Origin of the sequence: Amycolatopsis melonis (assembly GCF_040064235.1) — a bacterium.
Classification (GTDB): domain Bacteria; phylum Actinomycetota; class Actinomycetes; order Mycobacteriales; family Pseudonocardiaceae; genus Amycolatopsis; species Amycolatopsis melonis.
In genome coordinates, this window is sequence record NZ_JBDZYD010000007.1 from 142560 (window position 1) to 198332 (window position 55773).

Below are 55773 nucleotides of genomic sequence, written 5' to 3' on the forward strand. Positions count from 1 at the left end.
CGCCAGCGCCGGGGTGGCCGTGCCGAGCACGGCCACCCCGGTGAGTGCCAGCGCGACGAGCACACCGCGCATTTGGCTGTTGCCTCCCGACTTCGCCGTGGCCTTGCGGGCGCGGATGGTCGCGCCTGCCCCGACGCCGAGCCCGATGGCGCCGACGAGCAGGCCTGCCCCGCCGAGCCAGCGGGCCGTGCCGTCGGACGTCGTCGCGGCGGCTTCGGTGTGCTCACCGGTGGTCGACGCCGTCCCCGCCATGGTGCCGTGCGCGTCGCCGTCCGCGGCCTTCGCGGCCAGCTTCACGACCGGCGCCGGGTGTTCCGGCTCCTCGCCGTTCGCCGGGGTGGGCTGGTTCCAGTCGACGACCTTGCCGTCGCTGTAGGTCTGGTGGGCGGGGAACTCCACCTGGTCCACAGTGGTCGGCAGCGGGCCGAAGCTCACCGCGAACTCCTGGTAGTCGGTCGCGTGGAGCTCGCTGCCCGGCTGCGCGGTCCAGGTCACCGCGGTGACGGCTTCGGTGATCTGCGTGCCGTTGTCCTTGGTGATCGGGGCGGGCAGCTTCGACTTCGTCACCTGGGCGGTCCAGCCGGGAACCGGCTTGGTCCGCACCGAGCCGATGCCGTAGTCGGCCTTGAAGTCGACGGTGACCTTCGTGGTGGTGACGGGGTCCTTCTCCTCGCTGGGCACGCGGAACACGATCGCGGCGTAGCCGCCCTTCGTGGGCTGCGGGCCGTAGACGTTCGCGGTGACGTGCGCGGAGGCGACGCCGGCGCCGAGGAGGCCGGCGACACCGACGGTGGCGGCCAGGAAACCGGCGCGCTTGAAGACGTGCTGGGACATGGGTTCACTCCTGATGAACTCAAGAAGGGGCCGGCGGATATCGGGGGGACCGCCGGTGCGGGGACGAGCTGGGTTCAGGAGCAGACAGGCGGGCCACGCCGCCCGCGGATCCGGCGCAGGTCGACGCCGACGAGGTGACCCGGCGCGTCGACGCGGACCGGGACGAGTGCGGGGGCCACCGGCACCGGCAGCGGGGTGAGCAGCCGCGGCAGGATCGCGCGCAGCACGGCCAGCACCGCGAGCAGCATCGCGTCCGCGCGGGCGAGCAGCAGCGCGGTCAGCACGGTCGCGACCGTGTGCGCGGTGATCATGCCGAGGCCGGTGCGGTCCGGCACCGCATACATGTCGTGGTGGCCGGCGAGGGTGGTGAGCAGCAGGTGCATCACCAGCTGGGCGAGGCCGAGCAGGGCGATCGTGGCGAGTGCCCCGCGGGCCCGGCGGGCGAGCGCGGTCGCCGTCCAGCCGAACAGGCCGGTGAGCAGCAGGGTCATCGCCGGGTCGGGCAGGCCGCCGTCGGCGAGCCGGTGCGCGGTGACGGACAGCGTCGCCGCGCTCACGGCGAGCGACACTCCACGGGCAGCGCCGAGGACGGCGGGTCGCCGTCCCGGAACGCTCATGAGCAGCAGCCTAAGGGACCTGCGTGGCTGTGAGCGTGTGATCTCGTGAAGTGAGCACACGCCGAGTTCACGTCCCAGGTCGGGCCGGGGTTCACCGCGCTGTGGTTGCCGAACGCTGTGGCCTGGGCCACGGTGGGCCGGAGACGGGGGTTTGGGACGGCGGGGTCGTGGGTACTGAGCCGTCGGTCAGGGACTAGCCCGTTCGGGTGAAGGTCGGCACGAAGGGCGGGAGACGGACACGGATGAACCTCTTCGAGTACATCTCGGACCGGGCGAGCAAGCTGTGGCTGGAGGCCTACCTGCACACCAGCATGGTGGTGCAGTGCACGGTCCTCGCGGCGATCCTCGGGGTGCTGATCGGGATCGCGGTCTACCGCAGCCCGGTCGGCTCGGCCGTGGCGACCGCGCTGGCCAGCACGATCCTCACGGTCCCGTCGTTCGCCCTGCTGGGCCTGCTGATCCCGATCTCGGGGCTCGGCCCGACGACGGCCGTCATCGCGCTGGTGCTCTACGGCCTGCTGCCGATCGTCCGCAACACGATCGTCGGGCTCGACGGCGTCGACCCGGCGGTGACCGACGCGGCCCGCGGCATCGGGATGAGCCGCTTCGGCGTGCTCACCCGCGTCGAGCTGCGGCTGGCCTGGCCGGCGATCCTCGCCGGGATGCGGGTCGCGACGCAGATGCTGATGGGCATCGCGGTGATCTCCGCCTACGCGAAGGGCCCCGGCTTCGGCGCCGAGGTCTTCTCCGGGCTCACGAACGCGGGGAGCACGAACTCCCTCAACCAAGCCGTCACGGGCACGGCCGGCGTGGTCATCCTCGCCCTGCTCCTCGACGGCGTCTACGTCCTGATCAAGCGCTTCACCGTATCTAGGGGTGTCCGTGGCTGAGAACGAGGAAGTCTCCGGCGTCGAGATCGAGCTGGAGCACGTGACCAAGCGGTACCCCGGCACCCGCGTGCCCGCCGTCGACGACTTCTCGATGGTCGTGCCCGCCGGCAAGATCGTCGTCTTCGTCGGCCCGTCCGGCTGCGGCAAGACCACGACGATGCGGATGATCAACCGGCTGGTCCAGCCGACGTCCGGCCGGATCACCATCGGCGGCGAGGACGCGCTGAAGCTCGAGGTCGACACCCTGCGCCGCCGGATCGGCTACGCCATCCAGCAGGCCGGGCTGTTCCCGCACTTCACCGTCGCGCAGAACATCGCGGTGGTGCCCGGCCTGCTCGGCTGGGACAAGAAGAAGGTCGCCGACCGGGTCGAGGAGATGATGGAGCTGGTCGGGCTCGACCCGGCCGACTTCCGCGACCGCTACCCGCGTCAGCTCTCCGGCGGGCAGCAGCAGCGCGTAGGCGTCGCGCGGGCACTGGCCGCCGACCCGCCGGTGCTGCTGATGGACGAGCCGTTCGGCGCGGTCGACCCGATCACCCGCGGCAACCTCCAGGACGAGCTGCTGCGCCTGCAGACGGACCTGAAGAAGACGATCGTGTTCGTCACGCACGACTTCGACGAGGCGGTGAAGCTCGGCGACAAGATCGCCGTGCTCGGCAACCAGTCGAAGATCCTGCAGTACGACACCCCCGAAGCGATCCTGGCGAACCCGGCGGACGACACGGTCGCGGGCTTCGTCGGCGCGGGCGCGTCGCTGAAGCAGCTGACCCTGCTGCGTGTCCGGGACGTCGAGCTGCAGCAGGACGCGCTGACCGTGACCGTCGACGAGACACCGGCGTCGGTACGGGAGAAGCTGCAGGCGTCACGCAAGCACTTCGCGCTCGTGCTCGACGCCCGCCGCCGTCCGACGCGCTGGGTGCACGTCCGCGAGCTGACTTCGGCGACTTCGCTGGCCAACCTCGGCAAGCCGCTGCGCGACATCGTCAGCCTGCAGTCGACGCTGCAGGACGCGCTCGAGGCGATGCTCGCCGAGGGTGGTTCGGTGCCGGTCACCGGCCCGCGTGGCGAGTACGCGGGCACCATCCAGCTGGACACCGTGATCGCGACCATCCAGCAGCTGCGCGACGAGCACACCAACGGCGAAGAGGTGCCCGCATGACGGCTGCCGTCGACACCGGGTTCAGCACCGAATCCGGCTCCAAGCGCGCGGAACGCGTCCGGCTGCTGGCCCAGCCCGCGGCGGTGCTGCTGATCGTCGCGGTGACGCTGATCTGGGTGTTCAACAGCGGCCTCAACGCGACCGAGCGGGAGACGCTCAACGCGTCGACGCTGCTCACGGCGTTGTGGGACCACCTGCTGATCACGCTGGTGGTGACCGCGATCGTGGTGCTGGTCGCGGTGCCGCTCGGCGTGCTGGTGACCCGCCCGTGGGCCCGTTTCCTCGCGCCGGTCTTCCTGGCGGTGGCCAACATCGGCCAGGCCGCGCCCGCGCTCGGCGTGCTGGTGCTGTGGTTCATCGTCACCGGCGCGACCGGCGGCCTCTGGGTGGCGGCGCTGCCGCTGGCGTTCTACTCGCTGCTGCCGGTGCTGCGGAACACGATGGTCGGCATCCAGCAGGTCGACCCGGCCCTGATCGACGCGGGCCGCGGCATCGGCATGTCGGCGGGCGCGGTGCTGTGGCGCGTCGAGCTGCCGCTGGCGGTCCCGCTGATCCTGGCCGGCCTGCGCACGTCGCTGGTGCTGGCGGTGGGCACGGCGACGTTCGGCATGTTCGTCAACGCGGGCGGGTTCGGGCTGCTCATCGACACCGGCTACAAGCTGAACCTGACGTCGGTCCTGGTCACCGGCTCGGTGCTGGCGGTCGCGCTGGCACTGCTGGTGGACTGGGCGGGCGCGGTCGCCGAACAGTACTTCGGACCGAAGGGACTGCGATGAAACTCCGGCGACTGCTCGGCGTGGCGCTGCTGGCGGCAACGCTGTCCTCGTGCGGCCTGACGGTCAACCAGGCGGTGCCCTACGACATCCGCCCGGGCTCGATCCAGCCGATCCCGTCCCTGCAGGGGGTGAAGGTGACGGTGGGGTCCAAGGACTTCACCGAGAACATCATCCTGGCGTACATGGCCGAGATGGCCCTGACGGCGGCGGGCGCGGACGTCGTCGACCTGTCCGACATCAAGGGCTCGAACTCGTCGCGGCAGGCACTGCTGTCCGGCCAGACGGACGTGACGTGGGAGTACACGGGCACGGGCTGGATCAACTACCAGGGCAACGAACTCCCGGTCCCGGGCGGCGAAAAGGCCCAGTACGAGGCGACGGCCAAGGCGGACGAGGAGAAGTTCGGCGTCACGTGGCTGAACTACTCGCCGCTGAACGACCAGTACGCGTTCGCGGTGACCGAGGCGTACGGCGCCGCGAACAACCTGAAGACGACGTCCGACCTGGCGGCGTTCCTGAAGCAGAAGCCGGACCAGGCGGTGTTCTGCCTGGAGACGGAGTTCACCAGCCGCCAGGACGGCTTCCCGGCAGCGGTCAAGGCGTACGGCTTCCAGAACCCGACGGTGAAGAACTTCGGCATCGGCACGATCTATTCGGCGGTCGCGAGCGGAACCTGCCCGATCGGCGAGGTCTTCACGACCGACGGCCGCATTTCGGGACTGAACCTGCGAGTCCTGGAGGACGACAAGAAAGCGTTCCCCCAGTACAACGCGGTCCCCACGCTGCGCACGGAGTTCATCAAGGCCCACCCGGAGCTACGCGCCCCCCTGGAGACGGTCGCCGCGGCCATCGACAACGACCAGATGATCGAGCTGTGCAAACAGGTCGACGTCGACGGCAAGGACGCAGGCAAGGTGGCCTACGACTGGATGCTCGAGAAGGGCTTCATCAAGTAGCCGGAACGGCCGGGCAGCAAGGCCGCTGCCCGGCCGGTTGTCAACTCGGCCATCCACAGGCTCGAAGTTGTCCACAGATTTCCGCGGCACCCCTTTTTGCCCCTGCCCGCCGATAGACTGGACCAGGGGACGCCCCCCGGGACAGGGCGGGGGCTGCCCGCGCGAGAGTGTGGCGGCTGGCAGAGGCCGCGCCCAATGTGGCCTTCGGTGCGTTCAACGCCACCAATGCCGCCCTGGGACATCGAGCCTCGTCGCGACGCCTCGGCAGCCCGCAGCCAACCCGGAAACGCACTGCCCGATGGGCACAAGCCGGAACTCCGCCGCGTCCTTGGTCTCCCGGCGACGTGAATGACTCATTCATGTCGTCAGACGACATGAATGAGTCATTCACAACATCCCGTGACCGCCGGGCTTCCCCGCAGGACCCACGAAAACCGCGGCCGCACGTCTTCGGCCCATTGCGAGCGTCGCGAATGAGTCATTGGGGACCTCACACGTCCCGAATGAGTCATTCGCGGCACCGCAGCGGCACCAGCCTCGCGGGACCGGCCGGGTTCAGATGCCCAGCCGGTGCAGCAGCTGGCCCTCCAGCCGTTCCAGCTCGCCCGCCACCGCCCGGTGCGCCGACTTCCGGCGCGCCGCCGGCATCCGCTCGGCCGCCCGGACCGTCGCCGCCAGCTGCTCCAGCGTCCCCAGTGCGTCCCGCGCGAACTCCGTGTCCGCCTTCGACGCCTTCTCCGACTTCTGCAGGTCGCGGCAGCCGTCGGCCAGCCCGGCGATGCGGGCGTGCAGGGCTGCGCCGCGGCCGGTGTACTCGTGCAGCTTGTCGACCGACACGCCCAGCCTGCGTGCCTGGTAGCGGTCGTATGCCTCCCGGGCCGCGCCCGCCGCGCGCACCGCGAGCGGTGCCACCACCGGGATCACGGCCGGGCCGAGCACCTTCGCCACCGCGACCGCGTTCTTCGCCCTCTTAGGGGTGAACCTGGCTTCACCCTCGACCTTGGCCTTGCGCGCCATGGCACCTCCTGCGACGTGTCGGGGTCGAACTTACTGGTCGCCTGGGTGGCGGGCATGTCGGCTCGGCGGTGGGAATCTAGAGTGATCTCCATGAACACCGAGGTGGTCCTCGACGCGGGAGCGGTCAGCCGCTGCCGCCGTCGCGTGCACCTCGAACACGATCCGGCCATGCGCGAGGTCCCGCTCTCGCCGCCGGACCCCACCGCGCAGCAGCGGATCGCCGACGCCACCGCGCACCGCGAGGACATCGCCGGACGGCTGATGGCGGCCAACGGCGGCCACTGGGTCAAGGTCGGCCGCGACCTGCCCGCGCACGAGCGCGTCGAGCAGACCCAGCAGGCGTTCGCCGACGGCGCGGACTACATCTGGGGTGCGCTGCTGCCGGTCGACACCGCCGGGCACCGGCGCGGCGGCATCGACCTGCTCGTCCGCACCGGCCGCGGGTACGTGCCGGTGCTCGTCGTGCGGCACCGCATCACCGACCGCGGGGCCGGCGCCATCGTCACCGAGCTGACCGACCTCGACCCGGCGCACCGCCAGCCCGACGAGGGCCGCAAGGTGCGCTCGCAGCCGCGCGACCAGCTGCGGCTCGTGCACATCCGGCGCATGCTGCAGACGCTCGGGCAGGCCGACGAAAGCCTCACCCTCGGCGGCGTGATCGGCCTCGACGCCGACGTCGTCGTCTGGCACGACCTCGCCGCGGGCACCTGGCCGGGCGGGCGCACCGCGCTCACCGAGTACCAGGTCCGGTTCGCCGACCGGCTCGCCATCGCCACGGCGGCCGCGAACGGCGAGCCGGCGCTGGCCGAGCCGTCGCGGGTGCTGGAGTGCCGCCGCTGCCCGTGGTGGCCGACGTGCGAGGTCGTGCTCACCGAGACGCGGGACGTCAGCCTCGTCGTCCGCGGCGAGGACGCGGTGGAGCTGCGCCGGGCCGGCGTGTCCACTGTGGACAAGCTGGCGGCGCTCGACCCGGCGGGCGAGCCGCCGCCGGTGAACTGGACGGGTGTCACCTTCCCGGACGCCGTCGTGCTCGCCCGCGCGTGGCTGGCCGACCTGACCCTGGTGCGCCGCGTCGACCGCGTCGAGGTGCCGCGCGCCGACGTCGAGGTCGACGTCGACATGGAGAGCTTCGGCGACGCCGGCGCGTACCTCTGGGGCTGCCTGCTGAGCGGCGCCGACATCGGGATCCCGCGGGGCTACCGCGCCTTCGCGACCTGGGACCCGCTGCCGACCGACGACGAGGCCCGGTCGTTCGCCGAGTTCTGGGCGTGGCTCACCGACGTCCGCGAGCGCACCGAAGCGGCCGGGCTGACCTTCCGCGCCTACTGCTACAACGCGCTCGCCGAGAACCGCTGGCTCTTCGGCTCGGTGGAACGCTTCGGCGACTACCCGGGTGTGCCGACGAAGAAGGAGATCCAGTCCTTTGTGGACTCCGACGAGTGGGTCGACCTCTTCCGCAGCGTCACCGACCAGTTCCTGTGCTCCCACGGCAAGGGCCTGAAGGTGATCGCCCCGGTCGCCGGGTTCTCGTGGCGCGATCCCGAGGCGGGCGGCGAGGCGTCGATGCGCTGGTACCGCGACGCCGTGGGCATGGACGGCGAGAAGCCGGACGACGACCAGCGCGAGCGGCTCCTGCGCTACAACGAGGACGACGTCCTCGCCACGCGGGCGCTGCGCGAGTGGATCAGCGCGCGGGCCCAGGACGAGGTCCCGTTCATGTTCGACCTCTGAGAAGTTTCGTCGACTAAGACACTTGCCTCCTGACGCGTCCTGCGTAATACTCGTCTGCGGGTACTCGTAGACGAGGAGTCGGGATGAAGCGGCGGAAGGTCGGCAACATGCTCGGCCTGGCCGTGCTGTCGGCGGTGCTGGAACGGCCCATGCACCCGTACGAGATGGCGGCCGTGCTCAAGCACCGCGGCAAGGACGCCGACATGCCGATCAAGTGGGGCTCGCTCTACACCGTCGTCGGCAACCTGCAGAAACACGGCTTCATCGAGGCCGTCGAGAGCGTCAAGGACGGCGGGCGGCCCGAGCGGACGGTCTACCGGATCACCCCGGCGGGCCGCGAGGAGGTCGAGGACTGGGTCCGCGAGCTGGTCGGCACGGTCGAAGCCGAGCCGCCGCGGTTCCAGTCCGGGCTGTCGCTGATCGGCGTCCTCGGCCCGGACCAGGCGATCAGCCTGCTGCGGCAGCGGCTCGACGCCCTCGTCGACCACCTCGGGAAGCAGCGGGCCACGCTCGGCCAGTTGCGGTCGCTGATGCCGCGGATGTTCCTGGTGGAGGTCGAGTACGCGATTGCGATGGCCGAGGCCGAGGAACGCTGGGTGCGCTCCTTCCTCGGGGAGCTGACCAGCGGCGCCATGCCCGGCATCGAGGCCTGGCGGCACTACCACGAGACCGGCGAACTGCCCGCTGACCTGGGGGAGTTCGTGGAGGAGAAATAGCACGGACCCCGGGAGGTGCTGGCACACCGCCCGGGGTCCTCGACCCCGAACCGAGCACGCCCGGTCACGAGGTGGCACCGCAAGAATAACCGGGTGCGCTCTTCGGTTCGGACCGACCGAAGAGGAGAGATCCATGGAAACGACCCGCAAGCACAAAGTGCCCGAGATGGAGGGTTTCCAGGCCCGCTGGTACGCGAAGAACCGCGGCACCGAGGCTCAGCTCGCGCAGTACCGGCGGCAGGCGGCCGAGGTGACCGCCGGGCTGGCCGTCGGCGCCGAGATCCTGGAGGTGGCGCCCGGTCCCGGCTTCTTCGCCGTGGAGCTGGCCAAGCGCGGCTTCCGCGTCACCGGGCTCGACATCAGCCACACGATGGTGGAGATCGCCCGCGAAGAGGCCCGCAAGGCGGGAGTGGACGCCGACTTCCGGCAGGGGGACGTCACGCACACGCCCTTCGCGGACGAGTCGTTCGACTTCGTGGTCTGCCAGGCCGCGTTCAAGAACTTCCGGCAGCCCGTGGTGGCGCTGAACGAGATGCACCGCGTCCTGCGGCCGGGCGGGTGCGCGGTGATCCACGACCTCAACCACGAGGCCACCGGCGCGGACATCGAGCGGGACGTCGCCGCGATGAACCTCGGCGCGGTGAGCAGCTTCACCGTCCGGCAGACGCTGGGGTGGCTGCGGCGCCGGGCGTTCACCCCGGCGCAGTTCGAGGCGCTGGCCGCGGAAAGCGCGTTCGGCGGCTGCTCGGTCACCACCGACGGCATCGGCCTCGAAGTCCGGCTCACCCGCTGACCGGCCAGGGCGGCACTTTCCCGGGAAAGTGCCGCCCTCGGGGTCAGCGCGGGGCCATCCGCAGCGCGCCGTCCATGCGGACGACCTCGCCGTTCAGGTAGTCGTGCTCGATGAGCGACAGCGCCAGCTGGGCGTACTCGTCCGGGCGCGCGAGGCGCTTCGGGAACGGGACGCCGGCGGCGAGCGACGCGCGGAACTCGTCGCTGACCGTGGCGAGCATCGGCGTGTCGACGATGCCGGGCGCGATGGTCAGCACGCGGATGCCGTGCGAGGCCAGGTCGCGCGCCGCGGGCAGGGTCATGCCGACGACACCGCCCTTGGATGACGAGTAGGCGACCTGCCCGATCTGGCCGTCGAAGGCCGCGATGGACGCGGTGTTGATGATGACGCCGCGGGCGTCGTGGTCGAGCGGCTCGGTCTTCGCGATCGCCTCGGCGGCGATGGTGAGCACATTGAAGGTGCCGACCAGGTTGATCTGGACGACCTTCGCGTACAGCGCGAGGTCGTGGCGGCCCTTCTTGGACAGGATGCGCGCGGACGGCCCGATGCCGGCGCAGTTCACCACGGTCCGCAGCGGCACGCCGGACCCGGCGGCCTGCGCGACGGCCGCCTCGACCTGCTCGACGTCGGTGACGTCGGCCTCGACGTAGGTGACGCCGTCGACCTGCTCGGCCTTCTCGATGGACGACGCCAGGTCCAGCGCGAACACCCGCGCGCCCTGGGCCGCGAGGGCCTTCGCCGTCGCCCCGCCGAGGCCGGACGCGCCGCCGGTGACGAGCGCCGCGGTGCCGTTGATCTGCATCTGTGCGATTCCCTTCGCTGCTCCGATTCGCCCGACCCAGGTTAACGCTCGTTCGCATCGGTGGTTCGTGTCTTCGCTCACCGCTTCCAGGGGCGACTGGTTCCGTTAGCGCGGTGGTCAACTCCGGCTGTCACCTTCAGCGGCATGACACCAGCTCGGATCGTGGTGGTAGGAACCGGATACGTCGGCTTGACCACGGGGGCCTGCCTGGCCAGTCTGGGTCATTACGTCACCTGCGTGGACGTCGACCGCGCCAAGGTCTCCCGCCTGGCCGCGGGCCGCGTCGACATCCTCGAACCCGGCCTTGCCGACCTCGTGCACCGCGGGCTCGCGGCCGGGCGTCTGCAGTTCGTCGTCGGCGCGCGCGACGCCGTCCGCCACGCGCAGGCGGTGTTCCTCTGCGTGCCGACGCCGATGGGGGCGGGCGGCTCCGCGGACCTGCGTGCGGTCGAGGCGGTGACCGCCGAGATCGGCGACGTCCTGCCCGCCGGCTGCGTGCTGGTCACCAAGTCGACCGTGCCGGTCGGCACTTCGCAGCGGATCCGGGAGCTGGTCGGCCGGACCGACGTGCCGGTGGTGTCGAATCCCGAGTTCCTCCGCGAAGGCACCGCGGTCGCGGACTTCCTCGGCCCGGACCGGATCGTCGTCGGCTCCGACGACCTCGCCGCCGCGCGCTGGGTCGGCGAGCTGTACGCCGAGCTGGACGCGCCGGTCGTCGTCGCCGACGCGGCGAGCGCGGAACTGGTCAAGTACGCCGCGAACTGCTATCTCGCGCTGAAGCTGTCCTACGTCAACTCGATCGCCGAGCTGTGCGAACGGCTCGGTGCCGACATCGACCTCGTCGCCGAGGGCATGGGCCACGACCGCCGGATCGGCCGGACGTTCCTCAGTCCCGGCCCCGGCTGGGGTGGTTCCTGCCTGCCGAAGGACACCAGCGCGCTGGTCAAGGTCGCCGAGTCGGTGAACTACGACTTCCGGATGCTGACCTCGGCCATCGACGAGAACATCGCCCAGCGCGACCGGATCGTCGCGAAGATCGCCGGCGCGGTCGGCGGCACACTGGCCGGCGCCCGGATCGGCGTGCTGGGCCTGGCGTTCAAGGCGGGCACCAACGACCTGCGCGACTCGCCCGCGCTCGCCGTCTGCTCGGTGCTGTGCGCGCTGGGCGCCGACCTGACCGCCTACGACCCGGCCGTCGACGGCGCGATCCCCGGGATGACCGTCGTCGACGACGCCTACCAGGTCGCCAAGGACGCCGACGCCGTGGTCGTGCTGACCGAGTGGGCCGAGTTCAAGCACCTGGACTGGGCGGCGATGGCCGAGCTGATGGACGGCATCGACGTCGTCGACACGCGCAACCTGCTCGACCCGCGGGTGATCGTGGCCGCCGGGCTGTCGTGGCAGGGCGTCGGGCGGCCGCGGGCGGCGGCGCGGATCACGGTTTCCTGAGCGGTGGATCTTGGCTAGGCTGGCGGCACGGCATCGCGTGTCGGTCACCGGCTGGGTGAGACATGGAGGTGGCGGGAGTGCCCCGGAGGCATTTCACTCGTGTCGGTTTCCGTTTCCGTTGAACTGAACCATCTGATCGTCCCGTCCCGGAACAACCGGGAATCCGCCGAATTCCTGGCGAACCTGCTCGGCCTCGAAGCCGGGGAGGAATGGGGCCCGTTCATCCCGGTCGAGACCCGCAATGGCGTCCGCCTGGACTTCGCGACCGTCCCTGAAAAGGACCTTCGCCTGCAGCACTACTGCTTCCTGATCCCGGAGGACGACTTCGACGCCGTCTTCGCGCGGCTGGTGGAAACCGGCGTGACCTACCACGCCGATCCGATGGGCAAGCAGGTCGGCGAAATCAACCACAACCACGGCGGCCGTGGCGTGTATTTCCTCGATCCCGGAGGGAACGGGATGGAGATCATCACGCAGCCGTACGAGCCGGAACGGCGGCGTCCGGCCCGCTGGTGACTTCCTTAGCGTTGCGTACTATCGGGGCATGTTCACGACACGGCCGGAGCTGGCAGGCACCTTCGGGATGGTGGCATCGACGCACTGGCTGGCTTCGGCCACCGGGATGGCGGTGCTGGAGGACGGCGGCAACGCGTTCGACGCGGCGGTCGCGGCCGGATTCGTCCTGCAGGTCGCCGAGCCGCACCTGTGCGGCCCGGCGGGCCAGGTGCCCGGCCTCTTCGTGACGGCGGACGACCCGACCCCGCGGGCGCTGGCCGGACAGGGCCCGTCGCCCGCGGGGGCCACGCCCGGGCACTTCGCGTCGCTCGGGCTGGACCTGATCCCGGGCAGCGGCCTGCTCCCGGCGACCGTCCCGGGCGCCTGGGACGCCTGGTTGCTGCTCCTGCGCGACTACGGCACGAAGCCGCTTCGCGAGGTGCTGAAGTACGCGATCGGGTACGCCCGCAACGGCGTCCCGCTGGTGTCGCGCGTCACCGACACGATCAGCGCGGTCTCGCGCCTGTTCACCGAGCACTGGCCGACGTCGGCGGCACTCTGGATGCCGGACGGCAAGCCGGCCTCGGGCCTGCACCGGAACCCCGCGCTGGCCGATACCTGGGAGCGGCTGCTGCGCGAGGCGGAGTCCGTCCCTGGCCGCGAAGCGCAGATCGACGCGGGCCGCCGGGCCTGGTCGCAGGGGTTCGTCGCCGAGGAGATCGAGGCGTTCAGCCGCCGGGCGTTCCGCGACGACTCGGGCCGCGACCACGCGGGCCTGCTGACCGGCGACGACCTGGCGTCGTGGTCGGCGTCGTACGAAGCACCGGCGTTCGCCGACGTCGGTGACTGGCGCCTGGTCAAGCTCGGCGGCTGGACGCAGGGTCCGGCGTTGCTGCAGCAGGCGTTGCTGCTGCACGGCTTCCGCGACGAGCTGTCCTATGTGGACGGAGTGCCGTCGGAACGCACGGTGCACCTGGCGGTCGAGGCGGCGAAGCTGGCGTTCGCGGACCGCGAGGCGTGGTACGGCGACACCGACGTCCCCCTGGACGTACTGCTTTCGCCGTCGTACACCGACGCGCGGCGCGCGTTGATCACCGACACGGCGTCACCCGACCTGCGGCCCGGGGACGCCAGGGGCCCGGCCCGGCTGCCGAAGATCCTGAACTCACTGCAGGGCATCGAAGCCGAAGGCGGCGCGACGGGCGAGCCGACGGTCGGCCCCCAGGGCCAGACCCGCGGCGACACGGTCCACCTGGACGTCGTCGACGCGGCGGGCAACCTGGTGTCGCTGACGCCGTCGGGTGGCTGGCTGCAGTCCAGCCCGGCCATCCCTTCGCTGGGCTTCTGCCTGGACTCCCGCGGCCAGATGTTCTGGCTGGAACAGGGCCTGCCGAACTCCCTGGCCCCGCGCAAGCGCCCGAGGATCACGCTGTCCCCGTCCCTGGCCCTGCGCGACGGAGTCCCGGCACTGGCCTTCGGCACCCCGGGCGGCGACCAGCAGGACCAGTGGCAGCTGTGCTTCTGGCTGGCCCACGTGTACGGCGGGTTGAACCTGCAGGAAGCGATCGATTCGCCCACCTGGCACACGACGGCGTTCCCGAGTTCGTTCTACCCACGCTCGTGGAACCCGCGCGAGCTGGTGGTGGAGTCCCGGCTTGGTGCGTCCACAGTGGACGCCCTCCGCGCCCGCGGCCACGAGGTGGTCGACGCGGGCGCCTGGGCACTGGGCCGCCTGTCGGCAGTCTCCCGCGACGGCGCCCTGCTGCACGCGGCGGCCAACGCACGCGGCATGCAGGGCTACGCGGTGGGCCGTTAGGGCGAAGCCCAGCCCCCGCCCTCGGCGAGCAAGGAACGCACGCCGTGGACGTGGTCGGCGAACCCGGCGAGATCGTTGTGCAGCAAAGCCATCCGCTCGGCATCGAGCGGCGTGGTGTCGTCCTGCCACAGCTCCCGGATCCACCCGGCGGCCGGATGCAGGGAGCGGACCAGCGCTGCCAGCCCGGCTTCGTCCGACCCGCCGGCGGCCAGGTAGCCGTCGAGGACTTCGTCGCAGGCGGCCAGCAGGTCCTGCAGCCCCCGCACGGCCTCACCGGGACTGCCGTCCCAGTCCGGCCGCGGCCACACCGACGAGCCGAGTTCGAGCCACAACCGCCGCCCGGCGGTCAGCTCGTCGTGGTCACGCGGCACCCATTGCCCGGCCATGCCTCCAGTGTGCGCCGTCCGGCGGGGTGACCGGACGTGATGAACGAGTCGTTCACCTCGTCTGACGACAGGAAAGAGTCGTTCATGTCGTGGAGGCGCGGGCTCGCCGGGTCCGGCGGCCGGGCTGCCGACTCAGCTGCCGGACAGGCGCGGCTCAGCTCCGCGGCTTCTCCCACAGCCAGAACTCGATGCCCTGGTTGTCCACGCAGTCCGCGGTGATCCCATACGGATGCCGCTCGACTTCCCCGGCCTGCCCGCCGTTCTCCTGGACCCGCACCAAAGCCGCCTCCAGATCGTCGACCGCGTACATCAGCTTCCAGCCGGTCTGCCGGTCGCCGCCCCACAGGCCGCCTTCGAGGCCCGGTCCCGAAAATCCCCACGCGTCCGGGACCGACCCTGGCGTGAACTGCCAGCCCAGCACCGCGCCGTAGAACGACTTCGCCGCCGTGGCGTCCGGCACCTGGAACGTGAAGTACATGGCTTCGCCGTGCCGGGCCGGGCGGGGGCCCGCCGCCGGGGACGGTGCCTGGGCGACCAGCCAGCGCTGGCCGAACGGGTCGCGGAACGACCCTCCCCGCCCGTACGGCGAGTCGGTCACCGGCCGGATCAGCGTCGCGCCCCGCTCCAGTGCCCGCTCCACCGCACTGTCCGGGTCCGGCACCTCCACCCGCACCGACGCGCCACCCGAGTGCGGTGCCGTGTGGCCGATCTCCGGGTACTCCTCGGCGAGCATCAGCACCGCGTCGCCGATCGCCAGCTCCGCGTGCCCGACGCGGCCGTCGTCCATCAGGATCGGCTCGCCGCGCCGGACCGCGCCGAACACCTCCACGTAGAAGTCGAGTGCCGCGCGGGCGTCGGACACCGCCAGGTACGGCGTCAGCGACCGCAGCTGCGACGTCGCCGGTGCCGGGGAAGTGGTCGTCATGTCGGCTCCGTTCAGGATCAGGCGACGCAGGTCGTCGCGCAGTTCGGCGGCGAAGTCCGGGTCGGGGGCGACCCGCTCGGAGGGACGGCGGAGCGCGTCGAACGGCTCAGGCATCGCGACCCTCCTTCTCCTCGTAGGCACGGCGGAACGCGGCACGGGCCCGCACCAGCAACGCCTCCGTGGCGTGCACGCTCCGCCCCAGGTGGGCCGCCACCTCCGGCACGCCGAGCCCGTCGACGTACCGCAGGGTCAGCGCGGCCCGGTGGTGCGGCCCGAGGCCGTCGAGCACCTGTCTCGCGCGCAGCGCGTCGAGCTGCTCGTCCCACGGGTCCTCGACGTCCGGCTCGCTGTCGTGGACCAGCCGCAACCCCCGCTCCTCGCGCTCCTGGCGTCGCCAGTGGTCGGCGAGCTTGTGGCGGGCGACGCCGATCAGCCAGCCCGTGCTCACCGGCGGGGCGTACTCCTTGCGACAGGCGGCGACCGCGCCGAGGAACGTCTCGGACGTCAGCTCCTCGGCCAGCGTGCGGTCGCCGCAGCGGGACAGCAGGTACCCGTAGACCTCCGGCAGGGCCGTTTCGTACAGCCCGAGCAGCGCGAAGGCCGGGTCCGGTCGTACCCGAGGTTCCGTCACACCCTCATCGTCGTCCGGCGCGCGGGTTTTCCGACGGGTGAATCCGGGATTTCTACGCCCGCGGGTCCGGTAGCCGCCGCCCGGTCACCGCCACGATCGCCGCCAGCACCGCCACCAGGCCGATCACCAGCGCGAACGCGTCGCGGCCGCCCAGCGAGCCGGAAAGCGCCGCGTACAGGCTCCCGAGCGTCGCCACGCCCAGCGCCAGCGACGTCTGCTGGTTCGTCGTCATGACCCCGGAACCGACACCGGCGAGGTCCGTCGGCACGTGCGACAGCACGATCCGGAACAGCGTCGTCATCGCCAGCGCGTTCCCGACGCCGATCGCCACCATCGCCGGGGCCAGGTCGAGGATCGTCACGTGCGGCCACGCCGCCAGGGTCGTGCACAGCAGCGCCACCATGCCCACTGCCGTGATCGCGCCGCCCACCGGGACGACCTTCTGGCCGTAGCGGGTCACCAGGCGGCTGCTCAGCATCGACACCGTGAAGTAGGCGACCGCCAGCGGCGTCAGCGCGCCACCCGCACCCAGCGGGCCGAAGTGCAGGTCGCCCTGCAGCGTCATCGCGAACACGAACATGAACGAGCCGAACGCGCCGAAGAACGGGATCGCCACCGTCAGCCCGCGGCGCACGCTCGGCAGCCGCATCACCGACGGCGGCAGCAGCGGAGTGCCGCCCAGCCGCTCCAGCCGGCGTTCGACGTGCACGAACGCGGCGGCCGCGAACGGCGACACCACCAGCAGCGCGATCGTCCACGCCGGCCAGCCCAGCGCGCGGCCCTCCATCAGCGGCACCAGGAACGACAGCAGCGTCACCGCCAGCAGCACCGTGCCCAGGCGGTCGACGCCCAGCGGGTTGTGCGCGCGGCTTTCCGGCAGCTTGCGGGCCATCACCAGCACCACGAGGCCGATGGGGACGTTCACCAGGAAGATCGGCCGCCAGCCGCTGCCGAACAGGTCGGCCGCCACCAGCCCGCCGCCGAGCAGCTGGCCGACGACGGTCGAGATGCCGCCCGTCGCGCCGTACAGGCCCAGCGCCCGCGAGCGCCGCTCGCCCGACGTCGTCGCCTGGATGATCGAGAGCACCTGCGGCAGCAGCAGGGCCGACGCCGCCCCCTGCGCGGCGCGGGCCACCACCAGCGTGCCCGCCGTCGGGGCGAGACCGCAGGCCAGGGACGTCAGCGTGAACAGCCAGAGGCCGGCGAAGAACAGCCGCCGCCTGCCGAACGAGTCGCCGAGACGGCCGCCGACCACCAGCAGGACGGCGTACGCGATGCCGTAGGCCGCCACCACCAGTTCCAGGGTGGCCGTGGACGCGTGGAGGTCGGCGTCGATCGTCGGCAATGCGACGTTGACGATGAAGAAGTCGATGATCGGCAGTGCTGCCCCCAGCAGCACCGTGACCAGGCCGGCGGGGGTCAGTCCCGGCCGGGCGGGGGCGCCGGTGGTGATCGGCGCGAGTTCGGTCGTGGTCATGGGTACTACGATCGACCCGTTCCGAAACTGGTACCAGTTGCTGCTTATCCAGGTATCAACCACTACCTGGTACCAGTTTCCGATGCGTGTCATCCTGGCACCATGACCACCGCTGTCGAATCCGAGCTCCGCCGCCAGGAGCTGGCGAGGTTCCTCCGCAGCCGTCGCGAGCGCATCACGCCCGAGCAGGTCGGCCTCCCGGTCGCCGGCCGCCGCCGGACGCCGGGGCTGCGCCGCGAAGAGGTCGCGCAGCTCGCGGGCGTCGGGGTCACCTGGTACACGTGGCTCGAACAGGGCCGCGACATCAACGCGTCCGAGCAGGTGCTGCAGGCCATCGCCCGCACGCTGCGGCTCGACCCGCACGAGCACACCCACCTCTTCCGCCTGGCCGGCGCGCCCGAGCCGGAACGGGAGAAGGACTGCCAGGTCATCACGCCCGCCATGGAGCTGATGCTGAAGAAGCTGGAGCCGTACCCGGTCGCGATCCGCAACGCCCGCTGCGACCTGCTCGGCTACAACCGCGGCTACACCTGGCTGATGGGCGACGTCGGCGCCATCCCGTTCGAGGACCGCAACACCCTGGTCCAGTGCCTGCTCAACCCCGAATGGCGCAAGCGGATGCTCGACTGGGAGACGAACATCCCGCGCGTGATCGCCTCCTTCCGCGCGGCGATGGCCGACCACGTCGCGGAGCCGGCGTGGAAACAGCTGGTCAAGCGCCTCAAGGCGGAGTCGCCGCTGTTCGCCGAGCTGTGGCCGCACCACGACGTCAACTCCGAGCCGATCCGCACCAAGCGGTACCTGCACCCGGACGTCGGGCTGCTGCAGTTCAACTTCACCTACCTCTACTACGGCCGCCGCTCGGAGATCACCATGTCGACCTACACCCCGGCCGACGAGGAGACCGCGGCCAAGCTGCCGCTCATGTTCGACTGAGGACGTAGGCCCGGCTGCCGCTCCGGGACGGACGCGGCGTGGCCGTCCGGCCGGTAGTTTCGCGGCATGAGATGGCCGCCGTGGGCGTGGCGCGTGGTGCGCACCGTGGTCGTGCTGGGCTTCGTGCTCGGGGCGACGAGTGCCTCGTCGCGCTGGCAGCCCGGGGCGGCGCCGCTCACCCCCGCCGGGGTCGCGTGGCTGGCCGCGACCGCGCTGACCCTGCTGGCCGTCCACCGCTTCCCGCTGACGCTCTTCCTGGTCACGACGGCGTCCGCGTTCGGCTACTACGCCTCCGGGCTGCCCGGCGGGCCGGTCATCGTGGTCCCGACCATCGCGTTGTTCGTGCTGACCCGGCAACGCGGCCCGCTCTCCGCCGGGATCACCGGCGCCACCGCGCTCGCCGTCCTCTACCTCGTCCGCGTCGTGACGTCGGGGTCGTTCGCGCTGGAGTTCGGCGCCGGTTTCCTGGTCGTCTGGCTGGTCGCGGTGGTCGGGATCGGCACCGCCGTCCGGTACCAGCTCGACGCGCTCGCCGCCCGCCGCGAGCAGGCCGACGAGCACCGCCACCGGCTCGCCGAGCAGGAACGGCTGCGCATCGCCCGCGAGGTCCACGACGTCGTCGCGCACAGCCTCGCCATGATCAACGTCCAGGCGGGCGTGGCCGCGCACGTCGCCGACCGGCGGCCCGAGCAGGCGAAGGAAGCGCTGCTGAACATCAAGGCGGCCAGCGCGTCCGCGCTCAAGGACCTGCGTGCGACGCTGGCCGTGCTGCGCTCCGGCGAGGACAAGGCACCCGCGCCGAGCCTCACCCAGGCGGGGGAACTGCTCGCGCACGCCCGCGACGCCGGGCTCACGGTCGACGTCGGCGGGGAAGCCGGCGACCTGCCCGCCCCGGTGGACGCCGCCGCCTACCGGATCCTGCAGGAGTCGCTGACCAACGTCGTCCGGCACGCCGACCGCGCCGACCACGTCGACGTCCGGTTCGACCGGCGGCCGGGGGCCTTCACGCTCCGGGTGCGCGACAACGGCCGCGGCACCACCCGGCCGTCACCGGGCCACGGCCTGCGCGGCATGGCCGAACGCGCCACGGCACTCGGCGGGCGGTGCACCGCCGGTCCGGTCGACGGCGGGTTCGAAGTCTGCGTCGAGCTACCGATCGAGGGGGAAGCATGATCCGCGTCCTGCTGGCCGACGACCAGGTCCTGGTCCGCGCCGGATTCCGCGTGCTGCTGGAGACCGAGGACGGCTTCGAGGTCGTCGGCGAGGCGGGCGACGGCGAGCAGGCCGTCGCGCTGGCGATCGAGCACCGGCCCGACATCGTCGTGATGGACGTCCGGATGCCGGGCGTCGACGGCCTCGAAGCCACCCGCCGGATCACCGCGAACCCCGAGCTGGCGGGCACGAAGGTGCTGGTACTGACGACGTTCGACGTCGACGAGTACGTCTACGAAGCCCTGCGCGCGGGCGCGAGCGGCTTCCTGCTGAAGGACACCGAGCCGGTGGAGCTGCTGCGCGCGCTGCGGGTCGTCGCGAGCGGCGAGGCCCTGCTGGCGCCCACGGTGACCCGGCGGCTGATCCAGGAGTTCGTCGGCCGCCCGGAGAACCGGCGCATCGACACCGCCGCGGTCCGCGAGATCACCGACCGCGAGCGCGAGGTACTCGGCCTGGTGGCCGGCGGCCTGTCCAACGACGAAATAGCGGCCCACCTGGTGATCTCGACGGCGACGGCCCGCACCCACGTCAGCCGCATCATGACGAAGATCGGCGCCCGCGACCGAGCCCAGCTGGTGGTGCTGGCCTACGAGTCGGGGCTGGTCACCCCACGCCGCCCCGCCTGACCCGCCGCACCACACGCACGGCCCGCACCAGGAACACGACGGCGAGGACACCGACCAGGCAGATCCAGACCACGGCGCCTCCTCTCCCGGCCGATGCTCTGCCCAGAAGGCGCCCGACCGTGGGAGGGGGTTCACCGACACGGCGGAAGTCACACCTTTCGGGTTACGCGGAACCCCGGAGATCCGACCCTCCACAAAGGCCGGTTTCTCCGCTACGTTGCGGGTCAACCACAAACCGCAACCTCGCTGGTCGGCCCTCCGTGCCAGACTGATGCCTCGAACGGTGGATGGGGGTCAAGATGAGCTGGCAGGAAGATCTGCGCCGACTCGACGCGGACCTGGCGGCCGGGCGGATCGAACCGGCGGCCCACCGCAAGCAGCGCGACGAACTCCTTGCCGCCGCTTCCGGCTCGACGGTGCCGTCGCCCGTGCCCTCGCCGCTGCGCCGCCCGGACAACCGGTCCTGGCAGAGCACCAACCCCGCCCACGACCGGCCCGCCGAACCGGTTCCGGCCCCCGCCGTGCCGCCGCAGCCGGTGGCCAAGGCGCCGACCCCGCAGGAACGGCCGTGGATGCGCGGGCCGCACGTGCCGAGGACGAGCAGCATTCCCGAGCTGCCCGACCACATGACCACCGCGCCGAGCCCGGCCGACATCGTCCCGACGCGCTACCTGCGCGTCGAGGGGACGAACCTGCAGCACACCACGCCCAGCCGGTTCCCGCCCGTCGGCGGCGGGCCGGGGACGGCCGAGGCGCCGCCGTTCGGCGAGCCGGAAGGCAGCGGGCGGCACCGGTGGCAGACCTCCCCGCCCGCCGGGGACGGGTCGCGCCGCGGCCTGCCCGCCTGGCTCGTCGTCACCCTCGGCGTCGTGCTGGTGGCCGGCCTGGTCGCCGGGGGCATCCTCTGGTTCGGCGGCAAGGACGACGACCAGTCCGGCGTCGCCGTGCCGCCGCCGTCGCCCAGCGTGCCGTCGGCGACGAACGGCGTCGCCGACCCGTCGCTGACGCTCGAGCAGCGCCTGCCCACGTTGCCCGGCAAGGCAAATCCCGCCAACGCGACGATGACGGTCGAAAAGGCCCTCGAAGCCAAGGTGATCACCGAAGCCGACGCGCAGCAGATCCGGGCGAGCAACGCCAAGGAGGTCATCTTCCGCGCGTCGTCCGACCCCGGGAAGGCCAGCGACGGAAACCTGCTGATGGTCATCCCGACCCTGTCGGTCTTCGACGCCAAGCACCTCGTGACCGGCCTGCGGCAGAACCTCTCCGGGGCGCAGCTGGCGGCGACCCGGCTCGGCCCGACCGACGACGACCTGATGTACACCCAGCGCGGGTCCGACAGCTGGGTCGGGATCCTCTGGTACTCCTCCGGCGCGGTGGCCGTCGGCATCGGGGTTTCGCAGGCGGGCACTGCCGACTCGGGGGCGCTGCGGTCGCGCCTGGAGGCGATCCGCGCGTCGGTGACGGCGGTCCTGCCGCCCGGCTGAGGCAACGCCCTCGAACGCCGGGTCACAAAACGACCCGCGGGGTGGTCGGACCACTTCGAAGTGCACAATATGCGTGTCGTTGAACAGGCCAAGTGTGTCGGCCGGCCGGCGGTCGGCCGATCGGACCGGAATAAGGGGGCTCCTGGTGTCCTGGCAGGAGGAGCTGCGGCGACTGGACGAGGAGCTCGCGGCAGGCCAGCTGTCCGCCGACGAATACCGGGCGCGCCGTGACCAGGTGCTTTCCTCGGCCGTGGGCGTGCAGGACCAGCAACCGCAGCAGCCGGCTTCGAACGCCGACGCGACGCAGGTGATCGCCCCGGTGAGCCCGCCGGGCGGGACACCCCAGCCGACGCCGCAGCCGGGCGACGCCGAGCGCACGCAGGCCGTTTCCTGGCAGGCCCAGCAGGGCCGCCCCGGCGACCCCAACGCCACCGCGTACGTGCCGCCCGTGCAGGCGCAGCCGTTCTCGCCGCCGGGCGGCTTCGCGCCGCCGCAGCCGGGTGCCGACGACAACCCCGAGCGCACCCAGGTCGTCCGCAACACGGGCGACTTCCAGCCCAACTACCAGGGTTATTCGCAGCAGCCGCCCGCGCAGCCGGGCTGGAACCAGGTGCCGCCGGCGGCCGCCGCGCCGCCGTGGGGTGCCGACGACACCGGGTCGGCGCACAACCCGAACGACCTGAGCTGGATGCGCCAGGGCCCGGAGTCCTACTTCGAGACCAAGAGCGGCTCCGGCAAGAAGAAGGTGCTCAGCATCGTCGCGGCCGTCGTGGTCGTGCTGCTCGCCGGCTTCGCCATCTGGTGGTTCGGCCTGCGCGGCGACTCGACGCAGACCGCGGGCCCGACGAACGCCCCGACGTCGGCGGCGCCGAGCACCACCCCGCCGCCGCCGAGCGTCGCGCCCACCCGGGTGCCGCCGATGCCCGGCAAGGCGAGCGACAAGAACGGCACGATGAGCGTCGACGACGCCGTGCAGAAGGAGTTCCTCAACGCGGCCGAGGCCAGCTCGATCAAGGCCGCCGGCTCCGCGTACGTCACGTGCCAGGCGTCCAGCAACACGCCGTTCGACTACACGGTGCTGCTGGTGAACACCAAGAGCGTCGCGGACGCCAACCGGCTGGCGCAGACGCTGCAGCGGCCCGCGGCCAGCACCGGCCTGCAGACGGTCAGCGACCACGCCGGGCTGCCGCAGTCGGTCGCGGTCTTCAAGGCCGTCCTGCCGGACCACACGACCTACCGTGCCGTGTACGTCTCGGGTGCCGCGGTGATCCGGGTGGACGTCAACCAGGCGCCCGCCACCGACACGGCGGTGACGAAGGAGTTCCAGGGCGTCATGAAGGCGATGCTGGAGAACGTTCCGAACTCGTGACCGGTGTCCAGGTGACCACGCCGCTGCGGGCCGGTGCCGAGCCGGACGAGTACGGCTGCACCGTGCTGTCCACCGGCGTCTCGGACTACTCCGACGGGGCCGAGGACCTGGTCACCGCCCTGCTGGAGAACGCGCAGGACCGCAGTTCGCTCAGCGACGAGCTGACGCTGGCGGCGCGGACCTGGCCGGAGCGCTACCACCTCGACCACGGCCGCGCGAACGTGCTGCGGGCGCTGGACCTGCCCGCCGACGCCGTGGTGCTGGAGATCGGCTGCGGGACCGGCGCGGTGACCGGCTACCTGGCGGAGCGCTGCCGGTCGGTGGACGCCGTCGAGCCGGTGGCGAGCCGGGCACGCGGCGCGCGGGCCCGGACCCGGGACTTCGGCGACGTCGAGGTCTTCGTCGGCGGGATCGAGGACGTCCCCGCGGCCGAGGCGTACGACGTCGTGGTGGTCATCGGCGTGCTCGAATACGTCGGCGGGGGCAGCAACGACGACGCCGTCTACACCGATTTCCTGCGCGCGGCGCACGCCCGGCTGCGGCCGGGCGGGACGCTGGTGCTCGCGATCGAGAACCAGCTGGGCGTCAAGTACCTCTGCGGGGCGGCCGAGGACCACACGGGCATCCCGTGGGACGGCGTGGCAGGCTACCCGGCCGGCGGGGTGGCGCGGACGTTCTCCCGCGCGCGGCTCACCGGTCTCGTCGAGCGGGCGGGGTTCACCGGGACGGCCGTGCTCGGTGCCTTCCCGGACTACAAGCTGACGCGGGCCGTGCTCACCGACGAACTGCTCGCCGCGAACCCGCGGCTGGCCAAGCGGCTGCCGGGGTTCCCGAGTCCCGACTGGGCGGGCGGCGGCGAGCGGGTCGTGGCCGAGGAGCGCGTCTGGGCCGAGCTGGTCGACGCCGGACTGGCCGCCCAGCACGGCAATTCGTTACTGCTGCTGGCCGGAAAGGACAGTGCGCCGAAGCTCTGGCCGCCGGACACGCTGGCCGCGTTCTTCAGCACCGACCGGGCGGCCGACTTCTGCACGCGATCGGTCGTCGAGCGCAGCGGTGCCGGCCTGCGGGTCCGCCGGACGCCGCTGGCCACGCACCCGGCTGCGGCGCACGGGGTGCGCATCGTGTCCACAGTGGACGAAGTGGTCGACGCCCCGACCGTGCTCGACGTCGTGCGCGACGAACCGGCCCGGCGGACGGAACTGCTCGGCCGCTGGCGGGAGTTCCTGCTGTCGCAAGCGGGTGAACTGGGTCCGCGGCTGTGGGACCTGACCCCGCAGAACCTGCTCGTGACCCCGGCCGGGCTCGTCCCGATCGACCTCGAATGGTCGGTCGACGGCTGCTCGGCGGACGACGTCCTGGCCCGCGGAATCCTGATCACGGCCGACGAACTGGCCCGCGGCGGGCACGGCGACGGAGACACCGTCGGCGACGTCGTGCGCGACCTCTGCGCGCGTCTCGGCCTGGCCGAGGCGGCAGTGCTGGGTGTCGTGCCGTCGGAGGCGCGGTTCCAGGCCGTCCGCCAGGCGGGCCGGTGCGATCCCGCATACCTGGCCGAGCGGACCGCGGAACTGACCAGGGCCTGGACGGTCCGGCTCGCCGAACCGTCCGGCCGCTGAGCCTCAGGCGCGCATCGACTCCGGCAGCATCCGCCGCATCGCCCGCCGCGTCGGCTCTTCGAAGAAGCGGTGCAGGACGTGCGCGATGCCGATGGTCAGCGCGAGGAAGCCGAGCACGATCAGCCGGTACTCCCAGCTCGTCGGCATGTCCGTGAGCTTGAGCTTGGTCTGGATGACGTGCCGCATCACGTCGATCACCAGCCAGTGGACCAGGTAGAGCGCGAACGACACCTTGCCGCCCCAGATGAGCAGCCGGGTGCGCAGCAGCCACGCCGACGGCTCACGGGTGCTGATCGCCAGCCCGCCGATCAGCAGCAGGAACAGCGGCACCACGACTACCGTCTCGGCCGAGCCCCACATGATGTGGCCGTTGATCCGCCAGTCCAGGTTCATGTTGAAGCGGCGGAACGGGTCGAAGTGGTGCACGAGGAAGATCACCGCGACGATCACCACGAACACGACGGTCGGCCGCAGGAACCACGGCAGCCGCGCGGACCGGCCGTACCGCAGCACGATCAGCGCGGTGAACGCGCCGCCGAAGAACTCGGTGAGCACGCGCAGCGGGATCATCCCGGGCACCAGCGCGTTGTGGAACAGCAGCAGGTCGCTGCCGTCCTCCATGGTGAGGCCGATCGCGACGATCGGGAACACCGACACCAGGGCGCACAGCACGAGCGAGCGGACGCGCACGGTCTTGAGCATCTTGGCCAGCACCGCCACGGCGACGCTGAACACCAGGTACGCCAGCCATTCCGCGCTCAGCGACCAGTCGATCGGGTTCCACTGGTCCGGTTCGATGAACCAGCCCTGGATGAGCAGCACGTGCTCGAGGAACCGCGCGGGACTGGCGGCCGCCTGGAGGCTAGCGTCGTTGTTCGCCTGCAGCGAGTACGCGCGGTAGAGCGCCCAGCCGAGCAGGACGAGGAACATCACCGGCCAGATCCGGCTCAGCCGCAGCCAGAGGAAGCCGAGTGCCTTGCGCGGGGTCCACGGCTCGGACATCCGGTCGAGGTGGGTGTAGGTCATGATGAACCCGCTGAGGACGAAGAACAGGTCCACGCCGAGGTACCCGGCGTCGAACAGCGGGGCCAGCCTGCCCAGGAACGGGAACGACGAGACCAGCTCGGGGCGGAAGTGGAAGGCCAGCACCCACAGCGCCGCCAGTGCGCGGACCCCGGTCAGCTGCGGGATGAACGCGGGCAGCGGGCCGCGGTCGTCCTTCGCGGCGGGCTTCGCCGGTTCCTCGGGCCGTCCGGGCAGCTCGCCGGTGAATGCCGGCAGCACGTCCGTCGTCTCGGTTCTGTCCATGTCCTACCGTTTCGCGTTCGTCGCGGCCCAGGCGCGCTGGGGATCGAGGTCGACCGGCCGGGCCGGCGGATCGGGCACCACCCGGGACAGCAGGATCTGCTGCACGAGCGCCGTGCGTTCGTCCCGGGCGGCGACTTCCCGCCACACCCCGTGGTGTTCCAGTCCCTCCAGCCACGGGTCGTCCGGCCAGCCGCCGATCCGCTCGAGCACGGTCCGCCGCACCAGGTAGCCGCTGCCGAGGTAGGGCAGCCGGGCCAGCCGCCGCGATTCCGGCGGAAGCGCGCCGACCAGGCCGGCGGCCGGGTCCGCGACCGGGCAGTGGGCCAGGTCCGCGCCCCCGCGCACCGCGGCCAGCAGGCGGGCCACCAGGTGCGGTGAGCATCGCATACCCGCGTCCAGTACCAGCAGCAGGTCGGCGCGCGACTCGGCCAGCAGCCGGTTGTACGCGTAGCCCGCGCCACGGGCGAGCGGGTGGTGGAGCAGGTCGTAGGGCTTCGGCCCGGCGGGTTCGGCGGTGCCGTCCTGGCAGACGAGGACCCGCGATGGCACCGCGGTGCCGCGCGCCAGGTCGTCGACCAGCGCGGTGACGCCGGGATCGCCCGCCCGCCGCACGATCAGCACGTCGAGATCGGGCACGCGCTCGGGGGCGCTCGGCGCGAGCGGCAGGGCCGCCGGCGTGCAGACGACGTCTTCGGTGCGCCGCGCGGCTTCGGTCCGCTCCACGGTGAGCCGGGCCGCGAGCCGGCGGTCCGGTCCGGGATCGGCGCCGAGTGACGCTTCGCCGCGGAACCGGGGATCCCAGCTCGGGGTGTCGACGGCCAGCGGCGTCTCGGCCGGGCGGGCCACCGCCGGTGCCGGGCGCACCGGCCGGTCCGACCGGGCCGGGGCCGGGTGCCGTTCCGCCAGGTCCGCCGCCAGTTCCAGCAGCTGACGGGCCGACGGGCCCATGTCGAGTTCCTCGCGGACGTAGCGGTAGGCCTCGGTGCGGATCGAGCGCTCCAGCTCGCCGTCACGCAGCAGCGCCGCGGTGGCCGCGCCGACGACGGTCTCCCTGGCCACCACCAGGTGCCGTCCGGCGGTGAACGGCGCCAGGTCGCGGCTGGGTTCGGTGACCACGACGCAGCCGTTGCAGGCGGCCTCCAGCACGCGCACCCACTCCAGTGCCTTCGACGACTCCCGGTGCAGGTTCAGCAGCACCCGGCTGCGCGCGAGGTGCGCGTGCTTCGCCCGGTTCATGAGGAAGTCCGGCCGCGGCTTGACCATCGGCTCGTGCGGCGGGGTCAGCAGCCGCACGTCGAGCCCGTCCAGGTCGCGTGCGGCGCGGGCGAGCAGCGCCGAGCGCCGGTGCTCGGCCGTCCCCAGGTAGGTGACGTCGATGTCGCGGACGCTGTCCGGGTCGCCGCCCCACTGGTCCCACAGCGGCGTGTAGCCGAGCTGGAACCGCCGGACGTCGTGCCCGCGGCGCACCAGTTCGCCGGTCGAGTCGGCGTTGATGTCCATCGCGCCGCCGAACTGCGGCAGCAGGCTCGCGCTGGTGTCGAAGGTCCGCGTGCCGGGGTGCTCGACGCAGAACGCGATCGTCCGCCGCAGCTGGTCCGGCCGCGGCCGCTGCGCCTCGGGCAGCACCACCAGGTACTCGTGCGGGACGACGACGAAAACCGTGTCGTCGTCGTCCTCGGGCAGCGGCCCGAGGTGGGTCTCGGCCCGCCCGCCCGCCGACCGCACGGCGTCGGCGACGACCTCGAACAGCTCCTCCATGAACGCGCTGCCGCCCGGCGCGGACGCCAGCACGAGTCGGGGATCGGCCACCGTCAGAGGGTCTTCCGGCGCACGGTGCGCAGCGGCGCGGTGACCCGCCAGCTGAGGGTCTGGCGGTGGGCTTCGAGCTCCTGGGTCAGCTCGGCGACGCGGCGGCGCAGCTGCTCGGCTTCCCGCTCGTCGTGCTGCACCGCCTCGGGCAGGTCGGCGCCGTGCAGGGCCAGCTCGGCCTGCAGCAGGTCCATCCGCAGCTGGTCGCGCTCGGTCCGGGTCCGCTCCAGCTCCTGCCGGGCGAGGTCGCGGTCGCGGCGCAGGGCGTCCAGCTCGACGCGGGCCTCGGAGCTCTCGTCGACCTGACGGCGCAGGTCGTCGGCCGCGCGGGCCTCCTCGGCGAGCCGTTCCTGCACGCGCAGGGCTTCCCGCAGGTCCGCGTCGGCGCCGCGGAGCCTGCCGAGCAGGCGTTCGCGCTCGGCCATCAGCACCGAGCGCTCCGCCCGCAGCTGCAGCAGCTCGGCACGGACGGACGCGGGCACGGCGTACTCGACGGGCTCGTCGTCGCGCGGAGCCGGGGTGTTCGGGCCTTCTTCGGAGCTCATGCGTGCCGTTCCTCGGTACCGGTGCCTCGGGCGAGGCCTTTCAGGATGGTGGAGAACTCCTGGCCGTAATGGGCGGAGTCCAGGAAGGAGCCGATGCCGGCCAGCGCGCGCTCGGCGATCCGCTCGCGGTCGGCGGGCGAGGTGTCCAGCGCCCGCAGCAGGCCGACGGTGAGCGCGTTGAGGTCGTTCGGCACGAAGAGCCAGCCGCTCTCGCCGTCGGTGACGATCTCGCGGGTGCCGAACACGTCCGCGGCGACCACCGGGACGCGGAACGCCATGGCCTCCAGGATCGAGCGCGGCAGCGACTCGATGTCCGAGCTGTTGACGAACAGGTCCGCCGCCCGCAGCCACGGCAGCGGATCGCGGACGATCGGCACCAGGCTGACCGAGCCGCCCAGCCCGGCCGCCTCGACGTAGTCCCGCAGCGCCTCGCAGTACGGCGATTCGTGGGTGCCGACGATCACCAGGTGCGCGTCCGGGTGGGTGGTCCGGACCTGCTCGAAGGCCAGCAGCAGCGGGGCGTGGCCCTTGCGCGGTTCGCTCACCCCGACGTTGAGCAGCACCGTCGCCCGCTCGGGCAGGCCCAGCTCGCGGCGGACGTCTTCCTTCGCCGTGTACAGCGCCTGCTTGGCAGGCGCGAGGTCGATGCCGTACCGGACGGTGATGCAGCGGCGCGGCCGCGACCACGGCAGGAACATCTCGCGCGTGGCGTCGGCGACGAACAGCAGCGCGTCGGCGTCGGACAGGCAGTGTTCCCAGCGCTCGCGGACCAGCGGGTCGAGCGCGTCCATGCCCCAGTTGAGGTAGGCGAAGTCCTCCAGGCTGAAGCTCTCGTGGATGACCCACGCCACGGGCAGGCCCGCGCGCATCGCCGCGTCGACCCCGGCGAACATGCCGAGCGTGTTGACCAGCACGACCCCGGCGCCGGTCGCGGTGGCCAGCATGGCCAGCTCGCCGACGTACGCGGTGTAGGTGACCGCGTCCTGGACGCGGTGGTGCCCGGTGACGTGCACGGTGACGCCCAGCTCTTCCAGCTCGGCGCGCAGCGGACCGTCCTCGGGCGAGACGAGCGTGACCTTGTGCTCGTGCGGGCCCGCCAGGTGGCGCAGCAGCTCACTGAGCCAGAACTGGCCGCCGCCGACCCGCAGGCTGTGCGTGACGACCAGGACGTGGTCGGTGTCGACGGCCGCCTTGACCCGGCCGAGCAGCTCTTCGGTGAACGCCGCCGAGCGCTGCACGGTTTCGGCGTCGCGCCGGCTGACCGGGCGCCGCCGCAGCGTCGCGTACCGGGTCGGGGAGGTCCATTCGCGGCCGTCGCGGGTCCAGGCGTGCACCCGGAAGGCCACCTTGCGGCTCTCGCCGGGGGCCTGCGGCAGGGCGACGCGGGCTTCGTAGCCGCTCAGCCCCGCCTGCCGGACCTGGCCGGGCAGGGCGCTGGTGACGTCCGGCCGGGGCAGCATGAGCCGCGCGCGCTGCCGCGGGGCGCCTTCGACGTCGACCTCGACGCGGCTGGGCAGCTTGCCGTCGAGCAGCAGCCAGCCCGAGACGACCATGAGGTCACCGGCGATCTCGGCGTCGGCTGCCGGGAAGTCGATCTCACCCAGCGGCGCGGGCTCGCGGTGGCTGCTCTCCGGCCAGACGCTCGTGCGGGCGAGCTCGGTGCCGTCGGGTGCGGTGACGGTCGTTTCCGCGCCGACCGGCTGGGCGGCCTCGGCCTCCGCGCGCCACGCCCAGACCGGCCAGTCCGCCGGGACCCCCGGCACGGCCGCGGTGCCGCGTTCCCAGTGCACCCGCGCGACCTGCCCGCCGATCCGGATGGTGCTGCCGTCCGGGCCGGCAGGCGAGACCAGCCAGCCGCCGACCGAAATCCGGCCGCCGGTCACCGAGGCACCGGCGGCGTCCACGCCGGCGAGCCACGGCAGCTCCCGCTCGATCATCTTGTTCCTTCGTCCGTGCGCGGTGGCGCGCTCATCGCCGGGGATGGTTCACGAGCTGCTCGCTCAGCGTCCTGACCACGGCCGGGGCCAGAATAGGGCTTTGCCCGCCGATGAGGTTGCGTTCGGCGATTTCGATCACGACGACGTCGCTGTCGACGAGTTTCGCCGCGGCCGCGCCCGGGTCGTTCTGGACGTAGTCGGAGTGCATGATCGTCATGTCGTTGAACGCGGCGGCGAGGTACATGTTGGCGAAGCCGGTGAAGGAGTCGCCGATCATCGCGACCTTGTCGGGGACGGTGCCCGTGGTCGGCTCGCTGCGCAGCTCGATCGGGGTCAGGTTCGGCTGGCCGAAGAAGGTGCGGGTGCGGTCGGCGCCGCCGTCCGGGGCGAGGGACTCCAGCTCGGCGGGTTCGGTGCCGGTGCGGCCGATCAGCGGCGGCAGGTCGGTCTGCTTGTCGAACGTCTCCTTGGGCGCGGTCCGCCAGGTGCTCGTCACGCCGGGCCGGAGGTTCTCGGCCAGGGTCCGGACCATGGTCAGCCCGCCGTGGAACTGCCAGTGGGTGTCCTGCTTGAAGTAGATCGGCGCGCCCCGCCGCTGCGACTCGGCGAGCAGGGGCTGCCGCAGGTCGAGGTAGCCGACCTCGGTGTCCAGCCGGTGCCACATCGTCCGGGCCGCCACCGGCGCGCAGTCCTTGCCGGCGTACTGGCCGGGCAGGAACTGCGGGAAGATGTCCGACTTGTCCGGCGGCACGATGAGCACGAGCCGCCGTCCCGACGCCTCGACGGCCCGGCGCAGCCCGATCAGCTCGTCGATCACGGACGCGGTCGGGATGATCGGGTTGCACTTGGCGTACATGTCGTTGCCCAGGTACAGCCAGCCGTCGCGGCCCTCGACCACCGGTGGGTAGTTGCTGTTGGTCTGGCCCTGGGTCGGCCCGGTCTCCGGCCGGGAGGGCGGCTGGTTCGCGACCGGGCCGACACCCGGCTGGCCGGCCTGCGCGCCGAGCGCGGGCGGCTCGCCGAAGACCGAGCGGCTGATCGCGTCCTCCGCCTGCACGGCGGCTTGGCGGCCGGGCAGCCAGTCGGTGGCCCACGCGCTGAGCCCGCCGAAGAACCCCCAGCCGTCGGACAGGCTCGGGAAGTCGTGCAGCTTGTGGTTCTCGAACGCCTCCGGGCGGCCGAACACCCCGAGCGACACCATCGGGGACAGGAAGAACACGATCGCGCAGATCAGCGCCACCTGCTGCCGCCCGTGGCGGGGCCGGTACATCGAGTGGTCCTTGGGCAGCCAGGCCTCGTGGACCGTGAGGGGCCGGACCCGCTTGCCCGGCTTTCCGCCGTCCAGGTGCACCGACACGCTCCCACCATAGACGGGACCGGGCGGGCAGCGGTTTTCCACCCGCCGTCACCCGTCGAGCGGCCGAAAACTGTCGTACATATGTTCTAAAATTGGCGTTGTCCAGGGGAGATGCCGCCCGCACCCGCGGGGGGCGTGATGGAGGAAGGCAGGGCCATGGCCTACATCACCCTGTCCACGTTCGTGGGCTACAGCGCCAGTTCCGGGCCGTCGCGGTCGTCGTTCGTGCGGCGGCAGCGCCGTCAGTACGAGGATCCGGCGCGGGCGGCGTTCAACTACTACCGGCGGGCGGCCAACGCCGTGCGGTCCGGCCGGGCGGCGAACCAGGACGAGGTCGCCCTGCGCGCCCTCGTCAACGCCGCCGACGAGCGGACGAAACCGCACTACGCGGCGATTGCCGAGGGCTGGCTGCGGTACCTCGGCCGTCGGCAGCCGCGGCTGGTCGAGGTCGGGCGGGGCCGGTGCCGGATCGGGGAGCTGGAGATCGGCGTCAGCCCGCAGATCGGGCTGCGCAAGAGCGACGGCCGCCGCTACGCGACCTGGCTCTACTTCAAGGAGGAGCCGCTGGCGAAGGACTCGGCGCAGCTCGCGCTGTGGGTGCTGGAGCAGGCGATGCCGGACGTGCTGCCCGGCGGGCACGCGCTGGTCATCGACGTCCGCCGCGCGAAGGAGTACCAGCTGTCCGACCGCGATCGCGAACGGCTGCGGCCATGGGCACGCAGTGAGGCGTCGGCGTTCCTGACCCTCTGGGACGCCGCCTGAGCAGGGGAGGCGCCGGGATCGCCCGGCGCCTCCCTTAGCATCGCCCCGAGCGTTCAGGGGGGCGACGATGAGACTGGTCGCGGGGCGGTACGCGATCTCGGCCGAGCTCGGCCGGGGCGGGATGGGCGTCGTCTGGCGCGCCGAAGACCGGGTGCTGGGCCGCCCGGTCGCGCTCAAGGAACTGGCCACGCCGCCCGGCACGAACCTCGAACGCGTCATGCGCGAGGCCCGGACCGCCGGCCGGCTCAACGATCCCGGCGTCGTCACGGTGTACGACGTCGTCCACGAGCACGGCGCCACGTTCATCGTCATGGAACTCGTCGTCGCGCCGACCCTCGCCGACGTCGTCGGCCGTGAAGGGCCGCTGGCGAACGACCGCGTCGCCGCGCTCGGCCTGCAGGTGCTCGGCGCGCTGGAGAGCGCGCACGCGGCCGGGATCGTGCACCGGGACGTCAAGCCCAGCAACATCATGGTGCTGCCCGGCGACCGCGTGAAGCTCGCCGACTTCGGCATCGCGCGGGCGATGGACGACCCGCGCCTGACGCAGACCGGCGGGGTCATGGGCTCGCCCGGCTACATGGCGCCCGAGCTGTTCGCCGGGGCCGGCCCGTCGCCGGCGTCGGACCTGTGGGCGCTCGGCGCGACGCTGTTCCACGCCGCCGAGGGCCGGGCGCCGTTCCAGCGCACCACCACGGCCGCGACCCTGCACGCGATCATGTACGACCGGCCGGTGTTCGAGCACTGCCGCGGCCCGCTCGCCGAGGCCGTGCGCGGGCTGCTCACCCAGTCCACTTCGGACCGTCTCGGCGCGCCGGGTGTCCGGCGGCTGCTGGAAACGGCCCGCACGGCGATCACCGACGCGCCGACGCAGGCGGTCGACCCGGCCGAGCTGCCCACGGTCGTCTTCGAGCCGGTGACCGCGAAGGTCGCGGCGCCGTCACCGACCACAGTGGACTGGGACCGGCCGCGGAAGAAGCGCCTGCCGCTGGTGCTCGCCGGGGTGGCGGCCGCGGTCGTCGTGGCGCTGGGCGCGATCTTCCTCCTCAAGCCCGGAACCACGACCCCGGTCGCCGCCGCGGACGCCACCAACGCCGCGTCGGCGCCCGCGCCTTCGACGTCCGCCGCGCCGGGCACCACCGCGAGCCCGACGTCGGCCACGGCCACCACGGCGTCTTCGGTCCCGCCGTCGGCGAGCCTGCCGGTGCTGCCGGGCGCCAGCACGGTGACGCCGCCGCCCAGCACGCCGTCGAGCGGCGAGCCCGAGAAGCCGAAGCCGGTGATGGTGCCGCTGACCCGCTACCACCACCCCGACGGCGGTCACTTCAGCGCGACCCAGAAGATCGGCCCGCCGCCGGGCTTCACCAAGGAAGGCGTGTTCGGCTCGCTCGTCGCCACGGCCGAGCCCGGCACGCGCAAGTTCTACGCGTGCAAGGTGACCGGCCAGAACGACTGGTTCACCTCGACCGACCAGAGCGGCAAGTGCGAGGGCCAGCAGGTCATCGGCCTGCTGGGCTACGCCTACGCGAACCCGCCGACGTGGGCGTCGGCCCGCGCGATCTACCGCTGCAACGCGGGCGGGAGCCACTTCGACTCCCTGTCGGCGGGCTGCGAGGGCAAGACCAAGGAGTTCCTCATGGGCTACCTGGTCTTTTGAGCCCGCCTGCCGGCGGTGATCACCTGACCGAACGCACCCGGACGAGTGACACAGTTCGCGCTGAGCGGGCGACGACTGGACAAACCGGAGAGCGAACACGAAGCTTTCGCGTGTTCTTCCGTCCCTGGCCAGACTCGAGGTCGAAACAGTGAATGCTGCCTGGGAAGCCGTCTCCCGCGTCGTGGACGAGCCCGCCTGGTACTGGGTGTACGACAAGCTGGCGTTCTGGCCGAGCACCTACGCCCACGCCTGGCCCGGGTTCCGGGAGCCGGCGCCGTCGCGGACCTGGGATCTCTCGCCGGGGAACCTCGACCGCGGCTCGGCCGAGTTCCGGCTCGGCCCGTACGCCGTCGAGGAGCACCAGGTCGCGGCCATCGCGCTCGCCGCGTTCCGCGAGGTCTGCGGGCCGGACGACCGGATGTGGGCGCTGCACTGGCAGCACCAGTCCTACCTGGTCCGCCCGCACCTGATGACCGAGGGCGCCCGCTGGCCGGTGCCGGTGTTCCCGCGCGCGGACTACCACCTGTTCCTCGCCGAGGACTTCTCGTTCGGCACGCTCGGCCACCCGTGGGAGCGGACGCTGTGCGTGTTCGGCGAGAAGCTGGTGCCCGCGTTCGAGCGGCTCGGCGAGGGCGTGCTGACGAACGTCCTGCGCCGCGACGGCAAACCGTCCGCGCTGGCCCGCTGAAGGCGGCGTTGATCTCTTGCTACCGTCTTGCGGGTGTTCGAATATCACGGCTGGGTGACCATCCAGGCGACCGCGAGCGGCGACGACGACGCGGCGCTGCTGGAGCGCCTCGTCGACCGCGTGCACCGCGCGATCCGCGACGCCGGTGACTTCGACCTGGTGGACCTCCGCTGGAGCGCGGGCATGCCGATGCTCCACTTCGGCGGCTTCGACAAGCACGGCGGCCGCCTCGGCCCGGAACTGCTGGAGCTGTTCACCCGCGTCGGCGAGCTGGCCCCCGGCTCGTACGGCCTGCTGTACGTCTGGGACGACCAGGACACCGAACACGACAACGACTTCCGCGTGTACCGCATGGCCAGGGGCCAGGTGACGGAACACGAGGACCCGCACCTGACCCCGGTCGCCCCGACGGTCATCGACGTCTACGAGCTGTAGCCGCTCTCGTACTCACGGCACCCGCGGCCGCCCGCCCGGCTCCTGCCGCGGCGGTTTCTGGTCCGCGCCCGGGAACGTCGGCGCGGGCAGGTGGGCCTGCTCGTAGCGCGAGAGCGTCAGCGGGCCGGACGTGTCCGGCAGGACCGGTGGCTGCGCCCTGCGGTCGTGGAAGCGGAACGCCGAGGTCAGGTCGCCGAACGTGCGGCGGCGCCAGTCCGAGATGTTCGGCTCCGGCACGCCCGTCACCTTCTCGAGGAACTGCAGCGTCGACGTGTGGTCGAAGTTCTCGCTGCACACCCAGCCGCCCGCGGTCCAGGGGGAGACGATGATCGCCGGGACGCGGTAGCCCGCGCCGACCGGGAGGCCGTTGCCGGGGGTGCCGCCAGGGGACGTCTTCGTGACGAACTCGCCGGGTGTCCCGGGCGGCGGCGTCGGCGGCACGACGTGGTCGAACAGGCCGTCGTTCTCGTCGTAGTTGAGGATGAACACCGTCTTGGCCCAGACGTCCGGGTTGGCGGCGATCGCGTCGATCTTCGACGCGACAAACGCGGCGCCCTCGGCGGGCGTGTAGTTCGGGTGCTCCGACGCCGTCGACGTGCAGATGATCCAGGACACCGTCGGGAGCTTGTCGTTGCGCGCGTCGTACTCGAACTGGCCTTCGGGCCGGTGGGTGAGGCCGTTGACGACCAGCGGCGAGCCGGCCGGGGCGTTCCGGAAGTTCGCGAACTGCTCCAGCATGTTGCAGCCGTAGGTGTCGTCCTGCTCGTACACCTTCCAGCTGACGCCCGCCGCCTGCAGCCGCTCCGCGTACGTCGTCCAGGTGTAGCCGCCCGCGGGAGCCTTGTTGTCGAGGATCGGGCCGCCGTGCTCGCCGTCGGGGTCGATCGTGCCGGTCATCCACATCATCCGGTTCGGCCAGGTCGGGCCGAGCACCGAGCAGTGGTAGGCGTCGCAGATGGTGAACGCCTCGGCGAGCGCGAACTGGAACGGCAGGTCGGCCCGCGTGTGGTAGCCCATGACGTACGGACCGTTCTTGCCGTCGGCCTTGCGGTGCGCCGGCAGCCAGTTGTCCATCCGGCCGCCGTTCCAGGCGTCGTGCTGGACCTGCCACGCGTGCGACGTCGACGGGATCTTCTGCGCGTTGGTGGCGTGCGTGTCGAGGTGGAACGGCAGCGCGTAGCCCGCCGGGTTCTGCGGATCCGGCTGGTAGAAGACGGACCGCCCGTCGGGCAGCTTGGCGGCGTGCGGGTCGCCGAAGCCGCGGACGCCCGACAGCGTCCCGAAGTAGTGGTCGAAGGACCGGTTCTCCTGCATGAGCAGCACGACGTGCTCGATGTCCTCGAGCGACCCGTGCTTCGGGGCGCCCTGCGCGAGGGCCTTCCGGACGTTCGGCGGCATGAGGGTGGCGGCCGCGGCGAGCCCGGCGGCCCCGCCGAGAACACGACGGCGAGTCAGTTCGGTCATGTCCAGCACCCTCACCGCCGAGGATCACCCGAAGAGGTGGCTTCCGGCGAACGGTCCCGGAACACGAGATGAAAACGACTGCCGAACCGCCGCAAACCCCGCCAGAAGGTCACAGCGCCGTCTGTGACTGCGATCACGAAAAAGAGCCGCTCCCCGGCTGGACCAGGGAACGGCTCTCGATCTTGAGCGGATGACGGGATTCGAACCCGCGACCCTCACCTTGGCAAGGTGATGCGCTACCAGCTGCGCTACATCCGCACTGCCTTGCTGATGGGGAACACTTTATACCCACGCTGATTCGCGCCGAACGGGGGGTACCCCAGTGCCCTGACCCGGTGCTTCGGTGTCACAGCTGGCGTACAAGGGGTGACGACGGCTGTTTCCCTCCGTATGGTGTCTCCATTCGACCGAATGGGGAGACCTTCGGGGAGGAGGTGCCGGGCCGGATGACCGAGCTGGGCACGGTGCCGCCACCAGCGGCCTCGGAATCCGACGAGCAGGCACTGCTGCAACGGCTCCGTGACGGCGAGGACGCCGCGTTCGGGGAGCTGTTCGAGCTGCACGCCGCCGCCGTCCGACGGCTCGCGCAGAGCCTGGCGGCCGACCGCTCCGAGGCCGAGGACATCACCGCGGAGACCTTCTTCCGCGTGCTGCAGGCCCTCCGCCGGGGTGCCGGCCCCCGTGACTACGTCCGTGCCTACCTGCTGACCGTCGCCCGCCGGGTGTCCTGGGAGTGGCACGGTGCCCGCCGGGACGTCCCCGTCTCCGACGACGAACTGACCTTCCGCGCCGGCGCGGGTGCCGACACCCACGCGCGCACCGCCGAGCACACGCTGATCACCACCGCGTTCACCAGCCTGCCCGAACGCTGGCGGACCGTGCTGTGGCAGACCGAGGTCGAGGGCGAGCAGCCCGCCATGGTCGCGCCCCACTTCGGGCTGAGCGCGAACGCCACCGCGGCGCTGGCCCGCCGCGCCCGCCAGGGCCTGCGTGCGGCGTACCTGCAGGCCCACCTTTCGGTGAACCGCGGGCCGGACTCCTGCCGCGCCGTCGTGGAAAAGCTCGGCGGGTTCACCGCGGGCAGCGTCACCGGCGCCGAGGCCGAGCGGATCAAGGCGCACCTGCACGGCTGCCCGTCGTGCCGGGCGACCCAGGACGAGCTGCGTGACGTCTGCTCGTCGCTGCGCGCGCACGCCGGGGTGCTGGTGCTGCTGGTGCCTGCCGCCGCGTCGATGGGCGGCAGCGGGGTGCTGGCCGGGCTCGGCGCGACGATCAAGGGCGTCCTGGTCGGGTCGAAGGTCAAGATCGGGCTCGCGCTGGCGTCGACCGCCGCCGTCGGCGCGGTCGGCGTCGCGGCCGGGCCGGTGCTGTTCGGCTCGACGCCGGCGCAGGACGTCGGGCTGACCGGCGGGGCACCCGAGCTGATCGTGGTGCCGCCGCCCGAGGTGCACCAGCCGCCCCCGCAGCCCCACCAGGAACAGCGGATCGGCGTCGGCGTGCTCAACGGCCGCGGCACCGGCGCCCCGGTCCCGGTCGTCCGGCCGCGGGCCGAGGTCCACCCGGTCGCCGTGAACGAGATTCCGCAGGTGCCGCCGCCCGCCGGCGTCCCGGCCGGCGAGAAGGGCGGCCTGGAGACCGGCACCACCCCGCGGGACGACCTCACGTCCAAGACCTACAGCACGACCAGCCACCCGGAGACGTCCCCGCGGCTCGACACGACGACGAGCCCGGACATGACGATGACCACCGAGTCGAGCGACGGGACCACCCCGGACAGCGGCGAGGCGCCCGAGCTGTCGCCGACCGGCAAGCCCGGCGAGCCGACGGACCCGACCGAAGCGAAAGCCAAGCCCCAGCCCACGGACGAGCCGACGGAGACCACGACCGAGCCGTCGACGACGGTGACCCCGACCTCGGGGAAGCCGTGCCCGGGCAGCGCGTCCGGCGTCACTGGTTCGGGCGAACCGACGGACAGCACGCCGACCGGCTCCGAACAGCAGTGATCAACTCCGGCGGGCGGGATGTCCGGTTCATCCCTCGCGCGGGCGAGGCCCGGCACGGTACCGTGGAAGCGCTCACCCTGCGGGCGGCCCGGGAGGCTACTGAATGAACCGGCTGGTACGCGGCGAAGACGGCCGCGACTGGGTGGTCCGTGCCCAGATGGAATGGCGGGCACCGGCGACGGCCGACGACTTCGAGCACGACGTCGCGGGCAGCTACGGACCCGGGATCGCGATGATCGTGGTGACCGCGCTGCTCGCCGTCATCCTCGTCGTGTGGACGCCCGACCAGGTCAACGTCCCCGCGTGGGTGCTGCTGGCGCTGCTGCTGGTGGTGTTGTTCTTCCCGCTGCGCTGGATCCTGCGCCGCCCGTGGACGGTGGTCGCGGAGACCGAGGGCGACGTGACCGGCGACCGGCCGTCCGAGCGCTGGGTCGGCACGATCCGCGGCATGTTCACCGTGCAGGGCGAGGTCAAGAAGATCTCCAAGACCATCCAGCGGCACTCGCTGCCGGACTTCGACGGGCCGTTGCACCCCGTCGAGTAGGACCGTCGAGTAGGACACTGAGGCCATGCCCGAGCTGCCCGAGGTCGAAGCACTGGCCCACCACCTGCGCGAGAACGCCGTCGGCCGGACGATCTTCCGCATCGATGTCGCGTCGCTGAGCGTGCTGAAAACGGCGACGCCGCCGTGGACGGACCTGCACGGCCGCGAGATCACCGGCGCGACCCGGCACGGCAAGCACCTCGACGTCGTGGCCGGCGATCTGCACCTGGTCGTCCACCTGGCCCGCGCGGGCTGGCTGCGCTGGTCCGACGGCCTCGCCGCGGCGCCGCTCAAGCCCGGCAAGGGCCCGATCTCGCTGCGCGTGCACCTCGAATCGGCCACCGGGCCCGGCTTCGACCTGACCGAAGCGGGCACGAAGAAGGGCCTCGCGGTGTGGATCGTCAAGGACCCGCAGGAGATCGCGAGCGTGGCCCGGCTGGGCCCGGACGCGCTGGCCGTGGACGCCGCGCGGCTGCGGGAGCTGTTCGCGGGCAAGAACACCCGGCTGAAGTGGGCGCTCACCGACCAGTCGCTCATCGCCGGGATCGGCAACGCCTACTCCGACGAGATCATGCACCGCGCGAAGCTCTCCCCGTACGCGACCATCGGCAAGCTCGACGAAGGCGCGCTGGAGGTGCTGGCCGAGGCGATCCACGAGATCGAGACCGACGCCGTCGAGCGTTCGGTCGGCCAGAAGGCGGCGCGGCTGAAGGGCGAGAAGCGGTCGGGCCTGCGCGTGCACGCGCGCACCGGGCTGCCGTGCCCGGTCTGCGGCGACACGATCCGCGAGATCTCCTTCGCCGACAAGTCGTTCCAGTACTGCCCGACATGCCAGACCGGCGGCAAGCCGCTGGCCGACCGGCGGATGTCGCGGCTGCTCAAGTAGCCGGATTCGCCCGTTCGGCGGCACGTGCTGCGCCGGGCGTCACCGAGGCCGGGGTCCGGACCGCCGAAACCACGTCCGGCCTGCCTCTTTCGCCAGAAGGGGTGGAACAGAAGCCGCCGCCCGCGTGTTGCGGACAGTGACCGTGACGGCCCGGTTCCGACTCTCGGTAGGGTCCCTTCCACCCTCGGTCATCACAGTTGGACAGAAAGTGGGATCAGGCCTTGCACCCGGTTGGTCGAGCGCAGAGCATGGACGCCGTGTCCGGGTTCCCGCTTGCGCAGATCGTTCCGTGGGGGATCGCGGTGCTGCTCGGCATCGCGGTGATCGTGCTGCTCGTGAAACAGCGCAGGCCGGCCAGCGTGGTCGAGGACGCCATGCTCCAGGCGGTGCACCGGATGTCGAAGGCGGCGCCGAACCTCCGCTCGGGCCTCGACGAGGACGCCGCCGACAAGATCACCACCCAGCTGCTGCAGATGCTCGACTGCGTCGCCGTCGGCATCACCGACAGCGAGGGCACGCTGCTGTCCTGGGACGGCGAGGCGAACGAGCACTACGTCGACCTCGTCGACGCCATCGGCGCGGCCATCCGCAAGCACCGCCGCGAGGTCGTGGCGCACGACCGGATGCCGTGCAACCACCGCGGCACCTGCCGGATGAAGACCGCGGTCATCGTGCCGCTGCTGGTGGAGGGCGAGACCGAGGCCGCGCTGATCGTCGTCGGCCGGACCCGCGGCAGGCTGGTGCAGATGGCCGACGCCGTCGCCCAGTTCGTCTGCACGCAGTTCGAGCTGGCGCGGCTCGACGAGTCGAAGCACCAGCTCCAGCAGGCGGAGATCAAGGCGCTGCGCGCGCAGATCTCGCCGCACTTCGTCTACAACGCGCTCAACACGATCTCCGCGCTCATCCGCACGGACCCCGAAGAGGCGCGAGAGCTGCTTCAGGACTTCGCCGACTTCACGCGCTACTCGTTCCGGACGTCGGGCATGTTCACCACGCTCGCCGAGGAGCTGCGCAACATCGACCGCTACCTGACGATCGAGAACGCCCGCTTCGGCGGGCGGCTCGAGGTGCGGATGAAGATCGCGCCCGAGGTGCTCAGCGTGGTCGTGCCGTTCCTGATCATCCAGCCGCTGGTGGAGAACGCGGTGAAGCACGGGCTGGCCAGCAAGCCCAGCGGCGGCTGCGTCACGGTGATCGCGCAGGACTACGGCACCGAGGCGCTGATCAGCGTCGAGGACGACGGCATCGGCATGGACCCGCGGCGGCTCAACGAGCTGAAGAGCGCCCACCGCACCGGCGCGCACGTCGGGCTCGGCAACATCAACCAGCGCATGCAGCAGGTGTTCGGCAGCGACTACGCGGTGATGGTCGAGACCGCGCCCGGCGCCGGGATGAAGGTGACGCTGCGGGTGCCGAAGTTCGTCCCGGGCGTCCGGCCGAACATGCCGGACTACAGCTCCGAGAACCACACAGCCGAAGCCGACGTCCCGGCACAGGCGGGTCCGGCGCAGCTGAACGGCGCCGAGGTGAACGGCGTCAACGGCACGCGCTCGGGCATCCTCCCCCTTGGCTGAATCCGGCTAGCCTGGGGTTATGAGCGTTACGGACAAGCTGGCTTCGCGGATCCCGGTTCTCGCCGACCGGGTCGAGCGCAAGGACGTCGTGGCCGTGGTGCGGCTGCACGGCGTGATCACCCCCTCGCCGTCGCCGCTGGCCCGGGGCGCGATCAACCTCGGCGCCGTGGAATCGGCGCTGACCAGGGCGTTCGGTCACGAGCGGCTCAAGGCGGTCGCCCTGCTGGTGAACTCGCCCGGCGGCGCGCCGACGCAGTCCGGGCTGGTCGCCGAGCGGATCCGCCAGCTGGCCGACGAGAAGAAGGTGCCGGTACTGGCGTTCTGCGAGGACGTCGCGGCCTCCGGCGGCTACTGGCTGGCCTGCGCGGCGGACGAGATCTACGCCCACCGGACCTCGATGGTCGGCTCGATCGGCGTGATCAGCGGCGGCTTCGGCTTCACGGGCCTGCTGGAGCGGTTCGGCATCGAACGCCGCCTGCACACGGCGGGCGCGAACAAGTCGCGGCTCGACCCGTTCTCGCCGGAGAAGCCCGAGGACGTCGAGTGGCTGAAGAAGATGCACACCCAGCTCCACGAGCTGTTCGTGAACTGGGTGAAGGAACGCCGCGGCAACCGCCTCGCGGACTCCGACGACCTGTTCACCGGCGACGTCTGGCTGGGCGCGAAGGCGGTCGAGCTGGGCCTGGTCGACGGCCTCGGCAGCCTCCGCCAGATCATCACCGAGCGCTACCCGGACGCGGAGATCTCGGTGGCCGAGCCGAAGAAGCCCCTGCTGGCCCGCCTCGGCCTCGGCGCCCCGGCCGCGGCATCGGCGGTCCTGGACGCGGTGACCCAGAAGGCGGCCTGGTCCCGCTTCGGCCTCTGACTTGCCAAGACTTCTGAAAAAGTTCAGAATTGAGGTATGGCTACCACCGAGGTGCAGTGGAGCGAGCTGCAGCGCGACCCCAAGAGCGTTGCTGCGCTCGCCGACGAGGGTGACGTGCGGGTCCGCCGCCGCGACGGCGCCGCTCTGCTGCTGACGAGGGAGGACCGGGCGCACTCGGCTTCGGAAGGTTCCGTGGTGGCGGCCCGGGCGCTGCGCAACGTGCTGTCGCACCTGCCGCACGACGTGGCGGCCGCCGCGCTCATCGACGAGTTCCCGTGGGTGGACGTCCTGCCGGAGGCCGAACGGGTGCAGTTCGTCCGGGACTTCGCGCGCGCTTTCCAGGCTTCCGCGGAACTGGGGCAGTGGTCGGTCCTTGCGCAGACGATCACGGAGTGGCGCAGCACAGCAGCCATTCACGCCGACCCGGCACTCGCTGGCAAGCTCTCCGGTCCGATCGACGAGGACTTCGGTCCCGTTCCGGGCCCCACGGACAGCTGACGATGCCCGCGAAACGCGGCGACCGTGTTGCGCCACCCGCGCGTCCAGGCGGCTGGGAAGCACGCTTCGCGACTTCCGAAGCGGCGAAGGGCTGGGAGGCCCTTTGCCAGGCAGCCAGGTCCAACACCTGGGAAGCGTGGATCGTGCTGACCGAACGGCCGGTGGCCCCGGAGAATCCGGCGCGTCAGCACAGACTCAAAGGTGCGTTCGCCACTCGTGAGATCGGTGGCCGGGCTCTCGATCAGTGGCAGTACGAGGTCACTGCGGGCGGCCGGATCTGGTACTGCCCGGATCCGGACAGGCGGATCGTCTGGGTGGTCCTGGCGAGCACCGGTCACCCGAAAGGCACGGAGTGAACCTGACCTGCCTCACGCTCGTGCACTGAACGAGCAACTGACCACTTCCGGAAGACGGGGGCTGGACATTGCAGTCGGCAATGGGCAGGATGCGTTTCACTGTGAGTGCTCACGATGACACCCGGAAGCTCGTGGTCCTGGCTGTGGACGACGAGCCGCGAGGTCTTGACGAACTCGTCCACTGCCTGCGCAACAGCCCGCACGTGGCCAAGGTGTTCCCGGCGATCGACGCCTCCGAGGCGCTGCGGTTGCTGTCCACCGACGACCCGCGGCTGCGCGAGCGCAAGGACCGCGGCCTGCCGATCGTCGACGCCGTCTTCGCCGACATCGACATGCCCGGGCTGTCCGGGATGGAGATGTCCCGGGTGTTCGCCGCGCTGCGGCCGTCGCCGTGCCTGGTCTTCGTCACCGGGCATGCCGAGGAGGCCGTGAACGCCTTCGATCTCGGTGCCCTCGACTACGTGCTCAAGCCGTACCAGCAGGACCGGCTCGACCGCGCGATCTCGCGTGTCATGGACAAGCTGGCCGCCGCCGCGGCGCCGCCGCCCGGTGCGGTGGCAGGCGAGCCGGTGAAGACCAACGACGAGGTCATCCCCGTCGAGCTGGCCGGCACCACCAAGCTCATCCCGCGTTCCTCGGTCCGCTGGGTCGAGGCGCAGGGCGACTACGCGCGGCTGTTCACCACCGAGGGCAGCCACCTGGTCCGCATCCCGCTGGCCCAGCTGGAGGAACGCTGGGAGAAGGCCGGGTTCGTCCGGATCCACCGGTCGTTCCTGGTCGCGCTGCCGCTGATCACCGAGCTGCGCATGGGCCAGGGCGGCTACCAGGTCGTGATCGGCAACGAGGAGAAGGTGCTGCCCGTCAGCAGGCGGCACACCCGCGCGCTGAAGGACCGGCTGGTCGGTTCGGGCCGGAACGGCTGACCAGGGCCCGGTCATGTCCGACGACTTCTACGAGCGCCGCGCGAACGGCGTCCGCGAACCCGATCCGACACTCGGCAGGCGGGCCCGGCACCGGCCGCTGCCGCAGCCTGCCGACCGGGCCGTCGTCGAGCCGCTGCCGCCGGCGCCCGAGCCGCCGCCGAAGCCGGAACACCACGCGAAACCGAAGCGGGAGCGAGTGATCCTCGCCGACCCGCGCCGCGGCGCCGGCACCCTGCGCGCCCGCGTCGAGCTGGAAGAGCAGACCAGCTGGGGGAAGCTGCTCGTCCGGGACCACCTGGTGAAGGTGCAGCTGCGGACGGCGGTGCTGCTCGCGCTGCTCGTCGTCGTCGTGTTCGGCTCGCTGCCGGTGCTGTTCCACCTCCTGCCCGGCTTCGCCCGGTCGAGCTTGGCAGGCATCCCGGTGCCCTGGCTGATCCTCGGCGTGCTGCCGTTCCCGTTCCTGTTCGGTGTCGGCATCTGGTACAACCGGCTGGCCGAACGCAACGAACGCGCGTTCGTGGACATGATCGAAAACTAGGTTCGCACCGAGTCGTGCGAGGATTCCCCCGTGCAGCTGAACCCGTGGGCGTTGACCGGCATCGTGCTGGTCGCCGTGGTGGTGCCCTACCTCGGTCACCGGTCCTCGCGGTCGGCCACGAGCACACACGACTTCCTGCTCGCGCGGCGCACCGTGCGGTCCCGGCGCAACGCCGCCGCGATCTCGGGTGAGTACCTGTCGGCGGCGTCGTTCCTCGGCATCGCCGGCATCGTGCTCAAGGACGGCGCCGACGCGCTGTGGTTCCCGATCGGTTTCACCACGGGCTATCTCGCACTGATGCTCTTCGTCGCGGCACCGCTGCGCCGCTCCGGCGCGTACACGCTGCCGGACTTCGTCGAGATGCGGCTCGGCTCGATCGGCCTGCGCCGGTTCTCCACGGCGTTCGTGGTGTTCATCGGGATTCTCTACATGGTCCCGCAGCTGCAGGGCGCCGGCCTGACGCTGGCGACGATCCTGCCGATGCCGGCGTGGGCGGGCGCCGTCGTGGTCATGGTCCTCGTGGCGTTCAACGTGATTTCCGGCGGCATGCGCGCGATCACCGTCGTCCAGGCCTTCCAGTACTGGCTGAAGCTGTTCGCCATCGCGGTGCCCGCGTTCGTGCTGTGCATGGTCTTCTTCGCCGGTGGCGGCCCGGACGGCTTCCGCCCGCTGGGCGCGCCCGCACCGCCGGTGTTCACCAGCGACACCACGGTCGACGTGCGGACCGACGTCACGCTGCACGTCACCACGGACACCTACCTCTACGCCTACGGCCGCACCGACAACGGCCCGGCGGCCGGGCCGACGCACTGGACGCCGCTGGCGCCGCACACGGTTTCCGAAGGCACCAAGCTGAAGTTCATGGCGGGCACGCCGGTGCCCGTGGTCAGCGACTCCGTCGCGGACAACGCGGACTGGCTGCACCCCGGGTCCGGCAGCCTCACCGACCTGCTCCAGACGTACTCGCTGATGTTCGCGACGTTCCTGGGCACCATGGGCCTGCCGCACGTGCTGGTCCGCTTCTACACCAACCCCGACGGCAAGGCCGCGCGCCGCACCACCGTGCACGTCCTGCTGCTGCTCGGGCTGTTCTACCTGTTCCCGACGCTGCTGGGCGCGCTGTCCCGGATGTACGTCCCGGAACTGCTGGTCACCGGCAACACGGACGCGGCGATCCTGCAGCTGCCCTCGGCGATCCTGCCCGGGATCGGCGGCCAGATCCTCGGCGCGGTGACCGCCGCGGGCGCCTTCGCCGCGTTCATGTCCAGCACGTCCGGGCTGCTGGTGAGCGTGGCAGGCGTCGTGTCGACCGACGTGCTGCGCGGCCGGGTGCGGGACTTCCGCGTGGCGACCGGGCTGGTCGCGCTGTTCCCGATCGGGCTGGCGGTCGGGCTGCGGCCGGGCGACATCTCGCTGTCGGTCGGGCTGACCTTCGCGCTCGCCGCGTCGACGTTCAGCCCGCTGCTGGTGCTGGGCATCTGGTGGCGGAAGCTGTCCTGGCCGGGCGCGCTGGCCGGGATGTTCGTCGGCGGCGGGCTGGTGCTGGCCGCGCTGGTGCTCGACATCGTGAGCGGCTACACCGGCGGCTGGGCGCCCTGGTACGTCAGCCAGCCCGCCCTGATCACCGTGCCGGTGGCGTTCGTGACGACGTACCTGGTCAGCCGCGTCACCGGGTACGGCCGTCCGGAGCACGTCCACGACATCATGCTGCGGCTGCACGCACCCGATCCGCTCGGTTTCATGCGGGACCGGGCGGTCGCGCGGTTCGGCCAGGCCGAGGAGAAGACCCGGATCGCCGGGCGCGGTCGACACCGCAAGTGATTTGTCCGAAATTTTTTACCGGATCGGGTGAGGCTCGTTCTGGTAAATGACAGGGTGCGCAAATCTCTCAGTGGGTTTTTACTTGAGAGCTGACGCCCGATCGGACGAGAACGGAAGGTGGCGATCCGCTGTGAGCAGCGTCGAGCCGACCGACTGGGAGAAGATCCATGGAAGTCCCGAATTCACGGACCTGCGCCGGAGGCTGCGGGTGTTCGTCTTCCCGATGACCGCGTTGTTCCTGCTCTGGTACCTGCTGTACGTCCTGCTCGCCGACTACGCGCACGGCTTCATGAGCACGAAGCTGTTCGGCAACATCACCGTCGGCCTGGTCTTCGGCCTGCTGCAGTTCGTCTCGACGTTCGTCATCACCGGCGTCTACGTGCGCTACGCCAACCGCAGGCTGGACCCCGTCGCCGACGAGATCCGCGCGCGCATCGAAGGGGAGCCGGGCCGGTGACCGTCGCGGCGGGCGTGGAGGGCAGCAACTCCACCCTCAACATCATCATCTTCCTCGTCTTCGTCGTCATCACGCTGGTGATCGTGTTCCGCGCCAGCCGGAACACGAAGACCGCGTCGGACTACTACGCCGCCGGCCGCGCGTTCACCGGCCCGCAGAACGGCATCGCCATTTCCGGCGACTACCTTTCGGCGGCCTCCTTCCTCGGCATCGCGGGCGCGATCGCCGTCAACGGCTACGACGGATTCCTCTATTCGATCGGGTTCCTGGTCGCCTGGCTGGTCGCGCTGCTGCTCGTCGCGGAACTGCTGCGCAACACCGGCAAGTTCACGATGGGCGACGTCCTGGCGTTCCGCATGAAGCAGACGCCGGTCCGCGCGGCCGCGGCGATTTCCACGCTGGCCGTGTCGTTCTTCTATCTCCTCGCGCAGATGGCCGGCGCCGGCGGCCTGGTGAACCTGCTGCTGGGCATCTCCGGCGAAGCGGGCCAGGACGTCGTGATCGCCGTCGTCGGCGTGATCATGATCCTGTACGTGCTGATCGGCGGGATGAAGGGCACCACGTGGGTGCAGATCATCAAGGCCGCGCTGCTCATCATCGGCGCGTTCGCGATGACGCTGTGGGTGCTCGCCAAGTACGGCTTCAACCTGTCCAGCCTGTTCCAGGCCGCCGTCGACAAGGGCGGCAAGACCGGCGCGGCGCTGCTCGACCCCGGCAAGCAGTACGGCAAGACCGGCACGACCAAGCTCGACTTCCTGTCCCTCGGCATCGCCCTGGTCCTCGGCACGGCGGGCCTGCCGCACGTGCTGATGCGCTTCTACACGGTGCCGACGGCGCGCGACGCCCGGCGGTCGGTCGTCTGGGCCATCGTCCTGATCGGCGTGTTCTACCTGTTCACCCTGGTGCTCGGCTACGGCGCGGGCGCCATCGTCGGGCCCGACAAGATCGCGAAGGCGCCCGGCACGACGAACGCGGCGGCGCCGCTGCTGGCCCTCGAACTCGGTGGCCCGGTGCTGCTCGGGTTCATCTCCGCGGTCGCGTTCGCGACGATCCTCGCGGTGGTCGCCGGCCTGACGATCACGGCGTCGGCGTCCTTCGCCCACGACGTCTACGCGAACGTCATCAAGAAGGGGCAGCTCTCCACCGGCGGCGAGGTGCGGGTCGCCCGGATCACCGCGCTGGTGATCGGCGCGCTGGCCATCGCGGGCGGCATCCTCGCGAAGAGCCAGAACGTGGCGTTCCTGGTGGCGCTGGCCTTCGCCGTCGCGGCCTCGGCGAACCTGCCGACGATCCTGTACTCGCTGTTCTGGAAGCGGTTCAACACCCAGGGCGCGCTGTGGTCGATCTACGGCGGCCTGCTCGTCACGATCGTGCTGATCGTCTTCTCGCCCGCAGTGTCGGGCAAGCCGGTGGACCCGAAGACGGGCCGGAGCGCGTCGATGATCCAGGGGGTCGACTTCCACTGGTTCCCGCTGGACAACCCGGGCCTGGTCTCGATCCCGGCGGCGTTCCTGCTCGGCTGGCTCGGCACGGTCCTGTCGAAGGAGCGGAACGCGGCGAAGTTCGCCGAGATGGAGGTCCGGGCGCTGACCGGTGCGGGAGCCGAGAAGGCGGTGGCTCACTGACGTCCACCTCACGCGCGGGCAACGCACCCGCATGGCAGCATGGAGATCGTGGTGAGCCCTGCTGAACTGCCGACCGCCGAGGTCCGCGACCTGCCCACGGACGGCCTCGTCCTGCTCGACGTCCGCGAAGACGACGAATGGGCCGCCGGCCACGCGCCCGGCGCGGTGCACATCCCGATGGGTGAGCTGCCCGCCCGCGTCGGCGAGCTGGCCGACCTGCCCGACGACCAGCCGATCCACGTGATCTGCCGCAGCGGCGGCCGGTCCGCGCGCGCGGCCGCGTGGCTCAACCAGAGCGGCTGGGACGCGGTGAACGTCGCCGGCGGCATGGGTGCCTGGCAGCGCGAAGGCCGTCCGATGGTCGGCGAGCACCCCGGCATCGAACCCGAAGTGATCTAGCCTTGCACCCGGGTCAGCCTCCGTCCCACCCTCCTGGGTACTGGCCGCGCCAGACGCCCCCGCCCACCGCGCAGCAGCTGCAGGGCCGGACGCTGGCCGCCCAGCCGGAGCCGTACCCGTACCACCGCCGTCCGGTCCACCGGCCGAAGCTGCGCTGGGTGGCGACCCCGCCGCCCGGCGCGTGGCCCCGCCGTCGCGTCGTGGTGCCCGAGCGCTACCTCGGCCCGCCGTCGTACCCGGTGCCGCCGCGCTGGGGCTTCCCGAACCTGGTGTGGCGCCGCCCGACGTCCGTGCCCGGCACGGCGTCCGACGAGATCCGCCCGATCGACCGCGTGCCGGTGCTGAGCCGCAGCCTGGTCGGCATCCTCTACGGGTTCGCCGTCCTCGCCGTGGTCGCCGCCGTCGCGGAGATCTGGCGGTACGTGCTGCTCGTGCAGGGCCGCGACTCCGCGCTGTCCCGCTCGGTGGTGGCGTTCTCCGACGGCTTCGTGCTGACGTCCGGGCTTCTCGCCTCGATCCTGGCGCTGCTGCCCGCCGGCCTGTCGCTCTGGTGGCTGCTGGTCGCCCGCCAGGCCGCGGCGGACGCCTCCGGCGACGACCCGCCGCGCCCGCTGTGGCAGGTGCTGGTGGGCGTCCTCGTGCCGGTGGCCAACCTCCCGATGGCGCTGTCGATCGCCGGCGAGCTGGAGCACGCGGTCCTGCGCCGCCCACGCGACGTCCGGCCGAAGCCGTCCCGCCAGGTCATGGTGTGGTGGGGAGCCTGGCTGCTGAACTGGATCCTGCTGGCCGCGTCGATCGTGTGGCGCTTCCGCGGCGACGTCCAGTCGATGGCGGACAGCGTCGTCCTGGTCGCACTGACCGACCTGGCCGCGGCCGCCCTCGCCGTGCTGACCGCGCTGGTGGTGCGGCGGTTCTCGGCCCTGCTGGTCCCGTCCGACGCCCTGGACGTGCGCGAAATGCGCGTGCTGAAGGTGACGGGCGCCCCGGAACCGGAACTGCGCAACTCGCGGCCCGCCGGCGCCGCGCGCTAGTACCCGCCGAAGACCGGTTCGAGCTGGTCGAAGGCCTGTTCCGCGGCCGGCCACACGGCGTCCACGATGTCCTTCCGCGGCTGGCCGTCCAGCGTGCGGTCGAAGACGTCCTGGAACAGCACCCGCAGCAACGTGGCGAGGTGCGCGGCGGCGAGCACCGGACGGAGGCCGTCGCCGGGGTGGCGTCCGGTCAGCAGGTTCGCCAGGTTCGCCTCGCGCTCGCGGTGCAGTTCGTGCAGGGCGTTGGTCAGGACCGGGCTCTCCTTGATCATCCGGGCGAATCCCCGGCCCGAGAACCCCACCAGGGCGTGCTGGGCGTCGAGCAGCTCGAAGTACAGCTCGCGGGTGTCGTGGAAGACGCTGTCGTGGATCAGCTCCGACGGCCACGCCGTGAAGTCCGCGCGGATGTCGAAGACGAGGTCTTCCTTGCGTGGGAAGTGGTTCGTCACGGTCATCTTGGCCACGCGCGCCTCGGCGGCGATCTCGGCGATCGTCACGTCCTCGAAGCCGTCGCGGATGAACAGCCGCGTCGCGACGTCGGAGATGTTCTTCCTGGTCTCGTGCTTCTTCTGGGCCCGGAGTCCCTCGCTCATGCCGTTCACTCTACTGGGTCGGACCCAAGTTTGTGCTTGACCTAGTCACTGGGTCGGACCTAATCTGAGGTTCGACCTAACGACTGGGGGTGGACATGACGACGGCTCTCCGTCCGGATGCCGCGCTGTGGCGGCTCGGCGGCGTCCTGATCATGGGCGCGGTGCTGTCGATCCTCGATGCGACGATCGTGACCGTCGGGATCGACTCGATCGCCCGTGACCTGGGCAGCCCGCTGACCACGGTGCAGTGGGTGGCGAGCGGGTACCTGCTGGCGGCGTCGGCGGCGATTCCGCTGTCGGGCTGGCTGGCCGACCGGTTCGGCGGCCGCGCGGTGTGGCTGACGGCGGTGGCGCTCTTCACGGCGGGCACGCTGCTGTGCGGCTTCGCGTGGTCGGCACCGGCGTTGATCGCGTTCCGGGTGCTCCACGGCCTGGGCGGCGGGCTGATGCAGCCGGTCGGGCAGGCGGTGTTCGCGCAGGCGGCGGGCCCGGCACTGGGCCGGATGATCGGCGTGGTCACGCTGCCGGCCACGGTGGCCCCGGTACTGGGCCCGATGCTCGGCGGCGCACTGGTCGCGGACCTGGGCTGGCGCTGGATGTTCTTCGGCATCGTCCCGCTGGGCGTGGCGACGTTCGTGCTGGCCTGCCGGCTCCTCCCGGCACCGCCTCCGGACGGCGTCCGGGCGCCCCTCGACGTCGTCGGCATCGCGCTGCTCTCGCCCGGGCTCGCGGCGCTGGTGTACGGCCTGTCGGAAGGCGTGGCCTGGGCGGCGATCGCCGGGGCGGTGTTGCTGGCGGCCTACGGCGTCCACGCGGCGCGGACGCCGTCGCCGGTGCTGGACCTGACGTTGTTCCGGAACCGGGGTTTCGCGGTGGCGAGCGGCAGCACGTTCCTGCTGGGGGCGTCGCTGTACAGCTCGATGCTGGTGCTCCCGCTCTACTACCAGCAGGTCGAGCAGGCGAGCGCGTTGCGCGCGGGGCTCCTCCTGGCACCCCAGGCTTTGGGCTCGGCGGCGGTGATGCTGCTGGGCGGCCGCCTGCTGTCCCGCTTCGGCCCGCGCCGGATGATGCTGGCCGGAATCGCCCTGTCCCTGCTGGGCACGATTGCGTTCACCCAGCTGGGTTCGGCCCCGGGCGGCGCTTGGCTGACGCTGTCCCTGCTGATCCGCGGCGCAGGCCTGGGCGCGGCCACGGCTCCGGGCATGACAACGCTGTACGGCAGCCTGGAGCGCACCCGCATCCCCCGGGCGGCGAGCGCGTTCAACGTGGTCAACCGCATCGGCGGTTCCCTGGGCACGGCCCTGCTGGCGGCGGTCCTCCACCACGCGCTGACGACGTCACCGCCCCCGGCAGCCTTCGGTACGACGTTCACGTGGGCTCTGGCCCTCTCCGCGCTGACCCTGATCCCGGCAGCGTTCTTCCCGTCCCGATCCTTGAAGGAGTCCCGTTGACCCTCCGCCTGTTGAGCGTCCACGCCCACCCCGACGACGAGTCCAGCAAGGGCGCAGCGACGTTGGCCCGCTACGCGGCCGAAGGCGTCGACGTCCTCGTGGCCACCTGCACGGGCGGCGAACGCGGCGACATCCTGAACCCGGCCCTCGACACCCCGGAAATCCGGGCCAATCTCCCGCAGATCCGGCGCCGCGAAATGGCGGCGGCGGCCCAAATCCTGGGCATCCGCCAACGCTTCCTCGGCTTCACCGACTCCGGCCTCCCGGCCGAGGGCGAGCCACTGCCCGAAGGCAGCTTCGCCACGCTGCCGCTGGAGGAAGCGGCAGCCCCGCTGGTCGCCCTGATCCGCGAGTTCCGTCCCCACGTGGTGATCACCTACGACGAAACGGGCGGCTACCCCCACCCGGACCACATCCGCACCCACGAGGTGACAGTGGAGGCCTTCTCGGCGGCCGCCGACCCCACGCGCTACTCCGGCACGCCGTGGCGTCCGCAAAAGCTGTACTACCAAGCGGTCCTGAGCCGATCGTGGTTCCAGGCCATCCACGACGCAACTTTGGCCGCAGGCCTCGACTCCGCCATGGGCGACGTCCTGGCCGAACTGCCCGCCGAGGACGAACTGCCGGTCACGACGAGAATCCGCTGCGAGGAATACTTCGCCACCCGCGACCAGGCCCTCCTGGCCCACGCCACCCAGGTCGACCCAGCCCACCCGTTCTTCGCGCACTCACGCGAGATCGAGCGGAAGGTCTGGCCCTACGAGGACTACCACCTGGCCTACCCGAAGCCAGGCCCCGAACCGGAAGACGACCTGTTCGAGGGAGTAAAGCCATGACCGGATTCCGCGAAAGGAGTCACACCGTGACCCGAAGCTCCTGCAACCCCCTGATCACGAACTCCGGCCGCCGCCGAGGCGGCTCCGCCAACTGCAGCCCCGGCAGCTTCGCCGCCAGCGCACTCACCGCGGCCGCGATCTCCACCCGCGCGAGAGGAGCACCCACGCAGTAGTGAATGCCCAGCCCGAACCCCAGGTGGGCGTTCGGCGTGCGGCCGATGTCCAGGCGGTCCGGGGCGTCGAACACCTTCGGGTCGCGGGCGGCGGCTCCGAGCAGTGCGCCGATCTTCTGTCCTTGCGGCACGGTGAATCCGGCGATCGTCACGTCTTCGGTTGCCGTCCGCTCGAACAGCTGCAGGGGCGCGTCGAACCGGATCAGTTCCTCCACACACGAATCCAGGAGGGATGGTGAGGCCAGCAGGCGCTCCCACTGGTCGCGGTGCGTGAGCAGTGCCGTGACGCCGTTGCCGAGCACGTTGACCGTTGCTTCGTGGCCGGCCATCAGCAGCAGCACCGCCGTGGCGACCAGCTCGTCCGGGGTCAGCTCGCTGCGGAGGAGGTCGCTGATGATGTCGTCGCCCGGGGCCGAAGCCCGGGCCTGCGCCACCGAACGGACGTAGGCCACGAACTCGGCGGAGGCGCGCTCGGCCGCGTCGCGGCCCTCCTCGGGCAGGCCGTACTCGTACATCTTGACGATCGCGTTGGACAGCTCGACCATCCGCGGGCCGTCGGTGGCGGGGACGCCCAGCAGCTCGGCGATCACCGCGACCGGCAGCGGCTGGGCCAGGTGCTCCAGGAGGTCGGCGCTGCCGTCCGCGGCGATCGCGGCCGCCAGGTCGTCGACCATCCGGTCGGCGAGCGTGGCCACCATCGGGCGCAGCCGCTGGACGTGGCCGCGGCCGAACGCGCCCGCGATCAGGCGGCGCAGGCGCGTGTGGGCCGGGGGTTCGTTCTCCAGCAGCGAGTTGCGGTGCAGCAGGTTGAAGGCCGCGAAGCGCTCGGCAGGCTGGGCGTCGGTCCAGATGCGGCCGAGGCCGCGGTGCCTGAGCACCGCCGAACACGCCGCGTGCGACACCGCGACGGCGATGCCCAGCCCGTCGTGCCGGTGGACTTCGCCGCGCTCGCGGAGGTCGGCGAAGAACGGGTACGGGTTCTCGATGAAGGCCGGATCGGCAGGGTCGAACACCCGCCGACTCTAGCTCCGGCGGGCTCGGGAACCCCGGATCGCGGGGGCCGGACACGTGCCGGGACCAGCCCTTCGATAGCGTTCCAAGCCGAGGCAGAGGAGGCAGCAGTGGGCAAGGGCGCGCGCAAGAAGGGTCCCAAGCAGGCGTCGGACCGCAAGCCGAAGGTGCGCGACGTCTTCGTCGGCCAGCCGTTCGAAGGCCTGGCCGCGGAGCCCGAGCTGATCGCGCTGCGCGAGTTCGTGCCCTCCGCGACCGCCAAGCTGACCCTCGCCGACGGCGGGGACGTCACCCTCGGCACCGTGCTGCCGATGGCCGCCGCCGCGTTCGTCCGCTCGGACGGGGAGCGCTACCTCGGCCTTCAGGTGCAGACGCGGTCCTCCGACATCAGCCGTGACCTCGGCCGGTCGCTGAAGTGGCTGCTGGACGCCAAGGAGGGCGACGTCCTCGGCGTGCCGGACACCACGACCCCGCCGTCCGCCGACGAGCACGCCCGCCTGCAGGACCTGCTGGAGCCCGGCGCCGAACTCGACGTCACGCTGCACAGCGACTTCGCCTGGTGGCTGCCCGAGGACGCGGACGCGACCGGGGACGTCGCCGTGTCGCTCGAACGCGCGAACGCCGCCATCATGCCCACCGAACGGCTCGGCTCGGGGGCCTACTGGGTCCTCGCCGGCGAGAAGGCGCACCTGCGCTGGGTGCGGCCGGAGCCGGAGAACCTGCTGCTCCAGGCGCTGGCGCGGCTGTCAGCCGCCGGGGAGCTGGGGCTCGGGGAGGGCTCGCGCTACGCGGGTTCGTTCCGGGCGCACGGCCTGCTCGTGCCGGTCTGGGACCTCGACCCCGAGGCGCACGCCCGCGAGTGGGCGGACGCGAAGGACGCCCTCGGCGCCCGTCTCGAGACGGCACTGAAGTCGCTCGACGACGAGCCGCTGAACGCCGCCGAGCGGCGGGCGCGGGACGGCCTCATCGGTCGTCAGCTCACCCTGCGCTGAGCCTCCGTCACCGGGTCCGGCCGACTCGGTGAGCGTTCAACCAGGCATTATGTGGCGCAAGAGACACCGACGGCGGATCGCGCCGGTGGGACGATTCTCGGCGTGATACTTCACATCTGCGGGGCGGCCGACTGGGCCGAGGTGGGGGAAGGCGGCGAATACCGGCCGCCGTCACTGGCGGAAACCGGGTTCGTCCACTGCTCCGACTTCGGCACGGCACACCTGCCTGCCGACGAGTTCTACCGGGGGCGCACCGATCTGGTGCTGCTCGAGATCGACCCGGCGAAGACCGGGGCACCGGTCCGGTGGGAGGACGGCGTGCCGCCGCATCCCGCCGGGATCCGGTTTCCGCACGTGTACGGCCCGATCCCGCGGGCAGCGGTCGTCGGCGTGCACGCATTCCGCGAGGTGGACGGCGGCGGCTTCCGCCTGCCGGACTCGCTCGCCCGCCGCTGAGGTGGGCAACTCGTCACCCGGCCCGATCTCCGAAAAATCCGGCCGGGTATGCGGGCAACCTGAGGGGGA

General features: G+C 71.7%; 53 protein-coding genes, 1 tRNA gene and 1 pseudogene. 38 read left to right on the forward strand and 17 right to left on the reverse strand.

All coding sequences use genetic code 11. The annotated features are described in order from the left end of the window. Positions 1-75 precede the first annotated feature (75 nt). Together ABJI51_RS19975 and ABJI51_RS19980 are read right to left on the reverse strand one after the other, a co-directional pair. Positions 76-834: pseudogene (locus ABJI51_RS19975) on the reverse strand (YcnI family copper-binding membrane protein); the annotation flags it as partial. A 74-nt stretch (positions 835-908) separates the two neighbouring features. After that, positions 909-1451, reverse strand: a complete 543-nt coding sequence (locus ABJI51_RS19980) for a hypothetical protein (RefSeq protein WP_348952564.1) — start codon at positions 1449-1451, stop codon at positions 909-911. A gap of 242 nt (positions 1452-1693) precedes the next feature. On the opposite strand from ABJI51_RS19980, the gene ABJI51_RS19985 reads away from it, so the two are divergent. The 4 genes from ABJI51_RS19985 to ABJI51_RS20000 are packed head-to-tail and all read left to right on the forward strand — an operon-like array spanning position 1694 to position 5232. After that, entirely contained in the window at positions 1694-2341 is a 648-nt protein-coding gene (locus ABJI51_RS19985) for an ABC transporter permease (RefSeq protein ID WP_348952565.1), read from the forward strand. Then, entirely contained in the window at positions 2334-3500 is a 1167-nt protein-coding gene (locus ABJI51_RS19990) for an ATP-binding cassette domain-containing protein (RefSeq protein WP_348952566.1), read from the forward strand. Before ABJI51_RS19985 ends, ABJI51_RS19990 begins: the two co-directional genes overlap by 8 nt. Beyond that, entirely contained in the window at positions 3497-4276 is a 780-nt protein-coding gene (locus ABJI51_RS19995; protein ID WP_348952567.1) for an ABC transporter permease, read from the forward strand. The genes ABJI51_RS19990 and ABJI51_RS19995 overlap by 4 nt, the downstream gene beginning before the upstream one ends. Further along, positions 4273-5232, forward strand: coding sequence for a glycine betaine ABC transporter substrate-binding protein (locus ABJI51_RS20000; protein WP_348952568.1), 960 nt, complete (start codon positions 4273-4275; stop codon positions 5230-5232). Before ABJI51_RS19995 ends, ABJI51_RS20000 begins: the two co-directional genes overlap by 4 nt. Before the next feature lie 555 nt (positions 5233-5787). On the opposite strand, the gene ABJI51_RS20005 is transcribed toward ABJI51_RS20000, so the two are convergent. Beyond that, entirely contained in the window at positions 5788-6249 is a 462-nt protein-coding gene (locus ABJI51_RS20005; protein WP_348952569.1) for a DUF6474 family protein, read from the reverse strand. A 90-nt stretch (positions 6250-6339) separates the two neighbouring features. Here ABJI51_RS20005 and ABJI51_RS20010 point away from each other — a divergent pair, with 90 nt between their 5' ends. The 3 genes from ABJI51_RS20010 (at position 6340) to ABJI51_RS20020 (ending at position 9489) form a co-directional block, all read left to right on the forward strand. Beyond that, the gene (locus ABJI51_RS20010) at positions 6340-7980 is read left to right on the forward strand and encodes a TM0106 family RecB-like putative nuclease (RefSeq protein WP_348952570.1); all 1641 of its coding nucleotides are present in this window, start codon (positions 6340-6342) and stop codon (positions 7978-7980) included. 83 nt (positions 7981-8063) lie between these two features. Then, positions 8064-8696, forward strand: a complete 633-nt coding sequence (locus ABJI51_RS20015) for a PadR family transcriptional regulator (protein ID WP_348952571.1) — start codon at positions 8064-8066, stop codon at positions 8694-8696. Positions 8697-8829: 133 nt separating this feature from the next. Beyond that, the gene (locus tag ABJI51_RS20020) at positions 8830-9489 is read left to right on the forward strand and encodes a class I SAM-dependent methyltransferase (protein WP_348952573.1); all 660 of its coding nucleotides are present in this window, start codon (positions 8830-8832) and stop codon (positions 9487-9489) included. Between the two features lie 43 nt (positions 9490-9532). Here ABJI51_RS20020 and ABJI51_RS20025 read toward each other — a convergent pair whose 3' ends face one another. Further along, the gene (locus ABJI51_RS20025) at positions 9533-10291 is read right to left on the reverse strand and encodes an SDR family NAD(P)-dependent oxidoreductase (protein WP_348952575.1); all 759 of its coding nucleotides are present in this window, start codon (positions 10289-10291) and stop codon (positions 9533-9535) included. Between the two features lie 144 nt (positions 10292-10435). Between ABJI51_RS20025 and ABJI51_RS20030 the strand changes: the two genes are divergently transcribed. The 3 genes from ABJI51_RS20030 (at position 10436) to ABJI51_RS20040 (ending at position 14051) form a co-directional block, all read left to right on the forward strand. Then, entirely contained in the window at positions 10436-11740 is a 1305-nt protein-coding gene (locus ABJI51_RS20030; RefSeq protein WP_348952576.1) for a UDP-glucose dehydrogenase family protein, read from the forward strand. A gap of 99 nt (positions 11741-11839) precedes the next feature. Beyond that, positions 11840-12256, forward strand: a complete 417-nt coding sequence (locus ABJI51_RS20035; protein ID WP_348952577.1) for a VOC family protein — start codon at positions 11840-11842, stop codon at positions 12254-12256. A gap of 28 nt (positions 12257-12284) precedes the next feature. Then, the gene (locus ABJI51_RS20040; protein ID WP_348952578.1) at positions 12285-14051 is read left to right on the forward strand and encodes a gamma-glutamyltransferase family protein; all 1767 of its coding nucleotides are present in this window, start codon (positions 12285-12287) and stop codon (positions 14049-14051) included. On the opposite strand, the gene ABJI51_RS20045 is transcribed toward ABJI51_RS20040, so the two are convergent. From ABJI51_RS20045 to ABJI51_RS20060, 4 genes are all read right to left on the reverse strand, one after another. Beyond that, positions 14048-14437, reverse strand: coding sequence for a hypothetical protein (locus ABJI51_RS20045; protein ID WP_348952579.1), 390 nt, complete (start codon positions 14435-14437; stop codon positions 14048-14050). The genes ABJI51_RS20040 and ABJI51_RS20045 overlap by 4 nt on opposite strands. 154 nt (positions 14438-14591) lie before the next feature. Beyond that, positions 14592-15476 carry a VOC family protein gene (locus ABJI51_RS20050; RefSeq protein ID WP_348952581.1) on the reverse strand — a complete coding sequence of 295 codons (885 nt, stop codon included), beginning with the start codon at positions 15474-15476 and terminating at the stop codon, positions 14592-14594. Beyond that, positions 15469-15993 (reverse strand): RNA polymerase sigma factor, encoded by a 525-nt coding sequence (locus tag ABJI51_RS20055; RefSeq protein WP_348952582.1) that lies wholly within the window; start codon positions 15991-15993, stop codon positions 15469-15471. The genes ABJI51_RS20050 and ABJI51_RS20055 overlap by 8 nt, the downstream gene beginning before the upstream one ends. A gap of 52 nt (positions 15994-16045) precedes the next feature. Further along, positions 16046-17470 carry an MFS transporter gene (locus ABJI51_RS20060; protein WP_348952584.1) on the reverse strand — a complete coding sequence of 475 codons (1425 nt, stop codon included), beginning with the start codon at positions 17468-17470 and terminating at the stop codon, positions 16046-16048. Positions 17471-17572: 102 nt separating this feature from the next. Here ABJI51_RS20060 and ABJI51_RS20065 point away from each other — a divergent pair, with 102 nt between their 5' ends. The 6 genes from ABJI51_RS20065 (at position 17573) to ABJI51_RS20090 (ending at position 24713) form a co-directional block, all read left to right on the forward strand. Continuing rightward, positions 17573-18406 carry a helix-turn-helix transcriptional regulator gene (locus ABJI51_RS20065; RefSeq protein ID WP_348952585.1) on the forward strand — a complete coding sequence of 278 codons (834 nt, stop codon included), beginning with the start codon at positions 17573-17575 and terminating at the stop codon, positions 18404-18406. Between the two features lie 66 nt (positions 18407-18472). Next, positions 18473-19579, forward strand: a complete 1107-nt coding sequence (locus tag ABJI51_RS20070) for a sensor histidine kinase (RefSeq protein WP_348952587.1) — start codon at positions 18473-18475, stop codon at positions 19577-19579. After that, the gene (locus tag ABJI51_RS20075) at positions 19576-20244 is read left to right on the forward strand and encodes a response regulator (protein ID WP_348952589.1); all 669 of its coding nucleotides are present in this window, start codon (positions 19576-19578) and stop codon (positions 20242-20244) included. The genes ABJI51_RS20070 and ABJI51_RS20075 overlap by 4 nt, the downstream gene beginning before the upstream one ends. Positions 20245-20543: 299 nt before the next feature. Further along, positions 20544-21728 carry a hypothetical protein gene (locus ABJI51_RS20080; RefSeq protein WP_348952591.1) on the forward strand — a complete coding sequence of 395 codons (1185 nt, stop codon included), beginning with the start codon at positions 20544-20546 and terminating at the stop codon, positions 21726-21728. 142 nt (positions 21729-21870) lie between these two features. Further along, positions 21871-23097, forward strand: a complete 1227-nt coding sequence (locus tag ABJI51_RS20085; protein WP_431605647.1) for a DUF1707 domain-containing protein — start codon at positions 21871-21873, stop codon at positions 23095-23097. Next, complete coding sequence (locus ABJI51_RS20090) at positions 23094-24713, forward strand: SAM-dependent methyltransferase (protein WP_348952594.1); 1620 nt, start codon at positions 23094-23096, stop codon at positions 24711-24713. The genes ABJI51_RS20085 and ABJI51_RS20090 overlap by 4 nt, the downstream gene beginning before the upstream one ends. Positions 24714-24716: 3 nt before the next feature. Here the strand turns inward: ABJI51_RS20090 and ABJI51_RS20095 are convergent, their stop codons facing one another. From ABJI51_RS20095 to ABJI51_RS20115, 5 genes are read right to left on the reverse strand one after another with little or no spacing between them, the layout of a single operon-like run. Beyond that, the gene (locus ABJI51_RS20095) at positions 24717-26021 is read right to left on the reverse strand and encodes an acyltransferase family protein (RefSeq protein WP_348952596.1); all 1305 of its coding nucleotides are present in this window, start codon (positions 26019-26021) and stop codon (positions 24717-24719) included. A gap of 3 nt (positions 26022-26024) precedes the next feature. After that, a complete protein-coding gene (locus ABJI51_RS20100) occupies positions 26025-27830 on the reverse strand; it encodes a glycosyltransferase family protein (protein ID WP_348952598.1) in 1806 nt (601 codons plus the stop codon). Positions 27831-27832: 2 nt separating this feature from the next. Further along, positions 27833-28375, reverse strand: coding sequence for a hypothetical protein (locus tag ABJI51_RS20105; protein ID WP_348952600.1), 543 nt, complete (start codon positions 28373-28375; stop codon positions 27833-27835). Beyond that, the gene (locus ABJI51_RS20110) at positions 28372-30312 is read right to left on the reverse strand and encodes a glycosyltransferase family 4 protein (RefSeq protein ID WP_348952602.1); all 1941 of its coding nucleotides are present in this window, start codon (positions 30310-30312) and stop codon (positions 28372-28374) included. Before ABJI51_RS20110 ends, ABJI51_RS20105 begins: the two co-directional genes overlap by 4 nt. A gap of 31 nt (positions 30313-30343) precedes the next feature. Continuing rightward, positions 30344-31669: an alginate O-acetyltransferase AlgX-related protein gene (locus tag ABJI51_RS20115; RefSeq protein WP_348952604.1), complete on the reverse strand. Its 1326-nt coding sequence runs from the start codon at positions 31667-31669 to the stop codon at positions 30344-30346. 156 nt (positions 31670-31825) lie between these two features. On the opposite strand from ABJI51_RS20115, the gene ABJI51_RS20120 reads away from it, so the two are divergent. From ABJI51_RS20120 to ABJI51_RS20135, 4 genes are all read left to right on the forward strand, one after another. After that, entirely contained in the window at positions 31826-32431 is a 606-nt protein-coding gene (locus ABJI51_RS20120; RefSeq protein ID WP_348952606.1) for a hypothetical protein, read from the forward strand. A gap of 67 nt (positions 32432-32498) precedes the next feature. Next, complete coding sequence (locus tag ABJI51_RS20125) at positions 32499-34085, forward strand: serine/threonine-protein kinase (protein WP_348952608.1); 1587 nt, start codon at positions 32499-32501, stop codon at positions 34083-34085. Positions 34086-34233: 148 nt separating this feature from the next. Further along, positions 34234-34773, forward strand: a complete 540-nt coding sequence (locus ABJI51_RS20130) for a DUF2716 domain-containing protein (protein ID WP_348952610.1) — start codon at positions 34234-34236, stop codon at positions 34771-34773. 33 nt (positions 34774-34806) lie between these two features. After that, positions 34807-35208 carry an immunity 7 family protein gene (locus tag ABJI51_RS20135; protein ID WP_348952612.1) on the forward strand — a complete coding sequence of 134 codons (402 nt, stop codon included), beginning with the start codon at positions 34807-34809 and terminating at the stop codon, positions 35206-35208. A 12-nt stretch (positions 35209-35220) separates the two neighbouring features. Here ABJI51_RS20135 and ABJI51_RS20140 read toward each other — a convergent pair whose 3' ends face one another. Both ABJI51_RS20140 and ABJI51_RS20145 read right to left on the reverse strand, forming a co-directional pair. After that, positions 35221-36672 carry an alkaline phosphatase family protein gene (locus ABJI51_RS20140; RefSeq protein ID WP_348952614.1) on the reverse strand — a complete coding sequence of 484 codons (1452 nt, stop codon included), beginning with the start codon at positions 36670-36672 and terminating at the stop codon, positions 35221-35223. A 185-nt stretch (positions 36673-36857) separates the two neighbouring features. Then, positions 36858-36930 (reverse strand) — tRNA-Gly (locus tag ABJI51_RS20145). A gap of 188 nt (positions 36931-37118) precedes the next feature. Here ABJI51_RS20145 and ABJI51_RS20150 point away from each other — a divergent pair. The 14 genes from ABJI51_RS20150 to ABJI51_RS20215 all read left to right on the forward strand — a co-directional run bounded on the left by ABJI51_RS20150 (position 37119) and on the right by ABJI51_RS20215 (position 50192). Next, entirely contained in the window at positions 37119-38675 is a 1557-nt protein-coding gene (locus ABJI51_RS20150; protein ID WP_348952616.1) for a sigma-70 family RNA polymerase sigma factor, read from the forward strand. A 103-nt stretch (positions 38676-38778) separates the two neighbouring features. Continuing rightward, positions 38779-39219: a hypothetical protein gene (locus ABJI51_RS20155; protein WP_003076880.1), complete on the forward strand. Its 441-nt coding sequence runs from the start codon at positions 38779-38781 to the stop codon at positions 39217-39219. A 25-nt stretch (positions 39220-39244) separates the two neighbouring features. Continuing rightward, entirely contained in the window at positions 39245-40105 is an 861-nt protein-coding gene (locus ABJI51_RS20160) for an Fpg/Nei family DNA glycosylase (protein WP_348952618.1), read from the forward strand. Positions 40106-40353: 248 nt separating this feature from the next. After that, positions 40354-41679: a histidine kinase gene (locus tag ABJI51_RS20165; RefSeq protein ID WP_348952620.1), complete on the forward strand. Its 1326-nt coding sequence runs from the start codon at positions 40354-40356 to the stop codon at positions 41677-41679. Between the two features lie 19 nt (positions 41680-41698). Further along, complete coding sequence (locus ABJI51_RS20170; protein ID WP_348952621.1) at positions 41699-42544, forward strand: S49 family peptidase; 846 nt, start codon at positions 41699-41701, stop codon at positions 42542-42544. 36 nt (positions 42545-42580) lie between these two features. Further along, a complete protein-coding gene (locus ABJI51_RS20175) occupies positions 42581-43042 on the forward strand; it encodes a hypothetical protein (RefSeq protein WP_348952622.1) in 462 nt (153 codons plus the stop codon). Between the two features lie 2 nt (positions 43043-43044). Then, positions 43045-43398 (forward strand): hypothetical protein, encoded by a 354-nt coding sequence (locus tag ABJI51_RS20180; RefSeq protein ID WP_348952624.1) that lies wholly within the window; start codon positions 43045-43047, stop codon positions 43396-43398. An 89-nt stretch (positions 43399-43487) separates the two neighbouring features. Continuing rightward, positions 43488-44321, forward strand: coding sequence for a LytR/AlgR family response regulator transcription factor (locus ABJI51_RS20185; protein ID WP_348952625.1), 834 nt, complete (start codon positions 43488-43490; stop codon positions 44319-44321). A 13-nt stretch (positions 44322-44334) separates the two neighbouring features. Beyond that, entirely contained in the window at positions 44335-44859 is a 525-nt protein-coding gene (locus tag ABJI51_RS20190) for a hypothetical protein (protein ID WP_348952627.1), read from the forward strand. A 30-nt stretch (positions 44860-44889) separates the two neighbouring features. Further along, entirely contained in the window at positions 44890-46680 is a 1791-nt protein-coding gene (locus tag ABJI51_RS20195) for a sodium/solute symporter (RefSeq protein ID WP_348952629.1), read from the forward strand. Between the two features lie 130 nt (positions 46681-46810). Continuing rightward, on the forward strand, positions 46811-47137 hold the full coding sequence (locus ABJI51_RS20200; RefSeq protein ID WP_348952630.1) for a DUF485 domain-containing protein: 327 nt from the start codon (positions 46811-46813) through the stop codon (positions 47135-47137). Further along, a complete protein-coding gene (locus ABJI51_RS20205; protein WP_348952632.1) occupies positions 47134-48762 on the forward strand; it encodes a solute symporter family protein in 1629 nt (542 codons plus the stop codon). The genes ABJI51_RS20200 and ABJI51_RS20205 overlap by 4 nt, the downstream gene beginning before the upstream one ends. Before the next feature lie 39 nt (positions 48763-48801). Then, positions 48802-49161: a rhodanese-like domain-containing protein gene (locus ABJI51_RS20210; protein WP_348952633.1), complete on the forward strand. Its 360-nt coding sequence runs from the start codon at positions 48802-48804 to the stop codon at positions 49159-49161. 2 nt (positions 49162-49163) lie between these two features. Continuing rightward, on the forward strand, positions 49164-50192 hold the full coding sequence (locus ABJI51_RS20215; protein ID WP_348952634.1) for a DUF4328 domain-containing protein: 1029 nt from the start codon (positions 49164-49166) through the stop codon (positions 50190-50192). Here the strand turns inward: ABJI51_RS20215 and ABJI51_RS20220 are convergent. Next, positions 50189-50785, reverse strand: coding sequence for a TetR/AcrR family transcriptional regulator (locus ABJI51_RS20220; RefSeq protein ID WP_348952635.1), 597 nt, complete (start codon positions 50783-50785; stop codon positions 50189-50191). The genes ABJI51_RS20215 and ABJI51_RS20220 overlap by 4 nt on opposite strands. 95 nt (positions 50786-50880) lie before the next feature. Between ABJI51_RS20220 and ABJI51_RS20225 the strand changes: the two genes are divergently transcribed. Both ABJI51_RS20225 and mca read left to right on the forward strand, forming a co-directional pair. Continuing rightward, a complete protein-coding gene (locus ABJI51_RS20225) occupies positions 50881-52236 on the forward strand; it encodes a DHA2 family efflux MFS transporter permease subunit (RefSeq protein WP_348952636.1) in 1356 nt (451 codons plus the stop codon). Further along, positions 52233-53072 carry a mycothiol conjugate amidase Mca gene (gene mca, locus ABJI51_RS20230; protein WP_348952637.1) on the forward strand — a complete coding sequence of 280 codons (840 nt, stop codon included), beginning with the start codon at positions 52233-52235 and terminating at the stop codon, positions 53070-53072. The genes ABJI51_RS20225 and mca overlap by 4 nt, the downstream gene beginning before the upstream one ends. Before the next feature lie 19 nt (positions 53073-53091). Here the strand turns inward: mca and ABJI51_RS20235 are convergent, their stop codons facing one another. Beyond that, a complete protein-coding gene (locus ABJI51_RS20235) occupies positions 53092-54258 on the reverse strand; it encodes a cytochrome P450 (protein ID WP_348952638.1) in 1167 nt (388 codons plus the stop codon). A 108-nt stretch (positions 54259-54366) separates the two neighbouring features. Between ABJI51_RS20235 and ABJI51_RS20240 the strand changes: the two genes are divergently transcribed. Together ABJI51_RS20240 and ABJI51_RS20245 are read left to right on the forward strand one after the other, a co-directional pair. Beyond that, entirely contained in the window at positions 54367-55248 is an 882-nt protein-coding gene (locus ABJI51_RS20240; RefSeq protein WP_348952640.1) for a DUF5926 family protein, read from the forward strand. A 102-nt stretch (positions 55249-55350) separates the two neighbouring features. Then, positions 55351-55704 (forward strand): DUF952 domain-containing protein, encoded by a 354-nt coding sequence (locus tag ABJI51_RS20245; RefSeq protein ID WP_348952642.1) that lies wholly within the window; start codon positions 55351-55353, stop codon positions 55702-55704. Positions 55705-55773 lie beyond the last annotated feature (69 nt).

What these genes read in the sequence shown, in the direction of transcription:
- ABJI51_RS20045 (WP_348952579.1), bottom strand. Translation starts at nt 14,437, where the DNA reads ATGGCCGGGCAATGGGTGCCGCGTGACCACGACGAGCTGACCGCCGGG.
- ABJI51_RS20110 (WP_348952602.1), bottom strand. Translation starts at nt 30,312, where the DNA reads ATGATCGAGCGGGAGCTGCCGTGGCTCGCCGGCGTGGACGCCGCCGGT.
- ABJI51_RS20170 (WP_348952621.1), top strand. Translation starts at nt 41,699, where the DNA reads ATGAGCGTTACGGACAAGCTGGCTTCGCGGATCCCGGTTCTCGCCGAC.
- ABJI51_RS20040 (WP_348952578.1), top strand. Translation starts at nt 12,285, where the DNA reads ATGTTCACGACACGGCCGGAGCTGGCAGGCACCTTCGGGATGGTGGCA.
- ABJI51_RS20160 (WP_348952618.1), top strand. Translation starts at nt 39,245, where the DNA reads ATGCCCGAGCTGCCCGAGGTCGAAGCACTGGCCCACCACCTGCGCGAG.
- ABJI51_RS20075 (WP_348952589.1), top strand. Translation starts at nt 19,576, where the DNA reads ATGATCCGCGTCCTGCTGGCCGACGACCAGGTCCTGGTCCGCGCCGGA.
- ABJI51_RS20165 (WP_348952620.1), top strand. Translation starts at nt 40,354, where the DNA reads ATGGACGCCGTGTCCGGGTTCCCGCTTGCGCAGATCGTTCCGTGGGGG.
- ABJI51_RS20095 (WP_348952596.1), bottom strand. Translation starts at nt 26,021, where the DNA reads ATGGACAGAACCGAGACGACGGACGTGCTGCCGGCATTCACCGGCGAG.
- ABJI51_RS20180 (WP_348952624.1), top strand. Translation starts at nt 43,045, where the DNA reads ATGCCCGCGAAACGCGGCGACCGTGTTGCGCCACCCGCGCGTCCAGGC.
- ABJI51_RS20015 (WP_348952571.1), top strand. Translation starts at nt 8,064, where the DNA reads ATGAAGCGGCGGAAGGTCGGCAACATGCTCGGCCTGGCCGTGCTGTCG.
- ABJI51_RS20190 (WP_348952627.1), top strand. Translation starts at nt 44,335, where the DNA reads ATGTCCGACGACTTCTACGAGCGCCGCGCGAACGGCGTCCGCGAACCC.
- ABJI51_RS20155 (WP_003076880.1), top strand. Translation starts at nt 38,779, where the DNA reads ATGAACCGGCTGGTACGCGGCGAAGACGGCCGCGACTGGGTGGTCCGT.
- ABJI51_RS19980 (WP_348952564.1), bottom strand. Translation starts at nt 1,451, where the DNA reads ATGAGCGTTCCGGGACGGCGACCCGCCGTCCTCGGCGCTGCCCGTGGA.
- ABJI51_RS20125 (WP_348952608.1), top strand. Translation starts at nt 32,499, where the DNA reads ATGAGACTGGTCGCGGGGCGGTACGCGATCTCGGCCGAGCTCGGCCGG.
- ABJI51_RS20030 (WP_348952576.1), top strand. Translation starts at nt 10,436, where the DNA reads ATGACACCAGCTCGGATCGTGGTGGTAGGAACCGGATACGTCGGCTTG.
- ABJI51_RS20185 (WP_348952625.1), top strand. Translation starts at nt 43,488, where the DNA reads ATGCGTTTCACTGTGAGTGCTCACGATGACACCCGGAAGCTCGTGGTC.
- ABJI51_RS20150 (WP_348952616.1), top strand. Translation starts at nt 37,119, where the DNA reads ATGACCGAGCTGGGCACGGTGCCGCCACCAGCGGCCTCGGAATCCGAC.
- ABJI51_RS20010 (WP_348952570.1), top strand. Translation starts at nt 6,340, where the DNA reads ATGAACACCGAGGTGGTCCTCGACGCGGGAGCGGTCAGCCGCTGCCGC.
- ABJI51_RS20225 (WP_348952636.1), top strand. Translation starts at nt 50,881, where the DNA reads ATGACGACGGCTCTCCGTCCGGATGCCGCGCTGTGGCGGCTCGGCGGC.
- ABJI51_RS20020 (WP_348952573.1), top strand. Translation starts at nt 8,830, where the DNA reads ATGGAAACGACCCGCAAGCACAAAGTGCCCGAGATGGAGGGTTTCCAG.
- ABJI51_RS20060 (WP_348952584.1), bottom strand. Translation starts at nt 17,470, where the DNA reads ATGACCACGACCGAACTCGCGCCGATCACCACCGGCGCCCCCGCCCGG.
- ABJI51_RS20050 (WP_348952581.1), bottom strand. Translation starts at nt 15,476, where the DNA reads ATGCCTGAGCCGTTCGACGCGCTCCGCCGTCCCTCCGAGCGGGTCGCC.
- ABJI51_RS19985 (WP_348952565.1), top strand. Translation starts at nt 1,694, where the DNA reads ATGAACCTCTTCGAGTACATCTCGGACCGGGCGAGCAAGCTGTGGCTG.
- ABJI51_RS20065 (WP_348952585.1), top strand. Translation starts at nt 17,573, where the DNA reads ATGACCACCGCTGTCGAATCCGAGCTCCGCCGCCAGGAGCTGGCGAGG.
- ABJI51_RS20005 (WP_348952569.1), bottom strand. Translation starts at nt 6,249, where the DNA reads ATGGCGCGCAAGGCCAAGGTCGAGGGTGAAGCCAGGTTCACCCCTAAG.
- ABJI51_RS20000 (WP_348952568.1), top strand. Translation starts at nt 4,273, where the DNA reads ATGAAACTCCGGCGACTGCTCGGCGTGGCGCTGCTGGCGGCAACGCTG.
- ABJI51_RS20070 (WP_348952587.1), top strand. Translation starts at nt 18,473, where the DNA reads ATGAGATGGCCGCCGTGGGCGTGGCGCGTGGTGCGCACCGTGGTCGTG.
- ABJI51_RS20175 (WP_348952622.1), top strand. Translation starts at nt 42,581, where the DNA reads ATGGCTACCACCGAGGTGCAGTGGAGCGAGCTGCAGCGCGACCCCAAG.
- ABJI51_RS20105 (WP_348952600.1), bottom strand. Translation starts at nt 28,375, where the DNA reads ATGAGCTCCGAAGAAGGCCCGAACACCCCGGCTCCGCGCGACGACGAG.
- ABJI51_RS19995 (WP_348952567.1), top strand. Translation starts at nt 3,497, where the DNA reads ATGACGGCTGCCGTCGACACCGGGTTCAGCACCGAATCCGGCTCCAAG.
- ABJI51_RS20210 (WP_348952633.1), top strand. Translation starts at nt 48,802, where the DNA reads ATGGAGATCGTGGTGAGCCCTGCTGAACTGCCGACCGCCGAGGTCCGC.
- ABJI51_RS20220 (WP_348952635.1), bottom strand. Translation starts at nt 50,785, where the DNA reads ATGAGCGAGGGACTCCGGGCCCAGAAGAAGCACGAGACCAGGAAGAAC.
- ABJI51_RS20120 (WP_348952606.1), top strand. Translation starts at nt 31,826, where the DNA reads ATGGCCTACATCACCCTGTCCACGTTCGTGGGCTACAGCGCCAGTTCC.
- ABJI51_RS20140 (WP_348952614.1), bottom strand. Translation starts at nt 36,672, where the DNA reads ATGACCGAACTGACTCGCCGTCGTGTTCTCGGCGGGGCCGCCGGGCTC.
- ABJI51_RS20080 (WP_348952591.1), top strand. Translation starts at nt 20,544, where the DNA reads ATGAGCTGGCAGGAAGATCTGCGCCGACTCGACGCGGACCTGGCGGCC.
- ABJI51_RS20025 (WP_348952575.1), bottom strand. Translation starts at nt 10,291, where the DNA reads ATGCAGATCAACGGCACCGCGGCGCTCGTCACCGGCGGCGCGTCCGGC.